Origin of the sequence: Oerskovia sp. USHLN155, from assembly GCF_037145535.1 — a bacterium.
Lineage (GTDB): Bacteria > Actinomycetota > Actinomycetes > Actinomycetales > Cellulomonadaceae > Oerskovia > Oerskovia rustica.
The window spans coordinates 1-46092 of sequence record NZ_JBBCXG010000016.1; the positions used below are offsets into that span (position 1 = coordinate 1).

At 71.5% G+C, this 46092-nt stretch carries 41 protein-coding genes, 1 pseudogene and 1 riboswitch; of the genes and pseudogenes, 15 read left to right on the forward strand and 27 right to left on the reverse strand.

All coding sequences use genetic code 11. The features are described 5' to 3' along the window. Window positions 1-208: 208 nt before the first annotated feature. From WFH32_RS18595 to WFH32_RS18640, 10 genes are all read right to left on the reverse strand, one after another. Window positions 209-1609, reverse strand: coding sequence for a sensor histidine kinase (locus tag WFH32_RS18595; RefSeq protein WP_336708779.1), 1401 nt, complete (start codon window positions 1607-1609; stop codon window positions 209-211). Beyond that, on the reverse strand, window positions 1606-2319 hold the full coding sequence (locus WFH32_RS18600; protein WP_336708781.1) for a LytR/AlgR family response regulator transcription factor: 714 nt from the start codon (window positions 2317-2319) through the stop codon (window positions 1606-1608). Before WFH32_RS18600 ends, WFH32_RS18595 begins: the two co-directional genes overlap by 4 nt. A 117-nt stretch (window positions 2320-2436) precedes the next feature. Next, complete coding sequence (locus WFH32_RS18605; RefSeq protein WP_336708783.1) at window positions 2437-3807, reverse strand: MFS transporter; 1371 nt, start codon at window positions 3805-3807, stop codon at window positions 2437-2439. A gap of 105 nt (window positions 3808-3912) precedes the next feature. Next, window positions 3913-4863, reverse strand: coding sequence for a PhzF family phenazine biosynthesis protein (locus WFH32_RS18610; RefSeq protein WP_336708785.1), 951 nt, complete (start codon window positions 4861-4863; stop codon window positions 3913-3915). A gap of 73 nt (window positions 4864-4936) precedes the next feature. Next, window positions 4937-5335: a VOC family protein gene (locus WFH32_RS18615; protein ID WP_336708786.1), complete on the reverse strand. Its 399-nt coding sequence runs from the start codon at window positions 5333-5335 to the stop codon at window positions 4937-4939. Window positions 5336-5395: 60 nt separating this feature from the next. Next, complete coding sequence (locus WFH32_RS18620; protein WP_336708787.1) at window positions 5396-6574, reverse strand: zinc-binding dehydrogenase; 1179 nt, start codon at window positions 6572-6574, stop codon at window positions 5396-5398. Window positions 6575-6606: 32 nt separating this feature from the next. Further along, complete coding sequence (locus WFH32_RS18625; RefSeq protein ID WP_191797018.1) at window positions 6607-7233, reverse strand: class II aldolase/adducin family protein; 627 nt, start codon at window positions 7231-7233, stop codon at window positions 6607-6609. A gap of 56 nt (window positions 7234-7289) precedes the next feature. Then, entirely contained in the window at window positions 7290-8306 is a 1017-nt protein-coding gene (locus WFH32_RS18630; RefSeq protein ID WP_336708788.1) for an NAD(P)-dependent oxidoreductase, read from the reverse strand. Further along, a complete protein-coding gene (locus WFH32_RS18635) occupies window positions 8303-9928 on the reverse strand; it encodes an FGGY family carbohydrate kinase (RefSeq protein ID WP_336708790.1) in 1626 nt (541 codons plus the stop codon). The genes WFH32_RS18630 and WFH32_RS18635 overlap by 4 nt, the downstream gene beginning before the upstream one ends. A 37-nt stretch (window positions 9929-9965) precedes the next feature. Beyond that, a complete protein-coding gene (locus WFH32_RS18640) occupies window positions 9966-11327 on the reverse strand; it encodes an MFS transporter (protein ID WP_191797024.1) in 1362 nt (453 codons plus the stop codon). A gap of 202 nt (window positions 11328-11529) precedes the next feature. Here WFH32_RS18640 and WFH32_RS18645 point away from each other — a divergent pair, with 202 nt between their 5' ends. Next, window positions 11530-12471, forward strand: a complete 942-nt coding sequence (locus WFH32_RS18645; protein ID WP_191797026.1) for a sugar-binding transcriptional regulator — start codon at window positions 11530-11532, stop codon at window positions 12469-12471. An 87-nt stretch (window positions 12472-12558) separates the two neighbouring features. Here WFH32_RS18645 and WFH32_RS18650 read toward each other — a convergent pair whose 3' ends face one another. The 3 genes from WFH32_RS18650 to WFH32_RS18660 form a co-directional block, all read right to left on the reverse strand. Then, complete coding sequence (locus WFH32_RS18650) at window positions 12559-13053, reverse strand: FBP domain-containing protein (protein WP_191790757.1); 495 nt, start codon at window positions 13051-13053, stop codon at window positions 12559-12561. 777 nt (window positions 13054-13830) lie between these two features. Further along, window positions 13831-14352 (reverse strand): TetR-like C-terminal domain-containing protein, encoded by a 522-nt coding sequence (locus WFH32_RS18655; RefSeq protein WP_318244200.1) that lies wholly within the window; start codon window positions 14350-14352, stop codon window positions 13831-13833. Between the two features lie 313 nt (window positions 14353-14665). Then, window positions 14666-15400, reverse strand: coding sequence for an SDR family oxidoreductase (locus tag WFH32_RS18660; RefSeq protein ID WP_191797030.1), 735 nt, complete (start codon window positions 15398-15400; stop codon window positions 14666-14668). Window positions 15401-15557: 157 nt separating this feature from the next. Here WFH32_RS18660 and WFH32_RS18665 point away from each other — a divergent pair, with 157 nt between their 5' ends. Next, entirely contained in the window at window positions 15558-16244 is a 687-nt protein-coding gene (locus tag WFH32_RS18665; RefSeq protein ID WP_138826944.1) for a rhomboid-like protein, read from the forward strand. 71 nt (window positions 16245-16315) lie between these two features. Here WFH32_RS18665 and WFH32_RS18670 read toward each other — a convergent pair whose 3' ends face one another. The 3 genes from WFH32_RS18670 to WFH32_RS18680 form a co-directional block, all read right to left on the reverse strand. Beyond that, window positions 16316-16855 carry a carboxymuconolactone decarboxylase family protein gene (locus WFH32_RS18670; protein WP_336708793.1) on the reverse strand — a complete coding sequence of 180 codons (540 nt, stop codon included), beginning with the start codon at window positions 16853-16855 and terminating at the stop codon, window positions 16316-16318. A gap of 102 nt (window positions 16856-16957) precedes the next feature. Then, window positions 16958-17506 carry a universal stress protein gene (locus tag WFH32_RS18675; protein ID WP_191797034.1) on the reverse strand — a complete coding sequence of 183 codons (549 nt, stop codon included), beginning with the start codon at window positions 17504-17506 and terminating at the stop codon, window positions 16958-16960. 57 nt (window positions 17507-17563) lie between these two features. After that, window positions 17564-18994: an MFS transporter gene (locus tag WFH32_RS18680; protein ID WP_191797036.1), complete on the reverse strand. Its 1431-nt coding sequence runs from the start codon at window positions 18992-18994 to the stop codon at window positions 17564-17566. Between the two features lie 289 nt (window positions 18995-19283). Between WFH32_RS18680 and WFH32_RS18685 the strand changes: the two genes are divergently transcribed. From WFH32_RS18685 to WFH32_RS18715, 7 genes are all read left to right on the forward strand, one after another. After that, entirely contained in the window at window positions 19284-19490 is a 207-nt protein-coding gene (locus WFH32_RS18685; RefSeq protein ID WP_191797039.1) for a heavy-metal-associated domain-containing protein, read from the forward strand. Further along, window positions 19487-20443, forward strand: coding sequence for a heavy-metal-associated domain-containing protein (locus WFH32_RS18690; RefSeq protein WP_336708796.1), 957 nt, complete (start codon window positions 19487-19489; stop codon window positions 20441-20443). Before WFH32_RS18685 ends, WFH32_RS18690 begins: the two co-directional genes overlap by 4 nt. 46 nt (window positions 20444-20489) lie before the next feature. Next, window positions 20490-22760 (forward strand): heavy metal translocating P-type ATPase, encoded by a 2271-nt coding sequence (locus tag WFH32_RS18695; protein ID WP_336708798.1) that lies wholly within the window; start codon window positions 20490-20492, stop codon window positions 22758-22760. A 53-nt stretch (window positions 22761-22813) separates the two neighbouring features. Continuing rightward, complete coding sequence (locus WFH32_RS18700) at window positions 22814-23077, forward strand: YHS domain-containing protein (RefSeq protein WP_191797046.1); 264 nt, start codon at window positions 22814-22816, stop codon at window positions 23075-23077. Window positions 23078-23227: 150 nt separating this feature from the next. After that, entirely contained in the window at window positions 23228-24379 is a 1152-nt protein-coding gene (locus tag WFH32_RS18705) for an NAD(P)/FAD-dependent oxidoreductase (RefSeq protein WP_336708800.1), read from the forward strand. Further along, entirely contained in the window at window positions 24380-25633 is a 1254-nt protein-coding gene (locus WFH32_RS18710) for an MFS transporter (protein WP_336708802.1), read from the forward strand. Window positions 25634-25797: 164 nt separating this feature from the next. Continuing rightward, the gene (locus tag WFH32_RS18715; protein ID WP_030153341.1) at window positions 25798-26109 is read left to right on the forward strand and encodes a metal-sensitive transcriptional regulator; all 312 of its coding nucleotides are present in this window, start codon (window positions 25798-25800) and stop codon (window positions 26107-26109) included. A gap of 200 nt (window positions 26110-26309) precedes the next feature. Here the strand turns inward: WFH32_RS18715 and WFH32_RS18720 are convergent, their stop codons facing one another. Then, window positions 26310-26579: a GlsB/YeaQ/YmgE family stress response membrane protein gene (locus tag WFH32_RS18720; RefSeq protein ID WP_138826936.1), complete on the reverse strand. Its 270-nt coding sequence runs from the start codon at window positions 26577-26579 to the stop codon at window positions 26310-26312. Window positions 26580-26768: 189 nt separating this feature from the next. Between WFH32_RS18720 and WFH32_RS18725 the strand changes: the two genes are divergently transcribed. Both WFH32_RS18725 and WFH32_RS18730 read left to right on the forward strand, forming a co-directional pair. Next, window positions 26769-27017 carry a DUF2630 family protein gene (locus WFH32_RS18725; protein WP_191797052.1) on the forward strand — a complete coding sequence of 83 codons (249 nt, stop codon included), beginning with the start codon at window positions 26769-26771 and terminating at the stop codon, window positions 27015-27017. A 96-nt stretch (window positions 27018-27113) separates the two neighbouring features. Beyond that, complete coding sequence (locus WFH32_RS18730) at window positions 27114-27323, forward strand: hypothetical protein (RefSeq protein ID WP_138826934.1); 210 nt, start codon at window positions 27114-27116, stop codon at window positions 27321-27323. Window positions 27324-27416: 93 nt separating this feature from the next. Here the strand turns inward: WFH32_RS18730 and WFH32_RS18735 are convergent, their stop codons facing one another. The 10 genes from WFH32_RS18735 to WFH32_RS18780 all read right to left on the reverse strand — a co-directional run bounded on the left by WFH32_RS18735 (window position 27417) and on the right by WFH32_RS18780 (window position 41928). After that, window positions 27417-28001: a hypothetical protein gene (locus tag WFH32_RS18735; protein ID WP_191797054.1), complete on the reverse strand. Its 585-nt coding sequence runs from the start codon at window positions 27999-28001 to the stop codon at window positions 27417-27419. A 148-nt stretch (window positions 28002-28149) separates the two neighbouring features. Then, entirely contained in the window at window positions 28150-30504 is a 2355-nt protein-coding gene (gene metE / locus WFH32_RS18740; RefSeq protein WP_191797056.1) for a 5-methyltetrahydropteroyltriglutamate--homocysteine S-methyltransferase, read from the reverse strand. Between the two features lie 20 nt (window positions 30505-30524). Further along, complete coding sequence (locus WFH32_RS18745) at window positions 30525-31574, reverse strand: methylenetetrahydrofolate reductase (RefSeq protein WP_336708805.1); 1050 nt, start codon at window positions 31572-31574, stop codon at window positions 30525-30527. A gap of 112 nt (window positions 31575-31686) precedes the next feature. After that, window positions 31687-31789: riboswitch (SAM riboswitch) on the reverse strand. 244 nt (window positions 31790-32033) lie between these two features. Beyond that, the gene (locus tag WFH32_RS18750) at window positions 32034-33617 is read right to left on the reverse strand and encodes an Abi family protein (protein ID WP_336708807.1); all 1584 of its coding nucleotides are present in this window, start codon (window positions 33615-33617) and stop codon (window positions 32034-32036) included. Between the two features lie 336 nt (window positions 33618-33953). Continuing rightward, window positions 33954-36224: a glycoside hydrolase family 31 protein gene (locus tag WFH32_RS18755; RefSeq protein ID WP_336708808.1), complete on the reverse strand. Its 2271-nt coding sequence runs from the start codon at window positions 36222-36224 to the stop codon at window positions 33954-33956. Next, window positions 36221-37417 carry a glycoside hydrolase family 15 protein gene (locus WFH32_RS18760; protein ID WP_336708810.1) on the reverse strand — a complete coding sequence of 399 codons (1197 nt, stop codon included), beginning with the start codon at window positions 37415-37417 and terminating at the stop codon, window positions 36221-36223. The genes WFH32_RS18755 and WFH32_RS18760 overlap by 4 nt, the downstream gene beginning before the upstream one ends. Before the next feature lie 114 nt (window positions 37418-37531). Further along, the gene (locus WFH32_RS18765; RefSeq protein ID WP_336708811.1) at window positions 37532-38797 is read right to left on the reverse strand and encodes an ABC transporter substrate-binding protein; all 1266 of its coding nucleotides are present in this window, start codon (window positions 38795-38797) and stop codon (window positions 37532-37534) included. 32 nt (window positions 38798-38829) lie between these two features. Then, the gene (locus WFH32_RS18770; RefSeq protein ID WP_138826926.1) at window positions 38830-39723 is read right to left on the reverse strand and encodes a carbohydrate ABC transporter permease; all 894 of its coding nucleotides are present in this window, start codon (window positions 39721-39723) and stop codon (window positions 38830-38832) included. After that, on the reverse strand, window positions 39716-40696 hold the full coding sequence (locus WFH32_RS18775) for a carbohydrate ABC transporter permease (RefSeq protein ID WP_191797068.1): 981 nt from the start codon (window positions 40694-40696) through the stop codon (window positions 39716-39718). The genes WFH32_RS18770 and WFH32_RS18775 overlap by 8 nt, the downstream gene beginning before the upstream one ends. Beyond that, complete coding sequence (locus WFH32_RS18780; protein WP_191797070.1) at window positions 40696-41928, reverse strand: ROK family transcriptional regulator; 1233 nt, start codon at window positions 41926-41928, stop codon at window positions 40696-40698. Before WFH32_RS18780 ends, WFH32_RS18775 begins: the two co-directional genes overlap by 1 nt. A gap of 125 nt (window positions 41929-42053) precedes the next feature. On the opposite strand from WFH32_RS18780, the gene WFH32_RS18785 reads away from it, so the two are divergent. The 4 genes and pseudogenes from WFH32_RS18785 to WFH32_RS18800 all read left to right on the forward strand — a co-directional run. Next, on the forward strand, window positions 42054-43277 hold the full coding sequence (locus WFH32_RS18785; RefSeq protein WP_336708814.1) for an NYN domain-containing protein: 1224 nt from the start codon (window positions 42054-42056) through the stop codon (window positions 43275-43277). A 43-nt stretch (window positions 43278-43320) separates the two neighbouring features. Next, window positions 43321-44877, forward strand: a complete 1557-nt coding sequence (locus WFH32_RS18790; protein WP_336708816.1) for an outer membrane protein assembly factor BamB family protein — start codon at window positions 43321-43323, stop codon at window positions 44875-44877. Between the two features lie 209 nt (window positions 44878-45086). Next, window positions 45087-45728, forward strand: coding sequence for a lysophospholipid acyltransferase family protein (locus tag WFH32_RS18795; protein WP_336708818.1), 642 nt, complete (start codon window positions 45087-45089; stop codon window positions 45726-45728). 254 nt (window positions 45729-45982) lie between these two features. Next, window positions 45983-46092, forward strand: a pseudogene (locus tag WFH32_RS18800) (superoxide dismutase); the annotation flags it as partial.

Here is a 46092-nt window from a genome sequence, read left to right on the forward strand (position 1 = left end):
GCCGACTACGCCGCACCACCCTGCACCAGATCTCCAACCTCCCCGGCAGACCCGGACGCCAACTCTCCGTCCTGGCCTACAAAGCCGCACAACGCGTCATCGGCTTCAACTGAGCCTGGTAGGCACGAGGTAGAACGTCGTGTGCCGAGGTAGTAGGCACCGCGACCTACCTCGCGCAGCACGTTCTACCTCGGCGGTCCCGGCGGCCTCAGTGTCCCGACGAGTCCGGCGGTCCCAGGAGCTCCAGCCGTCGCCTCTGGGGTCGGGACCTGCGTCCCTCGGGGACCGGGATCAGGGCCCGCACCACGAACCAGTCGGACTCGGTGCGCACCGTGAGCGACCCTCCGTAGCCCTCGACGACCTGACGCATGTTCCGCAGGCCGTACCCGTGGTTGAGGGCGTCGCGCTTGGTGGTCCGCGGGATCCCGTCGTCGAAGTCGAGGTCGCCCACGTGGTAGTTCTCGAAGCGGACCATGACGAGCGAGCTCTGCGTGTAGACCGCGACGCGCACGAGCCGGTTCTCCGGGTCCGGCAGGGCCGCGGTGCTCTCGATCGCGTTGTCGAGCGCGTTGCCGAAGAGCGCGCTCAGGCCCATGGCGTCCATGAACGACAGGGCTGCGCCGTCGACCACGCACGTCAGGGTGATCCCGAGCTCTGCGCACTGCGCGGTCTTCGACGTGAGGATCGTGTCGAGCACGGGGTTCCCCGTCTCGACCTGGGAGCCGTATCCCTGGATGCTCTCCTCGAGCTGGTCGAGATACGTCGCCTTGGCCGCCGGGTCGCTCTCGGTCCGGATCGCGGTGACGAAGTGCTTGAGGTCGTGGTACTTGCGGTGGACGATGTCGATGTTCCGCTTGGACTGCAGGTACTGCTCGTGCTGCGAGCGCAGCATCCGGTTCATCGCCTCGACCTCGACCGCGCGCTGGAGCTCGAGCCGCTGCCCCTGCTGGGCGTAGAGAGCGACGTACCCGGCGAGGTCCACGAGCGTGCGGATGTAGAAGATCTCGGGACCGAACTGCGCGCTGAACGGGGTGTTCGAGCTCACGAAGCTCACGTTGCTCATGAGGAACGTGACGGCGGCGATCGAGGCCGCGCTCAGCAGGCCGCGCCGGTCGACCTCGAGCTGCTGGTCGGGCGGGAAGTGTCGTCGCTCGATGAAGTAGGCCGCGGTGAAGGCCGCGCCGTACACCAGGACCAGCAGACCCGCCTGGACCCCGACGCCCGTGAACCCCTGGTCGACGGCGTAGCTGTAGAGCTGCCAGTGGAGCGACGCGACGAGCTCGGCGAGCACGAAAGCACGAGCCGTGAAGTACCCGGCCTCTCTCGTCGAGACGTCGGCGCAGAGCACGACCACGCTGTACATCGCGGCGACCGCCATGGCCATGCCGAACGTCCACAGGGGGATCGGCAGCTCGCCCGCGAAGGACTGGACGGCCCACAGGAGCCCGAGCCCCAGCCCGAGCAGGAGGGCGAGGACGGGCGGCGTGAACCTCTTGCGCAGCAGCAGGATGTACACGAGGCACGCGGACCACTCCGCGAAGGCCGTGATCCCACGGGGGATGTCGGTGGGGACCTCCGCGACGGCGGCGGAGAGGACGTCCTGGATCACGCGACGCGTCCGCCGACGTGGTCGGCGAGCGCGTCGAGGAAGGCGCGCTTGCGCGGTCGGCTGATCTGGAGCTCGTCACCGCCGAGCATGACGCACGTGCTCTGGTCGACCGCCAGGACGTGGCGCATGTTGACGAGGTAGCAGCTGTTGCTGCGGAAGAACCCCTTGTCGGCGAGGTCGGTCTCGAAGGCCTTGAGGGTGCCGGTGAACGCGTAGGTCCGGTCGACGGCGTGGACGACGACCCGGTGCTTGATGCTCTCGATGTAGACGACGTCGAGGAGGTCGACCCGGGCGACCGCGCCGTTCACGGTCAGCATGAGCGAGTCCGTGCCGCTGCGCCGGACACGGTCGATGCTGCGGCGCAGCTCCTGGGAGAACGCGAACCAGGGGACGGGCTTGAGGAGATAGCTCAGGGCGTCGACCTCGTAGCCGTGGATCGCGTACTGCGCCATGTTCGTGACGAAGACGATGACGACCCGGGAGTCGAGCGTGCGGAGCTGCCGTGCGGTGTCGAGGCCGTCGAGGTCGTTCATCTGGACGTCGAGGAAGAGGATGTCGAAGTCGGGGCGGTAGCCCGTGACGAGCTCACGCCCGTCGCTGAAGGTACGGACGTCGAACGTCACCCGGTTCTCGACCTGGAAACGGTCGAGGTGACCGAGCACGACGTCTCTGCTGGCGGACTCGTCGTCGACTACGCCGATGCGGATCATGCTGGCGGACCTCTTTCACGATGACGTCCCAAGATACCAAGGGAACCCGGCCGGGAACGGCGCGATCACGCCATTTCGGGCACGTGTTCGACGACGTCCCGAGCCGGGGGACGAAGGTCACACCCGGTCGGCCACCAAGGTCCTGCTCGGCAGCGGCAGCGGCTTGACCCAGCCTGCGAGCGCGATGCTCAGGACGGTGGCGACCGTGATGGTGAGCAGGGCGTGCCTCCCACCGATCGAGTCCGCGAGCAGGCCGAGGAGCGGCGGTGCGGTGAGCTGGCCGAACGAGATGAAGGACGTCACGACCGACACGCGCCCCGGGGCCCGCAGCGGGTCGTCCGACGCGGCGGCGATCGCGATCGGGTTGGCGAGGGCGGCCCCGCAGCCCCACAGCACGATGCCGAACCAGGCGAGCGGCAGCCCGGGCGCCAGGCCGAACAGGAGCAGCCCGACGAGAGCGGACAGCCCGGACGCCCGCAGGATCGTGACGCGGCCGAACCGGTCGATGAGTCCCGTCCCGGCGAACCGGAAGACGGTCATCGCGGCGACGAACGTGCCGTAGGCCATGGCACCGACGGCCTCGCGCACGGCGAAGCCGTCGACCATCGAGATCGAGAGCCAGTTGCCGGCCGACCCCTCGGACAGGGAGGCGGCGAGCAGGACCAGGCCGATGAGCAGGGTGCGCGGCTCGCGCCACGCGGACAGGGCGTTGCGCAGCCCCGCGCCGCGACGCCTGGTCGGGTGCGGGGTCGTCTCGTCCGTGACGCCGTGCGCCGCAGCGGGTTCCGCCGCAGAGCCGGCCGGAGCGTCGGCCACCTCTGTGGCCGCCTCGTCGGTCGCGTCGCTCGTCCCGCGGGCCGACGGCGCCGCGACGGCCGGGCGGTCGTCCGCACCGGTCGCGGCCTGCCGCTCGGGTGCGAACACGGTCGCCGGTCCGATGAGGAAGGCGCGGGCGATCGCGACGAGGGTCGTGATGATCGCGAGCTGGACCGCGATGTGGATCTGCGCCGCGGAGAACGCGGCCCCGACGAGCGCCCCCGCGCCCGCGCCGATCGAGAAGGCCGCGTGGAAGTGGGGGAGGATCGCGCGGCCGACGCGCTGCTCGACCATGGCCCCGTTGAGGTTGATCGGGACGTTCATCAGGGCGCCGCTGATGCCGTTGGTGAACGCGCCGACCGCGAAGATGCCGACGCTCCCGGTCGCCGTGCCCCACGCGACGAGCAGCAGCGCGACGAGGTTGACGACCGTGGCCGCGGCGAGGGTCCGGCGGCTCCCGAACCGGGCGACGACCGCGCCCGTGGACATGACGGCGAACAGCGCGCCGACCGCGCCGACGATGAGGATCAGTCCGAGCTGTGCCGAGGAGACCCCGAGCGCCTCGCGGATCGAGGGCAGTCGCGTCATCCAGCTCGTGCCCACGATGCCGAAGAGCGCGAAGAGCGCCATCAACGACCAGCGGGCGCGATCGACTGCAAGGTTTCCTGACATTCAGCGAACTCTATGCCGCGACTGGGCGCGTCCTCACCGTGTTTCTCTGGGCGGGACGCGCCGGTCCGGCGGCGGGGCCGCGCCGAGCCCCGTACAGCGCGCGGGTCAGAGGAGCACGGTGCCGTCGATGCAGGTCACGGCGTCGCCGCCGACCCACACGGTGTCCGCGCGACCGTCGTCGCCGACGGCGCGGCGCACGTGGACGCGCCCGGCCCGCCCGAGCGCCGTGCCCTGGCTCGCGACGTACTCGGCGGGCAGCAGGCCGTCGGGCTGGAGCCACTGCGCGACGACCGCGTTGAGGCTGCCCGTCACGGGGTCCTCGGGGATGCCCATGTCGAGCGCGTACCCGCGCACCTCGACCGCTGCGCCGTCGGGGCCGTCGTACCTCCCGTCCCCGAGCGCGGTGTACGGCCCGACGACGCCGATCGCCAGGTCGCCCAGCCCCGTGAAGTCGGGGTCGAGGGCCAGGACCTTCTCGGCCGAGCCGAGCAGGAGCACGCACCAGCCCGGCCCGTTGTCGAGGAACCGGTGGTCGACGACGTCGCGAGCCTCGAGCCCGAGCGCGCGCGTGATCGCCGTGAGGGTCGAGAGGTCGACGGGCTCGTCCGCGAGGAGGTCGGGGGCCGCGAAGGCGAGCCGACCGCCCGGGGAGGACGTGGCGTCGTCGGGCAGGTCGGTCAGGTCCGTCGTGGGGGAGCGGCGCAGCGGGACCAGGCCGATCCCGCACTCCTGGACCACGGTGCCCGCGATCCGCGGCGTGCCGCCCGCGGCGAGCCACGCGTGGCACGAGCCGAGCGTCGGGTGCCCCGCGAACGGCAGCTCGCCCGCGGGGGTGAAGATGCGCAGGCGGTAGTCGGCCCCGGCGGCCGCACCCTCGGGGGAGGGCGGGAGGAGGAACGTGGTCTCGGAGAGGTTGGTCCAGCGTGCGAACGCGGCCATCTGCTCGGCCCCCAGCCCGACGGCGTCGCGCACCACCGCGACCGGGTTGCCCCGGTAGGGGGTCGTCGTGAAGACGTCGACCTGCGAGAACGGGCGAAGGCGCGGTGGGGTGCTCACGCGTCCGACGCTACTGCCGTGCCCGCGCCTCCGCAGCGGACCACGGGCCGCTGCAGGTCGGCGCGCCCGGGTCTCAGGCGCTCGGCGGCTGGATCAGGTCCCACGGCATGCCGTACAGGTCCTCGAAGACCGCGACCGTGCCGTAGGCCTCGTGCCGTGGCTCCTCCCGGAACGTCACGCCGTGCGCGAGCATGTGGGCGTGCTGGGCCGCGAAGTCGTCCGTGCGCAGGAAGAAGGCCACCTCGTCGCCCACCGGTCGGCCCACGCGGGCGCGCGCGTCGTCGGACGTCGCGAGGGCGAGGACGAGCCCCGTTCCCGGGGCCTCGTCGGCTCCCGGGCTCACGACGACGCGCCGCCACCCGCCCTCGAACGTCTCGTCCTGACGCAGCGTGAAGCCGAGCGCGTCCGTGAAGAAGGCGATGGCGTCGTCCAGGTCGTGCACGAGGTAGGTGGCGTTCTCGAGGCTCAGCATGACGTGGAGCGTAGCCGTGCCCTGCCGGTGCGGGCGCTCCGACAGGGCACGGTGAGGCAGTCAGTCGAAGACGATCACCTGGCGTGCGCCCTCGCGGCGGCGCATCGCGTCGAACGCCGCCTCGACGTCGTCGAGCGCGATCTCCTGGCTGACGATCGCGTCGATGGGCAGCTGCCCCTCGATCGCGTGGCGCACGAGGCGGGGGAACGCCGTGGACGGGACGGCCGAACCGTAGTTCGAGGCCACGATGCGCGATCCCGAGAAGACGAACCGGTAGGTGTCGAGCGCCGCCGTCGCGCCGGTCCGGGTCAGGCCGACGAGCGTGGTCGTGCCTCCCGGCCGGACGAGGCGTGTCGCGAGCTCGATCGTGGACGGCAGGCCGATGGCCTCGATCACGTGGTCCGGGCCGTCGTCGCACAGCTCTCGGACGGCGGCGGTCGTCAGGGCGTCGTCGGTCGCCAGGACCCCGTGCGTGGCGCCGACCTGGAGGGCGAGGTCGAGCTTCGACTGCTCGCGGTCGACGCCGATCACGCGTGACGCCCCCGCGAGCGCCGCGCCCATGACGGCGGAGAGGCCGACCCCGCCGAGCCCGATCACGACGACCTCGTCCCCGGCCTCGACGCGGGCGGTCCACAGCGCCGCGCCGACGCCTGTGGTGATGGCGCACCCGACGAGCGACGCCTGGGTCGCGGGCAACCGGGGGTCGACGCGGACCGCTGCCTCGGCCGCCACGACCTGGTACGTCGCCATGGTCCCGATCCCGCAGTGGATACCGAGCGGCGTGCCGTCGGCGCGGCGGACCCGGACCTGGTCCGGGGAGGTGCGGTGGTCGCCTCCGACGGGCGTCGCGCACAGGTGCCCGTCACCACCGGCGCACCGGGCGCAGCGGCCGCACGGTGCGGTCCAGGCCAGGACCACGTGGTCCCCCACGCGCGGGTCCTGCGGGTGCCGACCGACGCCCGAGCCGACCGCGACGACGACGCCGGCCCCCTCGTGGCCCATGACGAGCGGGCTCGGCAGCTCCCAGTCGTCGTCGAGGATGTGCAGGTCCGAGTGGCACACGCCGCTCGCGAGCATCCGTACTGCCACCTCGCCCGGCCCGGGCGGGTCGAGCACGACGTCCTCGATGCTCAGGCCCTTGCCGGGGCCGGCCCAGACCACGGCTCGGGCCGCGAAGGGGGCGGTGAAGTCGTCCACGGTGTGGGTGTCGGGGGTCGTGCGGGTCTGTGCGAGCGTCATGCGGTCTCCTGGGTGAGGTGGGGTTGTGCGGGTCACGCGTGGTGCAGCGTCGCCCAGTGCTCCTGCGGGAAGGACGTCGTGGTGTCGCCGAGCTGCAGCGCGCGGAACGTCGCCTCGGCGGCCTGCTCGAGGTTGAGGGCGCGGCGGTAGGCCATGGCGATGTCGGGGCCGACGGCCGAGCAGCCGTGGAAGCCCTGGATCACGCAGTCGTGCGCCGCGGCCTCGGCCGCCGCGCTCTCGGCGAGCTCGTCCGAGCCGTTCGGGAAGTAGGGGGTGCGGCCGACCGACTTCACGTAGTACGCGTGGTCGAGCGTGAAGAGGCGGATCTCGTGCCCCAGCGCGTCGAGCAGCACCGCGTACTGCGGATGGACGTGGATCACGGAGCCCGCGTCGGGGCGCGCCTGGTAGGTGCGCTGGTGCAGCTTCCACTCCGACGACGGCCGGGGTGAGCCGCCGACGATCTCGCCGTCGAGCGTCATGATGGTGAAGTCGGCAGGGGTGAGCCGGTCGAGGAACGTCCCCGAACCCGTCACGGCGAACACGTCACCCCCCGGGAGGCGCGCGGACAGGTTTCCTCCGCTGGCAAGGACGAGGCCCTTGTCGACGGCGTCGTGGCCGACGTCGCACAGCTCCTGGACGAGGTCGTCGAGCGTGGTCATGGTGGTTCCTTCCGTCGTGCGCCGGGCCCTGCGTGCCCGACGCGGGTGCAGGGGGGTCAGGCGCGGGCCGAGGCGGCGAGCACGTCGGGGTTGGCGATCGTCGCGGGGCGCCCGCCCTCGAGCCACGTGAGCAGGCCGTCGGCGGCGATGCGCGAGTGCTCGGCGACGACGTCGTCGGACGCGCCCCCGATGTGGGGCGTGAGCGTCACGTTGTCGAGCGCCAGGAGGGGGTGGTCCGCCGGGACCGGCTCGGTCCAGAAGACGTCGAGACCCGCGCCCGCGAGGCGCCCCTCCTGCAGCGCGGCGACGAGCGCGTCCTCCTCGACGACCGCCGCGCGGCCCGCGTTGACGAGATACGCGTCGGGGCGCATGAGGCGCAGCTCGCGGTCTCCGAGGAGCCCGATCGTGCTCTCGGCGAGCGGCACGTGGACCGTCACCACGTCGGACCGTGACAGCACCTCGTCGAGCGTGGTGACCGTCGCCTCGTCGCCGAACGCGTCCGCGGCGAGGAACGGGTCGTAGACGAGGACGTCCATGCCGAACGCGCGGGCGCGGCGCAGGACGCGACGGCCGATCGCCCCGCCCCCGAGGATGCCGAGGGTCCGACCGGCGAGCTGGATGCCTCGGAAGCGGGAGTACGGCTCGAACACGTCGTCGGGCGTCCACGCGCCGCTGCGCAGCCAGCGCTCGGCCTCGCCCGCGTGCCGGACGGTCATGAGGATCAGGGTGAACGCGAGGTCTGCCGTGACCTCGGCGTTGCGCGCGGGCGTGGTGAGGACGGCGATTCCACGTTCTGTGCACGCGGCGACGTCGACGTTGACCGGGTTGGCGCGGCACGAGACGACGGCCCGCAGCTCGGGTGCCCGGTCGAGCGTCGCCGCGTCGACGACGTCGAGCTCGGTGACGATCACTGTCGCGGTCGCGAGCAGGTCGTCGATGCCGCGCTCGGCGAGCGAGCCGCCGTCGAGCGACGGCTGGACGACGTCGACCGCGAAGTGCTCGCCGAGCGACTCGGCACGGGCGGTGTCGAAGGGCGCCGTCACGAGCAGGCGAGGGGTGGTCGGGGCGGTCATGGGAGCTCCTTGTCGTGGTGCGTCGTCGTGCGGGAGGTGCCCGACGGCGAGCGGGCGACGACCGTGTGCGCGGGCCGTGCCCGCCGGGTCGCCTCCTGGTCGGTCTGGTGGGAGGCCTTGCGCAGGTCGCGCAGCGAGGCCCAGTGGTGACGGTTCGCATCGCGGACCGCGGTGAACACCGTGGCCTGCGCGTCGTGCAGCGCGCGGAGACGAGGGTCCGGCTCGAACCGGTGCGTGTCGGTGCCCAGCCGTTCGGTCGCGGCACGCAGGTCCGGGGCGCGACCGGTCGCGACGAGCACGAGAGCGGCCACGCCTCGCACGCCCAGCTCGGCGAAGGTGGAGCGCTCGACGGGCCGACCCGTGACGTCGGCCACGATCTCGCACACGAGAGAGGACTGGGCGCCGCCGCCGCACAGGCGCACGGTGGCGCCCTCGCCGACGCCGAGGAGGTCCATGCACTCCCGCAACGAGAGCGCGATCCCCTCGTAGACCGCGCGAAGGAGCTGGCCGGGCGTCGTGCTGACCGAGAGGTTGAGCCACGCGGCCGACGCGTCGGTGTCGACGAACGGGGCACGTTCTCCGCTGACCCCGGCGTAGGGCAGGTAGAGGACGCCGCCCGCGCCTGCGGGCTCGGCACGCACGATCCGTGCGACCTCCTCCCACTCGAGCGCGTCGAGCCCGGTGACCTGCCTGGCCCAGTCGAGGTTCGGGGTCCCGTTCATGGGGGCGAGGCACTCGACCACGTGGTCCGACTCGCCGAGCGAGACGGTGATGACCGGCAGGTCGGCCGGAGCGCGCGGGCCCTCCTGGACGGCGCCCACGAACGCCGTGGTGCCGAGGATCGCGTAGACCTGCCCTGGGTCGACGACCCCGAGCCCGACGCCACCGGCGGGGGTGTCGACCATGCCCGTGGCGACGGGCAGGCCGACCGGCAGCCCCGTCTCCCGCGCGGCATCCGCGGTGACGTGTCCGGCGACGGTTCCCGGGGGGAGCAGCGGCGGGAGCAGGCGCTCGAACCGCTCATGGCCGAGCCCGGTCAGCAGCCTGTGCGAGTACGTGCCCTGCGCGACGTCCAGGTACGTGCGCGAGGCCTCCGACGGGTCGGTCGCACGCCGACCGGTGAGCCGGAAGCGGATCCAGTCCTTGCAGTTGAGGTGGGTCGCGGCCGAGCGCACGAGCCCGGGGTCGTTCTCCTCCAGCTCTTCGAGGAGGACGGGCAGGGCACCTGGGAACAGCGCCGACCCCGTGACCTCCCGGACGAGCGCGCCGCGGCCGTCGCGTCCCCACTCGGCGACGCGAGGTGCGGCGCGTCCGTCGAGCCAGAGCAGAGCTGGACCGACGGGCCTGCCGTCCTCGTCGACGAGCCACGCGCCGTCACCCTGCCCGGTCACGGCTGCGCCGATCAGCTCGACGTCCCCCGCCTCGTCGCACGCGGCGGAGATCGTGGCGGCGACGGCAGACCAGACCTCGTCCATGTCCTGCTCGGCCCGGTCGGGGAGGGGGCGACGGATGCGGACGGTGGACCGCGACGCTCCCAGCACCTCCCCGTCGAGCGAGAGGACGACTGACTTGACGGAGGTGGTCCCTGCGTCGATGCCGAGGACGGCAGGCGTACGAGTCATGCCAGATCATCTTCCCTTCGGTGGCCGCGGCGTGGACTCAACGACCCACGACCGTGTGGTCGACCTCGGTCGGCGCGGGCGGCGGGGTGGTGGTCCGGGCGTCGTCGCCCGGGGTGGCCGTGTCGGAGGCCCCGGGGTCGTGGTCCGCCGCCTCGACCCCAGGTTCGCGCAGCAGGAACGTCAGGAACAGGCCGACGACGTAGAAGCCCGCGAGGATCCACACGACGGGGGCGACGCCCAGCGGGACCACGAGGGCGGCGACCGCGGGCCCGACGAAGTTCGACAGCCCCGCACCGAGGTTGAGGACCGCGACGGCGGCAGCCTTGTTCTGGGGCGCGAGGAGCGGGACCACCGCGGACAACGGCACGTACATGCCGAGCGCCAGCCCGTAGACGATGCCGAGCGCCATGATCACCGGGAAGTTGGCCCCCAGGCCCTGCGGCACGTAGTAGAAGCCGAGCACCGTGATCGCGGTCGCGAGACCGCCGCCCCAGGCGATGACGTTGATGCGGCCGAACTTGTCCGAGGCGTATCCGGAGACGAGGTTGGCGGCCACGTTGGCGAGCAGCATGGTTCCCCAGATCGAGGACCACTGCGCCTGGGAGAAGCCGACGGTGCCGACCATGTAGACGCCGAGGAACACGGCGAACGAGTAGTAGGAGATGGTGTTGATGAGGCGGACGGCGCCGCCCACCGCGACCTTCGGACGGTCCCGCATGATCGTGATGCTCCGGACGAGGCCCTTGACCGTCTCCTCGCGGCTGATCTTGTGGGTTCCGGCGCGGGAGCGGACGAGCAGAGCGACCATCACGGTGGCGACGACGACGAAGGCGAGCGCGGACCAGAGGGTCCCGAGCGACCCCAGGGGTTCGATGGCGCCTGCGACGAAGTACCCGCTGATGACGCCGAGGCCCATCGCGTTGAAGAACCAGTACCAGCCGACGGCCTTGCCCATGACGGCGTTGGGGGTCTCCATGGTGACCCAGACGAGGAAGCCATAGGCGAAGAACGGGTAGCCGATCGCGCGGACGGCGTACGCGAAGACCATCACGGGGTAGTTGCCGGGCATGACGCCGAAGGCGAGGAAGACGACCTCGAAGACGATCCAGACGACTGCCCCGAGCAGCATGACGCGGCGGGGCCCCCAGGCTTCGGCGAGGGCTCCGGCGAGCCAGGCGGAGACGGCGACGACGATGCCGTAGGCGCTGAACAGGCCTGCGACCTGCCCTGCGCTGAACCCGCCGTCGGTCAGGTAGTTGGACAGGAAGCTGAGCTCGATCCCGTCGCCGACCATGAAGAGCATGAGGGCGACGAACCCCCAGGCGAGCGGTCGGGAGATCCCTTGTGAGGTGAGGAAGCGGGCGAACGCTCCGCCGGCTGGTGCTTCGACACTGGACATGCGACTCCTCCTTGAGTCATGTACATTTGTTCATGCAGACGAACGGTGGTTCACCTATTGTGGGCCAACCGTGCGTCGTGTCAAGGCCGGTCGGCTCGGCAGGGCCGCCGAGACGTACGGAGCGACGGGTGTCGTCGCAGGTGAGATAGCCTGAAGACCCCTCGCGAACGGAGGTTCATGCATGCGAACGGATGATCACCAGATGGTTGGACGCGTCGCGCGCCTCTACTACGAGCACGGGCTCACGCACGCCGAGATCGCGTCGATGCTCGACGTGTCCAGGATCAAGGTCACACGCATGCTCGCCGACGCTCGGCGCCGCGGGATCGTCGAGATCACGGTGCACAGCGACGAACGGCCGTTCGCCGACCTGGAGGAAGCCCTCGTCGAGCGTTTCGGGCTCCAGAGCGCATGGGTCAGCCCGTCCGGCGGAGCCGACGACGCCCGCGCCGCCGCCTCGCTCGCGCTCTCGGGTGCCGACGCCCTCGGTGCGGTGCTGCCGCGCGCCCGCCGCGTCGCCGTCGGCCTCAGCCGCTCCGTCGCCGCGAGCATCGCGCAGCTCCGGCCGCTCGAGCTGCCCGAGCTCGAGATCCTCCCGCTCGCCGGCAGCCGGGCCGGACGGGCCAACGGGGCCGACCCCCACGAGCTCGTCACCTCGCTCGCGCACGTCACCGGCGGTACCCCGTTCCATCTGCCTGCCCCGCTCATCGCGGCCGGTCCCGACGCCGCCGCTGCCGTCCGCGAGGACCCCGACACGAGGGCGGTGCTCGAGGCCGCGGCCGCCGCGGACGTCCTGGTCGTCGGGGTCGGTGGCAACCAGCGCGCCGCGCAGGCCCTCCGGAGATGGATCACCGAGAGCGAGTTCGAGGCGCTGCGCGACCTCGGGGCCGTCGGCGACGTCTCGGCGCGCTTCTTCGACGCCGACGGCAACACCGTCCGCGGCGAGGTCGACGAGCGTGTCGTGAGCCTGACGCTCGACGAGCTGCGCGCCATCGACGTCCGGGTCGCGATGGCGGGGGGCCAGGAGAAGCGCGACGCGCTGTTCACCGCTCTGGCGTGCGGTCTGGTCAACGTCGTCGTGACGGACGTCGACAGCGCCGTGGACCTGCTGGAGCGCACCGCACCCGACGCCCGGTCGGCCTGACGGCTCGCTCCCGGTGCTCGGCGACCGCAGCGGTGCCGGGGCGTCCGGCACCGCTGCGCGCCGCGCGCTCCGCGGCGCGCGATCGGGTCAGACCTCGCGCAGGACCTCGCGCGCGAACTTTGCGGACCGCTCCCGCAGACCCTCGATGCGACGCTCGACCAGGCCCGCGGGGTCCTGGCCGGCCTCGACGACGGTCGGCTTGCGACGGACGTTCTTCGAGCACTCGAACGTCGTGCAGATCAGGGTGCCGATCGTGTCGCCGTTGCGCCCGGCCGCACCGGCCCGGCGCACGACGTACAGGGACACGTCGTCGGTCGCGATGACGTCCTCGCACCACGCGCACACCGCGCGGCGGCGCGACGCCGTGCCCTCGGGGGCACGCAGCGCGAGCCCGACCAGCGTGTCGTCGACGGGCAGGACGACGTAGGCGCGCAGCGGCGCCTTGCGGTCGACCCAACCCAGGTAGTCGAGACGGTCCCAGCGGAGGTCCGCGAGGTCGGACGGGAGGGTGAGCTGCGAGGACTCGCGGCGCGAGGCGTTCACGAAGGACGCGCGGATCTGCTTCTCGGTCAGGGGGTTCATGGTTCTACGGCTCTCGTGCAGGAGGGACCGTCTCGCCCGTGGTCGCCCAGGACCGACAGGTCGGGCGGGAGCGGGGGACGGCAGGGTCGGGGTCCGCCGGCGGTCACGAGGACTCACCGGGGAGGGGACCCGCCGAGGTACGCCGATCGTCCGGTGAACCTCGAGGGTTCACCGGTGGGTGGCGCCGTAGGGCGTCAGGCGTGCTGGGCGGGCGTCCGGCCCGCGCCCGAGCAGGCCAGGGCGGCCGCCCCGCTTCCTCGCTGCATGAAAGATGCGCTCCAAGATCGGTGGCCGGGGCTCGTCCCACGGCTCAGCTCTCCGTCGATGGTACGCCCGGGCACCTGAATCCCTCACGGGAATTCTGGGGAGGTGCTGCGGAGGCGGGTCGCCGCCCATGCACGTGACGACGACCCGCCCGCTGCGCGGGGTCTATCGCTTGCGGACCTTCGCGGTGGTCTCGGCTGCCTTCTCGCGCTTCTGTGCGCGCTTGTCCTTCAGGGAAAGCGACGGCTGCTTCTTGTCGTTCTTGGCCATGTGGCTCACCTCCTTCCAGCCTGCAGGTGAACCGGCCACCATAGCCAAGACCCACAGGAAGTCCAGTCCGGCGTCGGGACGCGCCGAGGAACCGTCGCGGGGGGCGGTGAGAGGGGAGACTCCCGCGTCGGCCGACCCCTCGGCAGGCCCTGGGACGCCCCTGGTCGATCTGCACCGCACCGGCGTCGCCGCCCCCGGACGCTTGAGGCTGTTCGAGCAGCAGAACCTCTCAGGAGCTTGCGGCTAGACCAGGATGCCGCGGCCGATGTTGTCGATCAGGGAGTCGGCGAACTCGATCGAGAGCGGCTCGTCGGGAATGAGGAGACGGTGGTAGCAGGCGCCCCACAGCTGGTCGACCACGACCTGGAGGTCGACGTCCTGGTGGATCTGTCCCTGGTCCTTGGCCCTCTGGAGACGCTCGACCGCGGTCCGCCGTCGGATGCTGGAGTAGTTGCGTGACCAGGCCTCGGCAAGCTCTGGGTCGTCCTGGGCGGCGCCGATGAGCGTGGCGATCACTGGCCCTACGTCGGGTCGGGCCAAGAGGGAGACGTGGGCGTGGAGCTGGTTGCGCAGGTCCCTCTCGATGTTGCCGGTGTCGTCGAAGTGCAGCTCTTCCTCGACGTGCGTGAAGTACGCCTCTGCGGCGAGGGCTCCTGGGGAGGGCCACCACTTGTAGAGCGTGGCCTTGCTCGCCGGTGCGGCCGCTGCGATCTTGTCGAACGTCACGCCGGCGACACCGTCGGTGAGGAGAGTCTCGGCGGTCACGGCGAGGATCCCTCTCCGGACCTCTGCGGCTGGGCGGCGCCCGCGCCCAGGTCGTTCTGGCGGTGTTCTTGTCATGGTGGTGACGCACTCCTGAAGTTGGCCCCCGAGGCGGGTGGATCGTCGGGCTGCTCGCGGCTCTCGGTGATCGTAGCCGCGCGGGACGGCGAGCCCGCAGCGCTCCGAGGGTGTGCACCCTGCCGCCGGGGTAGCGGGCCGGTTCAGTGGGTGACGAGGTTCGGGAGGCCGGTGATCGCGGGGAAGGCGATCTTCTTGGCCGTCGTCGTCGTTCCTGTCCGCGTCGGCGCTGCGGGGATCAGGCGATGCCGCCGTTGACGTAGACGACCTGACCGTTGATCCAGCGGGCGTCGACGAGGCTCAGCACTGACTGGGCGATGTCGTCAGGGGTTCCCAGGCGTTCCAGAGGCGCGAGCGACGCGAGGTGGTCGACGACCTCCTGGGGCTTGCCGTCGAGGAACAGGGGCGTGGCCGTGGGGCCGGGGGCAACGGCGTTGACCGTCACGTCACGCCCGCGCAGCTCCCGCGCCAGGATCAGGGTGAGCGCCTCGACCGCGCCCTTGGATGCGGCATACGCCCCGTAGCCAGGCTGCTGCAGACGGGTCACCGAGGTCGAGAAGTTGACGATCGACCCGCCGTCGCGGATCGTGCGGGCCGCGGCCTGGTCGACGACGAACGTCCCGCGGACGTTGGTGCGCTGGACCTGGTCGAAGTCTGCGAGGTCCATCTCCGCGATGGGGCCCAGGGGCATGATGCCGGCCGTGTGGACGACGACGTCGACACCGCCGAACTCGGCGACGGCCGCGTCGAACAGAGCGGCGACCTCGGACTCGTCGGCGACGTCGGCCTTGACGGTGAGGGCGCGTCCGCCGGCGGCCGAGACCGCTCCTGCGGTCTGGCGTGCCTTGTCGGCGTTGCCGCTGTAGTGGACGACGACGTCGAAGTGCTCGGCGCCCAGGCGCTCGGCGACGGCACGGCCGATGCCGCCGGATCCGCCGGTGACGATCGCGACGCGAGTGGCGGGAGTGGTCATGAGAATCCTCCAGATGTGGACGTCTTGTTCATTTCGAAGGTACATCGATATGGACAGACTGTCTACATCCAGGTGCGAGGCACGGTTCCCGAGGGGCCGTCCGAGCGAGAGCACGCTCCCGGGCGCTCGCGGGCGAGTCCCGGCGTAGCGTGACGGCATGACGGACGGCCCCACGGGCGGCGCGACCCCCGCCCACCTCCTGCGTCACGCGCTGGCCGACATGTGGCGAACGGTCCGCCGGGCGGACCTCGCGATCGTCTACTGCTCCGTGGTGCTGCTCGTCGCCGTCGTCCTGTGGTTCCTGCCCGAGGGCACGCGGGACCAGGTGTACGAGGACACGAGCACCAACCTCGCGAACCTGCGCGACCGCCCGATCTCCGTGCTGCTCGCGAGCGCCTTCGTCATCTCCTCGCCGGGCGAGGTGCTCCTGGTCCTCCAGCTCCTCGTGGTCCTGGCCTACGCGCAGCGCTTCGTCGGGCGTCTCGCGTCGCTCGCGGTCGGGTTCATGGGGCACGTCGGTGCGACCGTGTTCACCGCGATGGTCCTGACGACCGGGATCTTCCACGGCTTCGTGAGCCCGAGCGTCGCGACCGTCGACGACGTCGGCGTCAGCTACGTCATGGCGACCGTCATGGGGTTCCTGACCGTCGTCGTGCCCAGACGCTGGCGCTGGTGGTGGGTCGCGTTCGTCGTCGTCTACTGGGTGGGGCCGGGCCTCGTCGCACGGAACTTCACCGCGGTCGGGCACACGACCGCGCTCGTCATCGGGCTCACGGTCGCGTTCGTCGCGGGCCGGACCCGGCAGGCGGCCGGGTGGTCGGGGGACGTCCCGGGGCGGCGGTGACGGAGCTGCTCGACGGGTCGTCGGACCGGACGAGAGCCCGCACGGGACGCGGCGGGGACGTCCCCGGGAGATCAGGCCTTGCGCCGCACCGACGGTGCTCCGGGCGTGAGCCCGGCGACGAGGTTGAACGCCCCGGTGAGGACGTTGAGCGCGACGACGCCGACGACGTCGGCGATCTCGCGGTCGCTGAAGCCGTGGCGCCGGAGGCCGTCGACCTGCTCGTCGGTGATCGACGTCGGCTCGCGGTACACCTGGACGCCGAAGGCGACGATCGCGGCCACCGCTGGATCGGCGGACCACCCGTCGTGGGCCAGCGCGATCTCGTCCTCGCCGGCTCCGAGGGCACGGGCGGCTCCGACGTGCGCCGCGAGGCACAGGCCGCAGCCCTGCTGCGCCTGGACGGCGATCGAGACGAGCTCGCTGGTCCTGCGGTCGAGCTTGGCGCGCCTCATGGCACGGCTGAGCTGCAGGTATCCACCGAGCACGGCAGGGGAGTGCGCCATCGTCGAGACCATGTCGCCCACGCTGCCGTGGCGGTCCACGAGCTCGGTGAGCAGGTCCTTCGAGGCGCCCACGGCGGTCTCCGGGGTCAGGCGGGAAAGTCGGGGCACAGCAGTCTCCTTCACGTCGAGGGGAACGGCACGGGGGCGGTGGGCCCGGGCCCGGGCCTGCCAGGCACTTCTGCCTGGCGGACCCGGGCGGTCGCCGAGCGGTCAGCCGGCGTCGGACGCGACAGGGGCGTCCGACGGGACCCGGCCGTCCGACGCTGCCCGGCCGCCTGCGGCCCGGCTGGTGCGACGGGCCAGCGCCACGGCGTCCGAGGGGATGACCAGCGTCGGGCGGGTGGCGTGGTGCAGGACGCTGGCCGAGGTGCTGCCGAGCAGGGTCGCCCTGAGGCCGCGGCGGCCGCGGGAGCCGAGCACGATCAGGTCGACGTCGAGCTCCTCGGCGGCCTCGACGATGGCCTCGGCAGCCGTGGCCATCGTGGAGGACACGTGGGGCTCGGCGACCAGCCCGAGGTCTCGGGCGACCTGTGCGCCGTCGGAGGCGATCCGCTCCGACACGTCGAGGGCTGCGGCGTCGAGACCTTGGAGCTGCTCGAGCGCCGGGTGGCCCTCGAGATGGGCCGCGAAGCCCTCCATGGGCTGGCGGGCGTAGAGCAGCACTGCGGTGGCGCCGGGGAAGAGCCCGGCGACGGTCTGCATCGCGCTGTGCGCGTTGGGCGATCCGTCGTAGGCGAGGAGCAGGCGGGGAGCGGACATGGGTGTTTCCCTTCGAGGTGGTGGTGAGGGAACCGGTCGGGACCGGGCTCCGTGCGGCTAGCGGCCGATCGACCCGTCCGTCGCGGCGGCGGGCACTCGGGGCCTCGACATCGCGACGGCGGTCACGATCGCTCCGACCAGGGCGAGGATCCCCGCCCCGACGAACGCGGCCGAGTAGCCCTGCGTGAGCTCGACCGGCGAGGGGTCGGTGCCGGACACGACGTAGACGATCGCCGTGAGCGCCGCGAGCCCGAGCGCGGACCCGATCTGGTAGCTCGTGCTCACGAGCCCCGACGCGACGCCCGTCTCGGCTGCGGGTGCGGCGTTGATGGCGGTGCCGAGCGAGGGGACGAACGCGAGGGACATGCCGAGCGCGGCCAGGAGCGACGCGGGCAGGACGTCGACGGCGTAGCTGCCGTCGGGGCGGACGAACGAGAGCCAGACGAGCCCGGCCGCGAGCAGCAGGAGCCCCGTCACGATGAGCGACTTCGCGCCGAACCTCTCCTGGAGCCGGGGAGCCAGGGCGAGCATGACGAGGACGACGAGGCCGGTCATCGGCAGGAGCGCGGCGCCGGCGGCGAAGGCGCTCGCGCCGAGGACCTGCTGCAGGTACAGGTTCAGGAAGAACCACATCGAGACCCAGGCGGCACCCAGCAGGAGCTGTGCACCGTTCGCGGCGCCGAGCAGGGGCGCACGCAGCAGGCCGAGGCGGAGCAGGGGGTCACGGCTGCGTGCCTGGATGACGAAGAAGATCACGAGCAGGACGATGCCCGCGGCCAGGGCGCCGAGCGTGGGCAGCGTGAGCCAGCCGACCTCCGGGGCGTTGACGACGGCGTAGACGACGGCCGCGAGCCCGGCCGTCACGGTGAGTGCACCCGCGACGTCGATCGATCCCGACGCCTTCTTCTCGGTGCGTGGGAGGGTCGACGCGGTGAACGCGAGCACGAAGACCGCGATCGGCACGGTGACGTAGAAGACCCAGGGCCAGCTCGCGTACTCGGTGAGGACCCCGCCGAGGAAGACTCCGGCGCTGCCTCCGACCGGTGCGGCCGCGCCGTAGACGGCGAACGCCTTCGGCAGGTCGCGTGTGCCGCCGAAGAGCATCATCAGCAGGGTCAGTGCGGCGGGCGCGATCATCGCCGAACCTGCCCCCTGGATCGCGCGGCCTGCGATCTCGAGCCCGATGGTGCCTGCGGCTCCCGCGAGCACCGACCCGACGATCAGCACGAGCCAGCCGAGCACGAAGATCTTCCGCGCACCGAAGACGTCGGCGAGGCGGCCTCCGAGCAGGAGCAGGCCGCCGAACGCGACCACGTAGGCGTTGAACACCCAGGACAGCGACTCGGGCGTGAAGCCCAGGTCTCGCTGGATGTCCGGCAGGGCGACGCCGATGATCGAGGTGTCCATGATGACGACGAACTGTGCCGTGGCGATGAGCGCGAGGCCGAGCCACCGCTTCGCCGGCGACAGTGGTGGATGGGTAGACATGAAGATCTCCTCCTGAGGGACGGCCGGCATGCCCGGCGTCGGCAAAAGGTATACCCATGGGGGGTATGGGTGTCAAGACTGCCTGAACCCGTTGGTACGCGTTGCGGGGCGCCGGAGGCTGGTACCCCGTAGGGGTATCGGCCGATGTACCTGGCCGGAACCTCGGGTGATTCACCCGATCCCTCGTCCTGAGCGGTGACCCATGCTTGCGCTATACCCCCTCGGGGTATATGTTCGAGAGAGAGATACCCGGTAGGGGTATCAATTCCCACGAGAGGAAGGCTCCGCCATGGCCACGAACGAGTACCAGGTGACGGGCATGACGTGCGGGCACTGCGAGCTGTCGATCCGCGAGGAGGTCGGACAGGTCGCCGGGGTCGAGGACATCCAGGTCAGCGCGCAGACGGGACGGCTCGTGGTGACGGGCCCCGTCGACGACGCGCTGGTCCTGGCCGCCGTCGAGGAGGCCGGCTACTCGGCGGTGCGGTCCGCATGAGGACGGGCGCACGACTGACCCTCTACGGCCTGGGGCTCGTGGTGGCCTTCGGCGGCGCGTTCGGCGTCGCCGGCGCCGTCGTGCCCGAGAGCGCCGTCGCCGACTGGACCGAAGGGAGCGAGATGAACGAGCACGGAGAAGGACACGGTGCGGAGAGCACCGGAGCGGCCGGGGGTGCTGCGAGCGGGGTGAAGGGCCTTGCGCTCGGCGTCGACGGGTTCGCCCTGTCGTCCCTCGACGCACCCGCGGGGGTCGGCGAGCCCGGGGAGCTGAGCTTCCAGGTCCGGGACCACGCAGGCGCTCCGGTGACGGCGTACACGACCGCGCACGAGAAGGACCTGCACCTGATCGTCGTCCGGACGGACGGCAGCCAGTTCCGGCACGTCCATCCCGTGCTGGACGAGGCCTCGGGCACCTGGTCGATCCCCTGGGAGTGGGCCGCGGCGGGCAGCTACCGCGTCTTCGCGGACTTCACGCCGGCGGGCGCGGACGAGTCCTCCCGCACGGTGAGCCGCACGGTCCAGGTGGCCGGGGACCTCGTGCCCGTCGAGCAGCAGCCGACCCGGACCGCCCAGGTGGACGGGTACACCGTGACCGTCGACGGCGAGCTGGCGGCGGGGGCCTCGAGCGGCCTCACGTTCGCGGTCTCCCGGGGCGGCGAGCCCGTGACGGCCCTGGAACCGTACCTGGGAGCGTTCGGCCACCTCGTCGCCCTGCGCGACGGCGACCTCGCCTACCTGCACGTCCACGCCGAGGGCGCGGACCCGGAGGCCGGGCAGACGGCCGGGCCGGAGATCGCCTTCGCCGCCGAGGTCCCGACCGCGGGCCGCTACCTGCTGTACCTGGACTTCCAGGTCGACGGCCAGGTCCACACCGCCGAGCTCGTGCTCGACGCCGCTCGCGGCGCCGAACCCACGGACCCCGAGGGCGGATCGCACCCGGAGGGGCACTGACCGAGAGGTCGGGCCCTTTCCCACCAGCCGAGAGAAGGAACTGCACATGAGCACATCAGCGCCTCCGGGCGTGATCACAGGCGTCGAGCTGGAGATCGGCGGCATGACCTGCGCCTCCTGCGCCATGCGGATCGAGAAGAAGCTGAACAAGCTCGACGGCGTGGTCGCGACCGTGAACTACGCGACCGAGAAGGCCAAGGTGACGGTCCCGGACGGGTACGACCCGGCGCTGCTGATCGCCGAGGTCGAGAAGACCGGGTACACCGCCGCGCTGCCCGTGCCCAAGGGCGCGAGGAAGGACGGTGCGTCGGCCGGCGGGGGCGAGGGTGAGGACCCCGAGCTGACCTCGCTGCGCAACCGGCTGATCGGCGCGATCGTGCTCACCGTGCCGGTCATCGCGATGGCCATGGTCCCGGCGTGGCAGTTCACGTACTGGCAGTGGGCCTCCCTCGCGCTGGCCGCTCCCGTGATCGTCTGGGCGGCGTGGCCGTTCCACAAGGCGGCGTGGGCGAACCTCAAGCACGGCACCGCGACGATGGACACCCTCATCTCCATGGGCACGTCCGCCGCGTTCCTGTGGTCGCTGTACGCGCTGTTCCTCGGCACGGCGGGCACCCCGGGCATGACGCACCCGTTCGAGCTCGCGCTGGCGCCCTCCGACGGCGCGGCGAACATCTACCTCGAGGTGGGTGCCGGGGTCACGATGTTCATCCTCGCTGGACGGTACTTCGAGAAGCGCTCCAAGAAGCAGGCCGGTGCGGCGCTGCGTGCGCTGCTCGAGCTCGGCGCGAAGGAGGTCTCGGTCCTGCGCGGAGACGTCGAGACGAAGATCCCCGTCGAGGACCTGCAGGTCGGTGACGAGTTCATCGTCCGCCCGGGCGAGAAGATCGCCACGGACGGAGTGGTCGTGACGGGCACGTCCGCCGTCGACGAGTCGATGCTCACGGGTGAGTCGGTGCCGGTCGAGGTCTCCGCAGGAGACACCGTCACCGGTGCCACGACGAACGCGGGCGGTCGGCTCGTGGTCCGTGCGACCCGGATCGGGTCGGACACACAGCTCGCGCAGATGGCCAGGCTCGTCGAGGACGCCCAGACCGGCAAGGCCGAGGTGCAGCGCCTGGCCGACAGGATCTCGGGCGTGTTCGTGCCGATCGTGATCGTCATCGCGGCCGCCGCCCTCGGGGGCTGGCTGGGCGCGGGGTTCCCCGTGAGCGCGGCCTTCACCGCCGCGGTCGCGGTCCTCGTGATCGCCTGCCCCTGCGCACTGGGGCTGGCGACGCCGACGGCGCTCCTGGTCGGCACCGGCCGCGGCGCGCAGATGGGCGTGCTCATCAAGGGCCCGGAGGTGCTCGAGTCCACCCGCAAGATCGACACCGTCGTGCTGGACAAGACCGGTACGGTCACGACCGGCAAGATGACGCTGGTCGACGTGGTCGTCGAGCCCGGCACGGACCGCACCGAGCTGCTCCGCCTCGCCGGCGCGCTCGAGGACGCCTCCGAGCACCCGATCGCGCAGGCGATCGCCAAGGGCGCGACGCAGGAGGTCGGCACGCTGCTCACGCCCGAGGACTTCGCGAACATCGAGGGCAAGGGCGTGCAGGGCGTCGTCGACGGCCACGCCGTCCTGGTGGGCCGCGAGTCGCTGCTCGCCGAGTGGTCCCAGGAGCTGAGCCCCGCGCTCGCCGCCATGAAGGCGCGCGCAGAGGGCGAGGGCAAGACGGTCGTGGCCGTGGGCTGGGACGGCCGCGCGCGCGGCATCCTCGTCGTGGCCGACACGGTCAAGCCGACGAGCGCCGAGGCGATCGCACAGCTCAAGGCGATCGGCCTGACCCCCGTGCTCCTCACCGGTGACAACGAGGCCGTCGCCCGGCAGATCGCCGCGGAGGTGGGCATCGACGAGGTCATCGCCGAGGTCCTCCCCAAGGACAAGGTCGACGTCGTCACCCGGCTCCAGGCCGAGGGGAAGGTCGTCGCGATGATCGGCGACGGCGTCAACGACGCCCCGGCCCTCGCCCAGGCGGACCTCGGACTCGCCATGGGTACCGGCGCCGACGTCGCCATCGAGGCGTCCGACATCACCCTGGTGCGCGGCGACCTCCGCAGCGCGGTCGATGCCATCCGTCTGTCCCGCAAGACGCTCGGAACGATCAAGACCAACCTGTTCTGGGCCTTCGCCTACAATGTCGCGGCCATCCCCGTCGCTGCGCTCGGCATGCTCAACCCCATGCTCGCAGGGGCTGCGATGGCGCTGTCGAGCGTCTTCGTCGTAGGCAACAGCCTGCGCCTGCGCGGGTTCCGGAGCGTCGCCAGGTCATGACGTCCCCGGAACTCACCACACCACCCACAGAAGCACGAAGGGAACCACTCACGATGGCGAACGAACCCCAGGCGTCCGGCTGTTGCAGCACCGGTGCGTCCAACCCCACGGGCGACGGCACCGAGAACCTGCTCGGGGCGGCGAACGACGACATGACCACCTGCCCGGTCATGGTCGGCAGCCCCGTCAGCAAGAAGGCGGCCGAGGCGGTCGGCCTCTACCGGGACCACGAGGGTGAGCGGTACTACTTCTGCTGCGGCGGATGCGGACCGGCCTTCGACTCGGACCCCGCGAAGTACGCCGCCAACATGGCGTGACGACGGGGACCTGGGGTCTGCGGCCGCCCTCACGCACCGCGGACCCCGCCCGTCGTCTCGCTCGCCCCCGGGCCCTCGCAGCCCGCTGCTCGGAGGCCCTCGCCGCGCTCGCCGGGGCGGCGCCCCAACCGAACCTGGAGAACGCATCCCATGACCGAACGCCACGCCGTGATCCTCGGGGCAGGGTCGGCCGGTACGGCCGCCGCCCGAGCCCTCGCCGGTCAGGGCGACGTCCGGACGACCGTCGTCGGACGGACCGGCGAGATCCCGTACTCGCGGATGCTCGTCAAGAACGTCGCCTACGGCCAGGCCGCGCCCGAGCTGATCCGGCTGCCCGCGCCCCACGGTGAGCTCGTCGCCGACACCGCCGAGCGGGTCGACCCCGCGACGCAGGAGGTCCACCTGGCCTCGGGGGCCACGATCTCCTACGACGCGCTCCTCGTGGCGACCGGGAGCGGGCCCCGAGGCCTGGACGCCGACGTCGCGGGGGTGGAGCACGCCGTCCGGGCGGGCCGCCTGCTCACGCTGCACTCGCTCGACGACGCCGTGCGCCTCCAGGAGGCGATCGCGGCGTGCGGGGAGTCCGCGCGCGTCGCGATCTACGGGGGCGGGCTGATCGCGTCCGAGACCGCCTCGACGCTGCAGGTGCTGGGGCACCGGGTCAGCCTCGCCGCCCGCAGCCAGGTCCCCGGCGTGGCCGGCTTCGGCCGACCGGTCGCCGAGCGCGTCGCCGCCGACCACGAGGCCCGGGTGACCACGTTCTTCGGTCGCACCGTCCGTCGCGTCCTCGCGACGCCGGACGCGACGGTCGTGACCCTCGACGACGGGACCGACCTCGAGGTCGATCTCGTCGTCGTCGCGCTCGGCACGACGCCCGCCGCTCCATCACCGTGGCGTGACGGCGTCGCCGTCGACGACCGGCTCCGCGTCCACGGGCACGGGGCCGTGTACGCGGCGGGCGGCGTCGCCGTGCATCACGACGACCACCTCGGGACATGGCGCATCGACCACTGGGAGGACAGTGCCGCGCAGGGGGTGCACGCCGCGCAGACGGTGCTGCACGACCTCGGCCGCGGCGAGGACCCGGGCCCGTACCGGCCCCGCAGCGCGTACATGGCGACGATCCACGGACGGATGATCTCGGGGGTCGGGTACACGGGACACCCCGGCACGCGCGTCGCGCAGGCCGACGGGCTCGTGGTCCTGCACGAGCAGGAGGGTACCGTCGTCGGCGTCAGCGGCATCGAGGCGGTGGGCGAGATCTACGGGTGGGGCAGCCGACTCCACGAGGCGCGCGCCTAGATGCAGTCCTTCACCACCGGGGCGCGACGGCGGGGCTCTCGCCTGGCGATCGTCGGGACGTTCCTGCTCATGGTCGCGGCGAGCGCACCCTCCCCCTTCTACCCGGAGCTGACCGAGCGCCTCGGGCTCGTCCCGGTCGCGACGACGTCGGTCTTCGCCGTCTACGCGTTCACGATGCTCGGCGCTCTGCTCGTCGCGGGCGGCATGTCCGACGTGGTGGGTCGCCGGCCCGTCGTCACGGTGGGCTCCGTGGTCCTCGTCGCCAGCCTCGTGCTGTTCTGGCAGGCGGACGACCTGGCCACGCTCCTCCTGGCCAGGTCGCTCCAGGGTGTCGCGGCGGGCCTGCTGCTCCCGGCGTTGTCCGCCATGGTGGTCGACCTCGCCTCTCCGCGGCGTCCGGGGGCAGCGGCGCTGTGGAACACGGTCGCGCCCATGACCGGGCTCGGGACGGGGGCGCTCGCGGGGGCGCTCGCCCTCGACCACGCGAGCGAGCCCGCCGACGTCGTGTTCGGCGTGCTCGCCGCGGTCTTCCTCCTGGTCGCCGCCGTCGTCTGGTCGACCCCGGACGTCGTGCGCGTCCCCGCCGCGCGCACACCGTGGACCGTCCCACGGCTCGCCGTCCCCCGGCACGTGCGTCGGCGACTGGCGGTGGCGACCCCGGCGATCGTCGCCGGCTGGGCGACGAACGGGCTTTTCCTCGCCCTCGGGTCGTCGGTCGTCGCGAGCGAGCTCGGAGCGACGACGCACGTCCGGCAGAGCATCGGCATCACCGTCTTCGCGGTCTCGGGGGTCGTCGCGTCCGTCGCGCTCCGCCGGCGACCGGCCCGGGTCGTCAGCGTCTTCGGCACGTTCGCCCTCGGCGCGGGCACCGCGCTGAGCGTGGCGGCGCTCGCCGTGCATTCATTTCCCGGGTACATCTTTGCTGCCATGATTCTCGGTGCGGGATTCGGTACCGCTTTCATGGGAGTTCTGCAGACATTGATGCCCCGGGTCGCGCCGACAGAGAGAGCGGCCGTCATGGCCGTCATGTACACCATCTCCTATCTTGCTTTCGGGGTGCCGTCGATCATTGCCGGGGTGCTCGTCCCGCTCGTCTCGCTCGCCGGTGCGACGACCGTCCTCGGCGCGGTGATCGTCGGGTTGTGCCTGGTCGCGACCGTGGCGCGTCTGCGCGTCCGGGACGACCAGGACCTGGGCGACCTGCGTGCCGCGGCGTCCGCCTCGGACGGGTCCGCGCGGGCCGGTCGCCGATGAACGCGATCACCCGGATCTCGGTCCCCCGCGCCCGCAGGAATGTGCTGAGCATGCGTCGTGAGGAAAAGAGGTGATTGATGGCGGCTGGTATTATGTCAACAGCCCGAGCATTGGTTGCCACCGATCTCGACGTCCTCGCACTGCCGGAACGTAAGGAATGCACGATGGAAAACTCTCGCGAGCCCTCGACGCAGCATCACGGGTACATGAGCGACAAGGAGAACTACCTCAAGCGCATGGGCCGTATCGAGGGGCAGGCCCGCGGAATCTCCAAGATGATCGACGACGAGAAGTACTGCATCGACATCCTCACGCAGATCAGCGCCCTGACGAGCGCCCTGGAGGTCGTCGCGCTGGCGCTGCTCGACGACCACCTCAAGCACTGCGTCGTCGACGCGGCCAAGATGGGCGAGGACGCCGGGGCGCTCAAGATCAAGGAGGCGAGCGACGCGATCGCTCGACTGGTCCGCTCCTGACCGGTTCCCGACCTCCTGGCCGGGCCTCCGGCGTCGGACGTCGTGAAACCTGACAGGGCTCTCGGGCCCTCAGGCTCTCAGGCCCTCAGGTGCGACGAAAGGCCCGCCTCCTCGTGACGAGGAGGCGGGCCTTTCGTGTAGTCACCGCGGCCGGACGGGGCGCGACGGGCGCGCGGTGACGGCCTGGGTGAGCTGTGCGGTCAGGCGGTGCGACCGTTGCGGCCGCGGATCGCGCCGTAGATGCCCAGCACGATGACGGAGCCCACGATCGCGAGCAGCCACGTCTGGATCGAGAAGAACTCCTCGAGCGGAGCCGAGAACAGGACGCTCCCGAGCCAGCCGCCGAGCAGCGCGCCGAGGATCCCGAGGAGGATCGTCATCAGGATCGACCCGGTCTGCTTGCCCGGGAGGATGGCGCGAGCGATGAGTCCGGCGAGCAGTCCCAGAACGATGAATGCGAGGAAACCCATGTCATTCTCCTTTTGTCCCGTATGTGCCTTATTGGCCGGTGAGTCCCTACCTTGACACCGGCTCGGGCGGCTCGCACGCCGAAAGGCGCCGAACGTCGGACACGTCACTTTTCGCGGCCTTCCGCTTGCGAGGGTGCGCGACGGGTGGCAACGCGCGCCCACGCGCCCGGTCGGTCGTACCGTGGAGGAATGGCTGAGGACCGAGGCATCCGGCAGTACATCGGCGACCTGGTGGCGGAGGAGCGCAGGCTGCGCGACGAGCTCGCCGACGGGGAGATCACCGCGTCCGAGGAGCACACGCGCCTGCGCGCGATCGAGACCGAGCTCGACCAGTGCTGGGACCTGCTGCGTCAGCGCGACGCCGCCCGCGAGTTCGGCAGCGACCCGGATGCTGCGTCGATCCGGGATGCCGGTACGGTGGAGCACTACCTGGACTGACGGCCTGACGCCTCGCGTTCGTGCCGTCGTCGGGAAGTCCCTCCCGCGGCACGCGGGAACAACGCGTGACCCCACGACCAGTACGGAGCGAAGAGCATGAGCAGCCAGACGACGCAGAGCAACGAGGCCACCGAGCGAGCCGGGGCCGTCGCCCGCTTCCTCGTGGCGATGGTCCTGTTCGTGGGCGGGATGGTCGCCTTCGGGTGGGCCTTCACGGTCGAGTCGAACCACGCGCTGATCTTCTCCGCCGGTCTCGTCATGGTCACCCTCGGCTGCTTCGTCCCGATGGCGGGCCGCGACCGCTGACGCGGAACGGCCGCACGGCCGCCGCACGACGAGAGGGGCCCCGCACCGATGGTGCGGGGCCCCTCTCGTCGTCGCGGACGACCTGTGTCCCTCTCAGGCGATGCGAGGGAGCTGCGCGAGCGCTGCCACGACCTCGATCGCGTCGGCCTTGCCCAGCAGGACCTTCTGCGCCATGAAGGCCTTCGTGGCCGTGCTCTCCTCGGGCAGGCTCGACCCCGCGAAGACCTCCATGAGGGCGCGTGCGTCGGCCTCGGGCAGCCGGAAGCTCACGACCTGCGTGAGGTTGCGCAGGATCGCGGTGCGCTCGGCCTCCGAGAACCCGAAGCGCAGCGTGAGGGAGCCCTGCTCGATCCGCGTGTACGCGTACGTGACGTCCGCGAACGGGCGCGCCGGACCGTCCCCGATGCGCAGCGTCCGGGCCGCGAGGTCGACCGTGACGGGCTTCGCCTCGCGCACCCAGTAGACGAGGAACGGGAGGATGATCGCGAGCACCGCGACGAGCGCGATGACGAGGAACAGCACGAAGCTCTCCTCGTCGCCGAACCGCAGGAAGGCGACGACCGTGAGCAGCGCCGCGGCCAGGAACGGGGAGACGACGGCGGTCAGGCGCATCTTCTTGCGCCCGTCCACCCAGAGCGGCAGGTCGGTCGTGGTCGGAGCGGGTGCTGCGGCGTGCATGGTTCCCCCATCGGGACGGGTGCCTCGCCCCATGGTGGAGCGATGACGTGCGCGCCGATGCTACTGGTGGAGGACCGTGGGGCGGAACGGGGAGAACTGCCCAGAGGGCGGTGGGCCTGAGCCCACCGCCCCCGGGGCGTCGCGACGATCAGCCGAGCTGGGCGCGCACCGCGTTCGTCGCCGAGACGAGGTTCTCGAGCGAGGCCACGGTCTCCTCGTAGCGGCGCGTCTTGAGGCCGCAGTCGGGGTTGACCCACACGAGGCGCGAGTCGATCGACTTCACGGCGAGCTCGAGCAGGTCGGTGACCTCCTCGGTCGACGGGACGCGCGGCGAGTGGATGTCGTACACGCCCGGGCCGATGCCGCGCGCGTAGCCGGCCTCGGCGAGCTCGGGCACGATCTCCATGCGCGAGCGCGCAGCCTCGACCGACGTCACGTCGGCGTCGAGACCGTCGATCGCGCCGATGACCTCACCGAACTCCGAGTAGCACAGGTGCGTGTGGATCTGCGTCTCGGCCACGACGCCCGCGGTCGCGAGGCGGAACGAGCTCACCGACCAGTCGAGGTACGCGGCCTGGTCGGCCTTGCGCAGCGGCAGGAGCTCGCGCAGCGCGGGCTCGTCGACCTGGATGATGCCGATGCCGGCGGCCTCGAGGTCCGCGATCTCGTCACGCAGCGCCAGGCCCACCTGGTTCGCCGTGTCGCCGAGCGGCTGGTCGTCGCGCACGAACGACCACGCGAGGATCGTGACCGGACCGGTCAGCATGCCCTTGACCGGCTTCTCGGTGAGCGAGGCCGTGAACGTCGACCAGTCGACCGTGATGGGCGCCGGACGCGTGACGTCGCCCCACAGGATCGGCGGGCGCACGCAGCGCGACCCGTACGACTGGACCCAGCCGTTCGCCGTGACCGCGAACCCGTCGAGGTTCTCCGCGAAGTACTGCACCATGTCGTTGCGCTCGGGCTCGCCGTGCACCAGGACGTCCAGGCCGATCTGCTCCTGGAGCTCGACGACGCGGCGGATCTCGTCCTGCATCGCGGTCGTGTAGTCCGTGTCGGACAGCTCACCCTTGACGTTGAGCGCGCGCGCCCGGCGGATCTCCGGGGTCTGCGGGAACGACCCGATGGTCGTGGTCGGCAGCAGCGGGAGGTTCAGCTTGGCCTGCTGGGCGGCCGCGCGCTCGGCGTAGTCGCCGCGCGAGAAGTCGCCCTCGGTGAGGGCCGCCGCACGCTCGCGCACCGCAGGCACGACGACGCCGCTCGCCACCGCGCGCGAGGCCACCGCCGCGCGGGACGCCTCGATCTGGTCGGCGACCGCGTCACGACCCTCGGTCAGCGCCCGGGCGAGGATCGCGACCTCGCCGACCTTCTGGTCCGCGAACGCGAGCCAGTCACGGAGGCGGGCGTCGATCGAGCCGTTCGTCCAGTCTTCGTCCTCGACGTCGTGCGGGACGTGCAGGAGCGAGGTCGACGTGCCGACCGTGACGGCGCCGGCGCCCAGGCCGGACAGCCCCTCGACCAGGGCGAGCTTCGCCGCGAGGTCGGCACGCCAGACGTTGTGGCCGTCGATCACGCCCGCGACGACGGTCTTGTCCGCCAGGCCCGGGACGGGGACCGCGGGGACAACGCCCTTGACGAGGTCGAGCGAGATCGCCTCGACGTCGGTCGCGGCCAGGAGCGCGAGGCCGTCGTGCTCACCCTGGAGCCCGCCGAACGGCGCGCCCACGAGGATCGCGGGGCGCTCGGAGCCCACCGCGAGCTCGGTCGCGAGCACGCGGTACGCCTCGGTGACCGCGGCGTGGACCTCGGCGGCCGGGACGTCGATCGAGTCGGACACGAGCGCGGGCTCGTCGAGCTGCACCCACGGTGCACCCGCCGCGGCCAGGGCGCGCAGCAGCTCGACGTACACGGGCAGGACGTCCGCGAGACGCGAGAGCGGGCTGAAGCCGGGCGCGCTGTCGTCGGCGGCCTTGGACAGCGCGAGGAAAGTCACGGGCCCGACGACGACGGGCCGGGTCACGACGCCCGCGTCCTTGGCCTCGACGAACTGGCGCACGACGCGGTCGTCCGCGAAGCGGAACGGCGTGGACTCGCTGATCTCGGGGACCAGGTAGTGGTAGTTCGTGTCGAACCACTTGGTCATCTCGAGCGGGGCGTCCTCACCGGCGCCGCGCGCGACGGTGAAGTAGCCCGCGAGGTCCAGCGCACCCTTCGCGTCGGTGAGCGACGCGAAGCGGGACGGGACCGCCCCGAGGAGAGCGACGACGTCGAGCACCTGGTCGTAGTAGGAGAACGAGCCGGGCACGGCGCCCGACGAGGCGTCGAGGCCCAGGTCGACGAGGCGCTTCGCTACGGCGACGCGCAGCGCCGAGGCCGTGGCCTCGAGCTCGTCGGCGGTGGTCCTGCCGGCCCAGAAGGACTCGACGGCCTTCTTGAGCTCGCGGCGCGGGCCGATGCGGGGGTAGCCGAGGACGGAACCGGAGGGGAACGTGGGTGCACTCATGATGATTACCTCTGAACTGGTCAGACCGATGCGCTGCCCAGGGCAGGCTCGGAGGAGGGAAGGGGAGTGCCGGAGACCCACGGCCCGCTGGCCAGGTCGGGGGTGCGGGACGAGACGCCGCTGGCGTCCCCCGCTGCCCCACCGCCGAGGTCGACTCCCTCGAGCAGGTCTAGAGCGGCTTGGTGCTTGTTGAAGGTGTAGATGTGGAGGCCGGGCGCGCCGGCCGCGAGGACCTGGCGGGCGAGCTCGACCGAGTGCCGGATGCCCAGCGCGTGGCGCGCGGCCGGGTCCGGTTCCGCCTCGAGGTCCTCGACGACGCCGCGCGGCGCGGGGACCCCCGTGAGCTCCTCGACGCGCGCGAGGCGGGCCGGGTCCGTCATGGGCAGGAGGCCCGCGAGGATCGGGATGGTCACCCCGGCGGCACGCGCCTCGGCGACGAAGTCGATGTAGGACGACGCCTCGTAGAAGAGCTGCGTGATCGCGAAGTCCGCACCGGCCTGCTGCTTCTGCCACAGGCGGCGCACCTCCTGGGTGCGGCTCGTCCCGGCGGCGAGGTTCCCGTCGGGGAACGTCGCGACCGCGATGGTCAGCGGGCGGGCCGCGCCGCGCAGCGCGACGCTCGGGCTCGCGGCGCAGCGCGCGGCCTCGACCTCACGCAGCAGCGCCACGAGCTCGGTGCTCGACCGCACGCCGTCCTCGGCGGGGCGCCAGTCCGGCTGGTCGCGCGGCGGGTCGCCCCGCAGGGCGAGGAAGCTGCGCACACCCGCGTCGAGGAAGTCCGTGATGACGTCCTCGACGTCCTCGCGCGAGGCACCCACGCAGGTCAGGTGCGCGATGGGCAGCACAGGCGTGCCGTGCAGCAGCTGGCTGATGACGCGGCGCGAGGTCTCGCGGTCCGTACCGGCCGCGCCGTAGGTGACCGACACGAAGTCGGGCGAGGTCGCGACGAGCCGGCGCGCGGTCTCCCAGAACTTGGGCGCGGCGTCGGGGCGGCGCGGGGGCATGAGCTCGAACGACACCGTGGGTCGCGGTGCCTCGTGCCCGAAGTGCCCCAGGTCGACGATGCTCATCGCGCGACCGCCACGAGAGGCGTGCTGGTGATGGCCACGGGGGCCGTGCGGGCGGCGCGTGGGACCCCGGTGCGGTGCGGGGTTGCGCAGGAAGATGCCTCGGTCATGAATCGCTCCATCGAACCTGGCTGTAGCACCCGTACCCGCGGGAGGCTTCCGTTGGGGGGTTGCTGCGGTGTCAACGAGCCAGGACTCTCGACCGCTCTGGATGGTGTTGCCGATCGTAGGGGGAATCCATGATCTGAGCCAATATCTGCTCGAAGCGTGAGACGCAGGGGTCCGGGGTGGTCGTTCAGGTCGGTCCGCGTTCCGTCCACGCTGTCGCAGGGTCGCTCCGTCGGTCCCCGCGTTCGCCCTTCCAACGTACGCCTGTTCACGCGTGGGCGGACTGGCGGTCGACCTCGTTCGATCTCCGCGCAGGTTTGCCGGCGCCGGGTGACTCACGCTGTCGAGTGCGGCTCAATGAATGATCGGCGACACAGGCTCAGACATCGTTGGCGCGTACGCGGATGAGTCAGCCATGAGCTGTACCGCGAAACTGGTCATGGCGTCAGTCTCCTCGATGATCTTCGTAAAGCACGCCTCGGTCACCGAGTTCAGCAGGTCGAGAGGTGACCGATAGGAGCCATCTGTGTGCCTAGGCAAACATGGGTGTGGTGTCTGCCACCAGTCGAGCAGGGCTGCCGTGACGTGCACGGATTGGGCGCCGACGCACTTGTCGCTAAGGAACTTGTTCACCTCTGCGAGCGCGTCAATGATCTTCCCGTCACGGAACTGGAATGCGGGATAGTACTTCGCCCCGCCGATCTCGACCTCGAGCACCACCCCAAAATGGCGATAGGTCTTCAGCAGCTGTCGCTGGGCCTTCTTCCTCGCGCGTCCCTCCTGCTCCGATGTCGGTGGCGTCCCGGTCGCCTCGAGTTCAGCGCCAACGAGCGCTGCGCGTGTGTTGGCGGCGGTGAGGCTCTCGGTCTGATCGAGCAAGTTCGCCGCCAGCATGGGCGCAGAGTCGATCCTGAAGCCGCGGTCCCAGACCGGATTTGATCTCCAATCGGTGGGGAAGCCCAGTTGACCCATCGAGAACCGAAGTCTTAGCGACCGAGACTCGATGAAGTCGACGAGATCGACTACATCGGTCCGACCTGGCGCGATGCTCAAGAGCAGATGGCGCATGATCAGGACCACGCCGTAGAGCTTGTTGTTGACTCCTGTGTCGGCGAGGCAAGCGAGGTGGGTGACGCCGACCTCCTTCCGTGCCTGCCCCGGAGCGTCGATCAGAACGTCAAACGTGCGATTCCACAGTCGACCGTAGTGTGCGCAGATATTCCGCACGTTCCGAAGGTTGTTGAGCCAGTTTGCAAGTGCCCCACGGTCCCCGTGACCGTCAGCGGTGTGGATCTGAAACCGTGCTGCGAGAATCTCTTGGTCGACCTGTGGCATTAAGGTATAGAGGTTGCTGAGTACCCCGAACGACATCACCTCGGTTGCGACCCAGATCGGGAGATGTGGCCCGTACTTCTCGCGGAAGTGCACGACGAACACGTCCCGGGCGCGTCGCTCGTGGCGCTCGTACTCCTCGAGCCATTCGCGATAGGCCGCAGTCGGTTCGGGAACCACACCGGGTTCGGGTTCGTGCACCGCTCCCAGAGTCTCCGGACACCTATGCGCGAACGTGCCGGCTCTGCCGAGCCTGTGGCCGATGAAGAACCGAAACGAGGTCTCGATCGAGCTGAGTATGTCGTTCAGGCGCGTACGGAGCTCGTGGTCAAAGTCGTAGAGGGCAACTACGTGCGAGAGGCTGGTCCCGTCGACGAACGAGTCGAGTCGGATCTCGCGCCCATCATCGTCGAACCGCGGTTCGGGAGGCGTCGGTCGTGCCCGATACAGATGCCAGTAGCCCGAGAGACGGTAGTACCCATAGCGCTCCAGGACGCCGGATGCGAAGGACGCTGTGCCGCAGTCCATCCCGCGCTCGCGTAGACGACGAGCCTGCTCCGGCACCGTCAGGAACGGCTTTGCGTAAGTGCTGTCCAGGCTCGTCACGTGCGCAATCTACTGGAGCAGGCACTGGAGTGGTAGAACGAAAAAGAACAGGCCCGCGTCTCATCTAGAGAAGCGAGCCTGTCGTGTTGCCCCCAGGTTACGGGCGAAGGGGAGGAGCGTCAAGGGTGGGCGACGGCCATGGTCCCGGTGATCCTGGCGTTGAGAGGAACCAGGGCTGACGGCTTGGCGACGAGAGCCGGGCTCATCCGTCTGCGGGATTCCGGGCAGCAGCGACAGCATACGTGAGCAGGGCCCCACCCGCGGACGGGTGGGGCCCTGCTCGCCGCAGACGGAGCGGCGTCGGCGGCGCTGTCGGCCCGCCGGACCGACGAGCGACTACCGCGCGAAGACCGGCGCCAGGGCGTCCCAGGCCGTCGCACGGACGTACACCGGGATGACGTCGCGCGGGACGTCGCGCGTCACGAGCACCCCGGTCCCGCTGGGCTCACCCGTGGCGGGCCGCCCCGTCCAGGCGTCGACCCACTCGCCCGCCGGGAGGTACGTGGTCCACGTCGTGGCGCCCTCCTCGGTCACGGGGTGGACCAGCAGGTCGTCGCCGAGCTGGTACTCGTCGGCGTGCTCCCAGACCTTCTCGTCGTGCGCGTGGTCGACGAACAGCCCGCGCATGAGGGGAGCACCCGTGGCGATCGAGTGCCGCGCCTGCTCGGCGAGGTACGGCACGAGGCGCTCGCGGACCTTCGCGAAGCCGCGGAACACGTCCACGACCTCGGGGTCGTCGTTGGTCTCGGCGACGTACCACGGCGTGCGGTCCCGCAGGGGGCGCTGGTGGTGGTTGAACTCCGAGTGGTACTGCATGACGGGGCTGAACGTCGCGGCCGCGACCCCTCGCAGGTAGAGCTCCGAGCCGGGCACGGGGCCGGAGAAGCCGGCGAGGTCCCAGCCCCAGTAGACGATGCCGCAGGCCGAGGCCGTGATGCCCGCGTTCATGGACCAGCGGAACGCCTCCCAGGTCGAGTTCTCGTCGCCCGCCCAGTGCAGGCCGTGGGCCTGCGAGCCGGTGAACCCGGCGCGGGAGAACGTCACGGGAGCCTTGCCGTTCGCGCGCAGCAGGTCGCCGAACGCGCGGGCGTAGTGCACGGGGTAGAGGTTGTTGCCCTCGTCGCCCCGGCGCCCGTCGGCGTACCGGAGCTCGTCGCCCCACGCGTGCTCGCCGCCGTCGGTCTTGAAGCCGTCGACGTCGAGCTCGGCGACGAGGTACTGGCGACGGGCGGTCCACCACGCACGGCCCTCGGGGGTCGACAGGTCGGCCATGAGGGACTGCGGGAACCACCAACCGCGGTTGTGGTAGGCGCTGCCGTCCTCCTCGCGGACCGCGTGCCCGGCCGCGACCATGGCGCGCCCGTCGGCGAGCACCTGGGCCTCGTGCGGCACGTCGGGGCCGAGGTCGTGCTCGGTCTTGAGCAGGGGGATCTGCCACAGGACGACCTTGACGCCGCGGGAGTGCAGCTCGTCGATCATGCCCTTCGGGTCGGGCCAGGCGCCGTCGGCCGGGTACGTGAAGTCGGAGGCGACGTGCGGGGCGCCGTCGGCGTTGGTCTCGTAGCGGGCGTCGCGGAAGATCGTGATGCCCTCCTCGTCGCTCCATGCCTCGATCACGACGACGCTCACGGGGACGTCGAGGTCGCGGTGCGCGTCCATCTGGTTCATGACGAGCTGCTGGGTGTTCCACTCGTTGCCCGACGCCCACAGGCCCAGGACCCACGACGGGAGCTCCTCGGCCCGGCCGACCTCGTCGCCGAACGCCTTGAGGACCTCCGTGGGACTGCCCTCGTAGACGCCGACGTCGAGCGCGGCGTCGTCGCCCAGCGCCGCCTCGACGACGAGCAGGTCGGGCGAGGAGGCGGCGACGTCGTACCAGGTGCGCCGCGACGTGCGGACGTGGAAGCCCCAGCCGGAGCCACCCACCACGTGCGCGAACGGCATCGGCATGTAGGTGCGTCCCGTCGCGCCCTGCGACTTGTACTGCTCGAACACGACGGCGTCGAGGCTCCTGCCGCGCTGGTCGACGGCGTCGAACCGCTCGCCGAACCCGACCACGTGCTCGGACGCGTCGAGGCGGAACGCGAACCGCACGCGCCGGGCGCCGTCCTCGTCGGTCCACCACTCGACCGAGCCGGGGACGACGAGCGGGTGCTCGTCGGCGGGCACGCCGCCCACGGTCACCCCGCGGGCCCCGGTCGGGGCGGTCGAGGTCCACGTCCCCGCGCTGACCTCGAACCACTCGGTGGCGGCGTCGGCCGTGGCGAAGCGGTAGCGGTAGCGGCGGCCCGCCTCGAGGGTCGGGCTCGTGGCGTGCCAGGCGCCGTCGGCCGTGAGCTGGCCCGCCTGGGCAGCGGCGAGGTGCCCGTCGCCGCCCGCGAGCGCGGCCGCGTCCGCGGGGGACACGGACCCGGGCGCGGCGGCGAACGTCGTGACCTGCGAGCCGTCGTCCCACTCGCACGCGACGGCGACGTCGGTCGGGGCGTCCTCGACGACGACGCCGAGGCTCACGGAGGTCCCGGCCCCGGGGTGCACGGGCAGGCGCTGGTCGGCCGACGCGGCGTAGGGGTGGCCGATACCGGCCGGGCGGTGGATCAGGGTGGTCATGAGTGCTGCTCCGTGTTCGGGTCGGTCGTCAGGAGGCCGAGCTCGTCGGCCAGGATCAGGTACATGCCGTGGGACCACAGCAGGGGCAGGGCCACGGGACCCCAGCGCTCGATCCACTCGTCGCGGGAGCCGGGGTGCATCAGGTGGTCGGGGACCTGCTCGGGCATCTGCCCGTCGGGTCCGGCGTGCGACGCGATCCACCGCAGGTGGCGCCACGCCTCGTCGGTCCGGCCCGCGCGGGCGTGGTTCCAGCCGAGGAGCGCGGACAGCAGCAGCCACTGGCCGCCGCCGTAGAAGACGTCCGCGCGGAAGCGGTGCACGCCGCCGTCGACGTCGAGGTCGCGCGCGACGGCGTCGAGCGTGGCCTCGGCGACCGGCGAACCGGGCTCCACGAGGCCGAACGGCACGACGCACGCGGCGAGCGACGCGTCGACCGCGCCCGAGCCGAACCACTTCGCGAGGTGCGGGGCGTCGGGGTCGCTCGCGCGGCCCGAGGTCATGCCGTCCGCCCGGACGAGCGCGCTGATCGCGTCGGCGACCTCGCAGGCCCGGGCCGAGCGGGCGTCGTCGAGCAGCGGGGAGCCGTCCGCGCACCGGGCGCCCGCGACGGCCAGGAGGCCCGCGCGGACCGGGGCCAGCGTCGAGGGGTGGCGTTCCTCGACGTGCTCCTCCCACCAGTCGTAGCAGGGGAGCTCCCACGTCGCGAGCAGGTAGTCGACCGCGATGGCGACGGCCTCGCGGTACGGGTCGAGCGGGCGGTCGTGGCGCTCCGCGTGGGTCACGAGCTGCCACAGCCACATGCCGTAGCCGTCGGTCTGGAAGTCCCACCAGGGGTCCTGGCCGTCGGCGCCGTCGAGCAGGAAACGCGTGGGGAGCATGTCGGTCAGGGGGAGCTGCTCGCCGCGGTCGGCCCGCGCGAGCAGGTCCGCGACGTGCTCGCCGCGCGAGGTCAGGACGCCCACGGCCCACCGGTGGAACCGGTCGACGGACTCGACGGCGCCGTACCGGGACATCCCCTCGGCGACGAACGACCCGTCGCGGAACCAGGCGTAGCCCTGGTAGGCGCTGAACGTGGGCGAGGCCGGGTAGGCGCCGCCGCTGTCCTGGTGCTGTGCGATCACCTCCGCGGAGGTGCGCGCCAGGTCACGCAGGCGGTCGAGGTCTTCTGACGTCGTGGGGAGGGCGAGGCTCATGGAATTCGTCCTGGTGCTAGGGGTGGACGTCCGGCATGGGCGGGTCGTGGTGCGTGGTCGCGTGGTCCGGGACCACGCACCACGACCGGCCGGACGGGTGCTGTGCGAGCGGGCTCAGCCGAGGAGCTGGTCGACGCGCGCGGCGGCGTCGGTGAGGGCCTGCTCGACGGTCTTGCGGCCAGCGGCCGCGTTGGACAGCTCCTCGTTGATCGCGTCCTGCATCTCCTGCTGTGCGGCGAGCACGGGCGGGAGGGCGACGGTGTCGAGCGCGTCGAGCACGGCCTGACGGTTCGCGGGCGGCGTCTGCTCGAGGTACGGGGCGAGGGCTTCCTCGTCGGCGACGGGCGGAAGCTCCCACGAGCTCGCGAGCCGGGTGTCGACCGCGGTGGGCGAGACCGTGAGGAACTCTGCGAAGTCCTGGGCGGCCTCCTTCTCCTTCGAGGCCGCGGTCACGGCTACCCCGTTGGTGAACAGGGCCGAGGCCTTCGAGGCGTCACCGGGCTCGACGACGATGTCCCAGTCGAGACCCTCGACCTGGGACAGGGCGTCGAACATCCAGATGCCCGAGTGCCACATGCCGAGCTTGCCTGCCGAGAAGAGGTCCTTGTCGAAGTCGGGGGTGCTCGACCCGTCGGCCTCGGTGGGCATGACCGTCCCGGGCTTCGTGACGAGCCAGGTGGCCGCCTTGACGCCCTCCGGGCTGTCGAACGCCGAGGCCGAGCCGTCCTCGGTGAAGAACTGGCCTCCCGCCTGGTCCAGCACCTTGTAGAACTCGTGGAACGTCACGGGCTGGAAGTCGCCGTACACGCCCGCGGCGGTGTCGGTCAGCGCGGTCGCCGCGGCCTGCTCGTCCGCCCACGTCCAGTCGGCCGTGGGGTACTCCAGCCCGGCGGCGTCGAAGAGCGCCTTGTTGTAGTAGAGGACGACGTTGGAGTACGACGACGGGAGCCCGTACTGGGTGCCGTCGTGCGTGAAGGACTCCAGGAGCGTGTCCTTGTACGGGGCGGCGTCCACGTCCTCGAGCGGCGCCAGGGCGCCGGACTCGGCGTAGGACACGAAGTTCTCGTAGTTGAGGTCCACGACGTCCGCGACGGTCTTCCCGGCGAACGCGGTCTGCAGCTTGGTGAAGTAGTCCGCGTACGGGATCGTCTCGACCTGGACGTCGACGTCCGGGTTCTCCTTCTCGTAGGCCGCGACGATGGTGTCGAGGTCCTTCTCGTGCCCGTCGTTCGAGGTGAAGTTCATGTAGCGGACGACCGTCTTGCCGTCCGCGCCCGTGGTCGTGGTCGCCGAACCCTGGGCACAGCCCGCGAGCACGGTGACGCCGACGAGTGCGAGCGGGACGAGCGCAGCGGTGCGCCCGTTGAAGCGTGAGGTCATGAGACCTCTCCTTTCGGTGGGGGTGCGTACTCCTACTTGAGGCCGGTGTGGGACATGCCGGCGATGATGTGGCGCTGCGCGAACATGTAGACGATCGCGATCGGCAGGATCGACACGACCGAGCCCGCCATGACGACGTCCCACTGGGTCGTGAACTGGCCCTGGAGCGTGGACAGCCCCAGGGGGAGCGTCATGAGCTCGGGGGAGCGGATGACGACCAGGGGCCACAGGAAGCTGTTCCAGGAGCCCATGAAGGCGAAGACCGCGAGCGTCGCGAGCGCGGGCTTGACGAGCGGCAGGACGATGAGGCCGAAGATCCGCAGGTGACCGGCGCCGTCGAGCGTCGCGGCCTCGTCGAGCTCGCGGGGCACGCCGTCGACGGCCTGGCGCAGGAGGAAGATGCCGAAGGCCGACGCGATCGACGGTGCGAGCAGTGCGAAGTACGTGTCGTTGAGGTTGAGCCGCGTCATCTGGATGAACAGCGGCACGACGAGGACCTGGAGCGGGATCATGAGGGTCGCCAGGTAGGCCGCGAACACGATGTTCTTGCCCTTGAAGCGCAGGCGGCTGAAACCGTAGGCCGCCATGGACCCCGTGATCATCTGCAGCAGGGTCGCGACGACCGCGACCCCGAACGAGTTCGCGATGATCCGCCAGACCGGCATGGACTCCATGAGGGTCCGGTAGGCGTCGAGCGTCGGGTCCTCGACGATCAGCGACGGGCCGCCCGAGAGCGAGCCGCTCGGCGTGATCGACGTGATGACCGTCCACAGGAACGGGAAGAGCATGATGACCGCGCCGACGACGACGGACGCGTACAGGGCGATGCGTCCGAGGATCTGACCGGCGGAGCGCCGGGGGCGCCGCAGAGAGGTGGGGGCCGTGGTCGGTGTGACGGGGGCTGTCGGGACGAGGGTCTCAGGCATGGTTCACCCACCTGCGCTGACCGCGCATCTGGAGCGCGGTGACGATGAGGATCAGGACGAAGAGGATCCAGGACAGGGCGGACGCGTCCCCTGCCCGGCCGTAGCGGAACGTGAGGTCGTAGATCTGGCCGACCACGACCTGGCTCGCGCCGGAGGGTCCGCCGCCCGTCATCACGTACACCTGGTCGAAGACCTGGAACCCGTTGATGAGCGAGATGACGAGCACGAAGAACGTCGAGGGGGACAGCAGCGGGAACGTGATGTGCCAGAAGCGCTTCCACGCTCCGGCGCCGTCGACGCGGGCGGCTTCGAGCACGTCACCGGGGATCGCCTGGAGACCGGCGAGCAGGATGACCATGACGAACCCGAGGTCCTTCCACGCCGAGGCGAGGATCACCGAGGGCATCGCCCACTGCGGGTCGGTCCACCACCCGGGGGCGGTCATGTCGGTCCCGAAGAGCCCGTTCAGCCCGTCGAGCACCGGCTGGACGAGCTGGTTGACGAGGCCGTTGGACGGGTTGAGGAGCCACTGCCACACGAGGGCCACGACGACCCAGCTCGTGATGACGGGCAGGAAGTAGGCCGCGCGGAAGAACGTGCGGCCCTTGAGCGCCCGGTTGAGCAGCATGGCCAGGCCCAGACCGCCCACGTAGACGAGGGGCAGATAGCCCAGGATGTAGAACAGGGTGTTCCCGAGGACCCGCCACGTGTCGTCCGAGGTCAGCAGGTCGGCGTAGTTGTCGAGGCCGACCCACTTCATGGGCGAGACGAGGTTCCAGTCGTGCAGGCTCACCCAGAGCGAGTTCACCATGGGGGCGAGCGTGAACACGACGAGCGGGACGGCGCTGGGGAGCAGGAAGAACAGGACCCACCCCCGGTTGCGCCACCGCGACCGTGAGGACGTGCTCCGTCGCTGCGGGGTCGGGCGCTTCGGCGCGGCCGCCCGTGGCGGCGCCGTGGCGGGGACGGACATCACTGTCTCCTCGTGGGGGTGAGGGCCGGCGCGCTGCCGGCGTCGGTCTGCATGCGGGCGACGACGAGTCGTCCCTGGTCGCCCGACGCGCCCGCGGCGTCGAACGGGGTGGCCAGGACGAGGGCGGCGGCGCCCAGGGCCCACTTGTCGTCGGCCCAGGGCTCGACGACGAACGGGATGGCTCGGCGGGTGGGCAGGAGGTGTGCCCGGAACGTCTTCTCGAAGCCGCTCTGCCAGTGGGCCCAGGCGCCGATGCCCTCGCCGAGCAGGACGACGAGCTCGGGGTCGAGGAGGTGGACGACGCCCGCGAGCGTGCGTCCCAGCAGGCGTCCGGCCTCGTGGTAGAGGTCCCGGGCGCCCTGGTCTCCCGCGTCGGCGCGGGCCACGAGCTCGGCGACCGTCCCGTCGGGGCCGATGACGCCTGCGGCGATCGCGCGGGTGCGCAGGGCGTCGTCGCCGATGTACGCCTCGAGGCACCCATGGTTGCCGCACCCGCAGAGCGGGCCGCCCTCGGTCACGGGGAAGTGGCCGATCTCGCCGGCCCCGCCCGCGGCGCCGCGCCGGATGGTGCTGTCGACCACGAGCCCCGAGCCGATGCCGCGACCGATCGTCAGGACGAGGAACGACGCGTGCTCGCGCCCGGTGCCGTACAGGTGCTCGGCGACGGCCAGGGTGTTGACGTCGTTCTCGACGAGGACGGGCACGCCGAGCGTGTGGCGCAGCGAGGCGCCGACGGGGACCGCGGTCCAGCCGAGCGTCGGGGCGGTCACGACCCCGGAGGCCTGGGCGTCGACCGAGCCGGGGATGCCGATCCCGACGCCGAGGACCGGGCCGTCCTCGGCCGCGAGGACGTCGCGCAGGAGGTGCCCGAGGGCGTCGAGCGCGTCAGGGCGGCGGGGGTCGAACGGGTGCGACGACTGCGAGAGGGCCTCGCCGTCGAAGCCGACCGACACGATCGCGACGTGGTCGGCCGTGACCTTGGCCCCGATCGCGCGGGGGGCGGGTGCGCTGCTCAGCCCGAGGAGGCGGGCGGGGCGCCCACCCTGGCTCGGCACGGTCTCGAGCTCGACCAGGAGGCCTCGCTCGACGAGGTCCTTGGTGATCTGGGTGACGGTCGCGGGGCTGACACCGAGCTCGCGGGCGATGGCCGCGCGGCTCCTGGGGCCTCGCGTTCCGAGGAGCGCGAGCGTCGCGGCGGCGCCGTGGTCGCTTCGAGCGGTGGTGGTCGGCACCGGAGAACTCCTTTGTTCGGAACTATCTTTAGCCCCAAACTAAGTCCGCATGCCGAGACGTGTCAAACGTGCTGGTCGCCGCGGCGGATGGGCGTTCGGACCGTGCGGGCAATACCCTGGCCGACATGGACACCGAAGAACGTCTGGCCGTCTTCCTCGACTACGACAACCTCGCGCTGGGCGCGCGCGACCACCTGGGCGGGATGACCTTCGACTTCAAGCCGATCGCCGACGCGCTCGCCGCGCGCGGTCGCGTCGTCGTCCGTCGCGCCTACGCCGACTGGTCCTACTTCGACGAGGACCGCCGCTCCCTGACCCGCCACCAGGTCGAGCTCATCGAGATGCCCCAGCGCATGGGGGCCTCGCGCAAGAACGCCGCCGACATCAAGATGGTCGTCGACGCGATCGAGATGGCCTTCGAGCGTGAGTACATCTCGACCTTCGTGATGTGTACAGGGGACAGCGACTTCTCTCCCCTCGTGCACAAGCTGCGCGAGCTCAACAAGCGCGTGATCGGCATCGGCGTCGAGAACTCGACGTCCAAGCTGCTGCCCCCGGCGTGCGACGAGTTCCTCTTCTACGACCGCCTCGAGGGCGTCGAGATCCCCGACGAGCCTGTCGAGCGCAAGCGCTCCTCGAACAGCTCGAACCGCAGCACCGCCCGCAAGTCGTCGAGCCGCTCGTCGGGCTCGAGCTCCGGCTCGTCGAGCAAGGCCACGTCCACCCCGGCGCCCGAGGCTGCGACGCCGCCCGCGCCGACCACGTCGGCCGCCGAGGCGGCGCCGTCGGATCCCGAGCCGGCCCCCGCCCCGCTGGACGTCGAGGCCGAGCTCGGCCCCGCCGTCGGGCACGGGGCCTCCTCGACCAACGAGGACGAGGACCTCGCGGTCCTCGTCGCGCAGACCCTCGCGGACCTGTCGAGCTCGTCGAGCGGAGCCGTCGTCGCCTCGACGCTCAAGCGCACGCTGCTGCGCAAGGACCCCACGTTCAGCGAGGCCGACTACGGCTTCCGCAACTTCGGCGAGTTCCTGCGCTACCTCGAGGAGCGCGGCGTCGTGCAGCTCAGCGCGGGCCCCGCCACGGGCGACCCCGAGGTCTCGCTGCCCGAGCGCGGCCACGCGGGCGACGACTTCGCGCTGCTGCGCACCGTCGTGGGCGAGCAGGGCGACTCGGTGCCGCTGTCGGGCCTCAAGAACCAGCTCCGCAAGAAGCGCCCCGACTTCAGCGAGAAGGCGCTCGGCTACCGCAGCTTCCTCCAGTTCTGCAAGGCCGCGCAGACCGCGGGCGCGATCGAGCTGCGCTGGGACGACGACGCCGACGACTACCTCGTGTCGGTCGCCACGCGCTGATCTCACCGTCCGACAGGGCGCGTCCGGCCGCTAGGCTCCGGGCGTGCCCTTTCGACGACGAGAGCAACCCCGCGAGATCGCCTTCGAGGCGGTCGACGACCTGGACGACGACGACCTGCTCGCGTCGCGGTCCTTGCGTCCCGGCGCGCCCTCCGGCAGGCCTGACACCCCGCCCGACGACGTCGCTCCCGCCGCTCCCGGCGGCGCCGGCACGAGCGGTGGTGACGACGGGGTCGTCCCGGTCCCGCGCGACCCGAGGGCGCACCGCCGCCGACGCCTGGTCGTCACCGGCGTGGCCGGAACCCTCGTGCTCGTCCTCGGCGGGCTCACCGCGCTGGACATGGTCCGTGCCCGCCAGGCCGACGCGTTGCTGCGGACCGCCGTCGGCGGGGTCGTCGGACTGACGCAGCCGCCCGACGAGGCCTGGAGCGTCGACACCGGCGAGGCCTGGCCGACGCTGTCCGGCGACCTCCTCCTCGTGCCGGGCGACGGAGCGCTGGTCGCCCACGACCTGACCTCGGGAGAGGAGGTCTGGCGGCGCGCGGACCTCGGGAGGAGCCGTTGCGGCACCTTCTTCGCGCGCGCCGAGGGGGCCGAAGCCCTGGCGACCATCACGTGCCTCAGCGGCGGGAGCCTGGAAGACGTCGTGCCGTCGCACCCCACCCGCCCGCCGACGACGGTCTCCGTGCTCGGGCTCGACGGCAGGACGCTCTCCGAGCGTGCGCTCGACACCTCTCGCGGCGCCGCGGAGGTGCTCGCGGACGGCGACCTCGTGAGGGCGGTACGGGACGACCAAGGGCTCGTCGTGACCGTGGAGGACGCGCGCACCGGCGACGTGCGCTGGACGCACCTCGTCCCGGCCGAGGACGCCGAGGACGACGGGACCTGCGAGATCGACTGGGACGGCACGATGGTCGACGACCGGGAGTCCGTGTACTTCAACAACATGGCGGGCACGATCTCGGTCTGGGGATGCTTGGTGGGCGCCACGTTCTCCCCGGGAGGAGAGGTGCTGTCGTCCGGGGACGACGCGTACGTCGTGGGTCTGGCCGACGGCCGGTTCACCAGGACGGCGAGCGACGGGACGGGGACGGACGTCCTGGACGCGGCGGGCGAGGTGCTCCTGCGAGGCGTGAGCGAGGTCCTCGAGCCGCTCGCCACGGACGGCACCGCGCCACCTCTGCTGTTCGTCCGGTCGGGCTCCGGGCTCGCCGCCCTCGCCGAGGACGGGCGCGAGGTCTGGGCCTTCCCGCGGTACACCGCGCAGGTCCTGCTCGCGACCCGGGACATGACCGTCGTCGGCACCTTCCCCGGGGCCGTGGCGGTCGACAACGTCACGGGCGAGGAACTGTGGACCTGGCGGGCCTCCGAGCGCGGCGGGTCGTCGAGCAGCGACGTGTCGGCGGCCTTCGCGGGACACGGGTCGCTGACCGTCGTGCTGGGGACGCAGCCAGGTTACGGGGCGCGATGGTCCTCGATCGACCTGGCCGACGGCAGCACGCGATGGGAGGAGCCGCTGACCGTCGAGCCCTACGGCTTCGTCGCGGTCGGCGGGAGGCTCCTGGCGGTCGACGGTCAGCGGATCCTGCGCCTCGGGTGACCCGGTCTCGTGGCAGGCAGGCAGGCAGGCGGGTCCGCCGACGGCCCGCACGGTCACGCTCACAGGGCGGTGCGCAGCGATCCACCGCGCGTGAACATCCGTGCACGGGCCCGGGTTCTGCCTGGCGCACCGCGCTCTTGCGCTGGGTCCTGCGCGCAGACCGGGGCCTCGCCGTCGGGCTCGGCTGCACGTCGGTGCACAATGTACGGATGACGTACCGGGTGCTGAAGCTGATCCTGTCGCTCCTGGCCTTCACGCTGCTGAGGCCACGGGTCACAGGCCTCAACAACATCCCGCGGCGCGGACCCGTCATCCTGGCGAGCAACCACCTGTCGTTCGTGGACTCGCTCCTCATCCCCATCGTCGCCCCGCGCCACGTCACGTTCCTCGCCAAGGCCGAGTACTTCACGGGCACCGGGCTCAAGGGCCGGATCTCCCGGTGGTTCTTCACGACCCTCGGCCACATCCCCGTGCAGCGCGACGACCCGCGCGCCGGTCAGCGCTCGCTCGAGGACGCGCTCGAGGTGCTCAACCGTGGGGGCGCGTTCGGGATCTACCCCGAGGGCACGCGGTCGCGCGACGGCCAGCTCCACAAGGGGCACACCGGCGTCGCGTGGCTCGCGCTCGCAGGCCACGCACCGATCGTGCCGGTCGCGATCCAGGGCACCGACAAGGTCCAGCCCGTCGGCTCGCGCCTCCCGCGCATCCACCGCGTGACCGTCCAGTTCGGGGCTCCCATCGAGCCCGCGCGCCAGATCACGTCGGGCAAGCCCGCGCAGGCCCGTCGCGAGCTCACCGAGCAGGTCATGGACTCGATCCACGCGATGAGCGGCCAGCAGCGCGCGAGCTGACCTGCCGGCGCCGGCCGTCAGCCGCCCGTCCAGCCACTCCCAGCCACCGGTCACCGGTCAGCCGGGACACGCCCACGTTCCTGAGAAGGACGTGCAAGACCCGCCCGGTCATGATGTGCTCGGGGCAGGGCCACGTGCCCCAGGGATCGCGCCCGGCGGGTCCGCCCGCCACCACCGCGCCCCGAGGGCGTCCGACTTGACCTCAACCACGGTTGAGGTCCTAGCGTGGCCGACACCGAACGAGAGGACTCACCATGGCTGTCTACACCCTTCCCGAGCTGTCGTACGACTACGGCGCACTCGAGCCCCACATCTCCGGCCGCATCATGGAGCTGCACCACTCCAAGCACCACCAGGCCTACGT

What these genes read in the sequence shown, in the direction of transcription:
- WFH32_RS18685 (WP_191797039.1), top strand. Translation starts at nt 19,284, where the DNA reads ATGGCCACGAACGAGTACCAGGTGACGGGCATGACGTGCGGGCACTGC.
- WFH32_RS18730 (WP_138826934.1), top strand. Translation starts at nt 27,114, where the DNA reads ATGAGCAGCCAGACGACGCAGAGCAACGAGGCCACCGAGCGAGCCGGG.
- WFH32_RS18630 (WP_336708788.1), bottom strand. Translation starts at nt 8,306, where the DNA reads ATGACCGCCCCGACCACCCCTCGCCTGCTCGTGACGGCGCCCTTCGAC.
- WFH32_RS18770 (WP_138826926.1), bottom strand. Translation starts at nt 39,723, where the DNA reads ATGCCTGAGACCCTCGTCCCGACAGCCCCCGTCACACCGACCACGGCC.
- WFH32_RS18635 (WP_336708790.1), bottom strand. Translation starts at nt 9,928, where the DNA reads ATGACTCGTACGCCTGCCGTCCTCGGCATCGACGCAGGGACCACCTCC.
- WFH32_RS18715 (WP_030153341.1), top strand. Translation starts at nt 25,798, where the DNA reads ATGGAAAACTCTCGCGAGCCCTCGACGCAGCATCACGGGTACATGAGC.
- WFH32_RS18600 (WP_336708781.1), bottom strand. Translation starts at nt 2,319, where the DNA reads ATGATCCGCATCGGCGTAGTCGACGACGAGTCCGCCAGCAGAGACGTC.
- WFH32_RS18605 (WP_336708783.1), bottom strand. Translation starts at nt 3,807, where the DNA reads ATGTCAGGAAACCTTGCAGTCGATCGCGCCCGCTGGTCGTTGATGGCG.
- WFH32_RS18725 (WP_191797052.1), top strand. Translation starts at nt 26,769, where the DNA reads ATGGCTGAGGACCGAGGCATCCGGCAGTACATCGGCGACCTGGTGGCG.
- WFH32_RS18775 (WP_191797068.1), bottom strand. Translation starts at nt 40,696, where the DNA reads ATGTCCGTCCCCGCCACGGCGCCGCCACGGGCGGCCGCGCCGAAGCGC.
- WFH32_RS18640 (WP_191797024.1), bottom strand. Translation starts at nt 11,327, where the DNA reads ATGTCCAGTGTCGAAGCACCAGCCGGCGGAGCGTTCGCCCGCTTCCTC.
- WFH32_RS18665 (WP_138826944.1), top strand. Translation starts at nt 15,558, where the DNA reads ATGACGGACGGCCCCACGGGCGGCGCGACCCCCGCCCACCTCCTGCGT.
- WFH32_RS18720 (WP_138826936.1), bottom strand. Translation starts at nt 26,579, where the DNA reads ATGGGTTTCCTCGCATTCATCGTTCTGGGACTGCTCGCCGGACTCATC.
- WFH32_RS18695 (WP_336708798.1), top strand. Translation starts at nt 20,490, where the DNA reads ATGAGCACATCAGCGCCTCCGGGCGTGATCACAGGCGTCGAGCTGGAG.
- WFH32_RS18645 (WP_191797026.1), top strand. Translation starts at nt 11,530, where the DNA reads ATGGTTGGACGCGTCGCGCGCCTCTACTACGAGCACGGGCTCACGCAC.
- WFH32_RS18680 (WP_191797036.1), bottom strand. Translation starts at nt 18,994, where the DNA reads ATGTCTACCCATCCACCACTGTCGCCGGCGAAGCGGTGGCTCGGCCTC.
- WFH32_RS18625 (WP_191797018.1), bottom strand. Translation starts at nt 7,233, where the DNA reads ATGACCACGCTCGACGACCTCGTCCAGGAGCTGTGCGACGTCGGCCAC.
- WFH32_RS18690 (WP_336708796.1), top strand. Translation starts at nt 19,487, where the DNA reads ATGAGGACGGGCGCACGACTGACCCTCTACGGCCTGGGGCTCGTGGTG.
- WFH32_RS18765 (WP_336708811.1), bottom strand. Translation starts at nt 38,797, where the DNA reads ATGACCTCACGCTTCAACGGGCGCACCGCTGCGCTCGTCCCGCTCGCA.
- WFH32_RS18735 (WP_191797054.1), bottom strand. Translation starts at nt 28,001, where the DNA reads ATGCACGCCGCAGCACCCGCTCCGACCACGACCGACCTGCCGCTCTGG.
- WFH32_RS18785 (WP_336708814.1), top strand. Translation starts at nt 42,054, where the DNA reads ATGGACACCGAAGAACGTCTGGCCGTCTTCCTCGACTACGACAACCTC.
- WFH32_RS18710 (WP_336708802.1), top strand. Translation starts at nt 24,380, where the DNA reads ATGCAGTCCTTCACCACCGGGGCGCGACGGCGGGGCTCTCGCCTGGCG.
- WFH32_RS18615 (WP_336708786.1), bottom strand. Translation starts at nt 5,335, where the DNA reads ATGCTGAGCCTCGAGAACGCCACCTACCTCGTGCACGACCTGGACGAC.
- WFH32_RS18660 (WP_191797030.1), bottom strand. Translation starts at nt 15,400, where the DNA reads ATGACCACTCCCGCCACTCGCGTCGCGATCGTCACCGGCGGATCCGGC.
- WFH32_RS18700 (WP_191797046.1), top strand. Translation starts at nt 22,814, where the DNA reads ATGGCGAACGAACCCCAGGCGTCCGGCTGTTGCAGCACCGGTGCGTCC.
- WFH32_RS18650 (WP_191790757.1), bottom strand. Translation starts at nt 13,053, where the DNA reads ATGAACCCCCTGACCGAGAAGCAGATCCGCGCGTCCTTCGTGAACGCC.
- metE (WP_191797056.1), bottom strand. Translation starts at nt 30,504, where the DNA reads ATGAGTGCACCCACGTTCCCCTCCGGTTCCGTCCTCGGCTACCCCCGC.
- WFH32_RS18795 (WP_336708818.1), top strand. Translation starts at nt 45,087, where the DNA reads ATGACGTACCGGGTGCTGAAGCTGATCCTGTCGCTCCTGGCCTTCACG.
- WFH32_RS18675 (WP_191797034.1), bottom strand. Translation starts at nt 17,506, where the DNA reads ATGTCCGCTCCCCGCCTGCTCCTCGCCTACGACGGATCGCCCAACGCG.
- WFH32_RS18745 (WP_336708805.1), bottom strand. Translation starts at nt 31,574, where the DNA reads ATGAGCATCGTCGACCTGGGGCACTTCGGGCACGAGGCACCGCGACCC.
- WFH32_RS18620 (WP_336708787.1), bottom strand. Translation starts at nt 6,574, where the DNA reads ATGACGCTCGCACAGACCCGCACGACCCCCGACACCCACACCGTGGAC.
- WFH32_RS18755 (WP_336708808.1), bottom strand. Translation starts at nt 36,224, where the DNA reads ATGACCACCCTGATCCACCGCCCGGCCGGTATCGGCCACCCCTACGCC.
- WFH32_RS18705 (WP_336708800.1), top strand. Translation starts at nt 23,228, where the DNA reads ATGACCGAACGCCACGCCGTGATCCTCGGGGCAGGGTCGGCCGGTACG.
- WFH32_RS18760 (WP_336708810.1), bottom strand. Translation starts at nt 37,417, where the DNA reads ATGAGCCTCGCCCTCCCCACGACGTCAGAAGACCTCGACCGCCTGCGT.